Source organism: Fibrobacter sp. UWR3 (assembly GCF_900143055.1).
GTDB lineage: Bacteria > Fibrobacterota > Fibrobacteria > Fibrobacterales > Fibrobacteraceae > Fibrobacter.
This window is the reverse complement of the sequence record NZ_FRCW01000004.1, coordinates 230,687-288,044: the sequence shown is the minus strand read 5'-3', so window position 1 is coordinate 288,044 and position 57,358 is coordinate 230,687. Positions and strand designations below refer to the sequence as shown.

General features: G+C 53.0%; 52 protein-coding genes and 1 pseudogene (2 of these 53 cut by a window edge). 13 read left to right on the top strand and 40 right to left on the bottom strand.

What is annotated here, in order from left to right; all coding sequences use genetic code 11:
* The 15 genes from BUA44_RS07040 to cysT all read right to left on the bottom strand — a co-directional run.
* A protein-coding gene (locus BUA44_RS07040) for a glycosyl hydrolase family 8 (protein ID WP_072810178.1) crosses the window boundary here: on the bottom strand, positions 1-917 show its 5' portion. The gene continues 718 nt to the left of window position 1, outside the view; only the first 917 of its 1,635 coding nucleotides appear in the window; the start codon lies at positions 915-917; its stop codon lies beyond the left edge, outside the window.
* A gap of 205 nt (positions 918-1,122) precedes the next feature.
* Positions 1,123-1,533, bottom strand: coding sequence for a M67 family metallopeptidase (locus tag BUA44_RS07035; protein ID WP_072810176.1), 411 nt, complete (start codon positions 1,531-1,533; stop codon positions 1,123-1,125).
* 133 nt (positions 1,534-1,666) lie between these two features.
* A complete protein-coding gene (locus BUA44_RS07030; protein ID WP_072810173.1) occupies positions 1,667-2,476 on the bottom strand; it encodes a HesA/MoeB/ThiF family protein in 810 nt (269 codons plus the stop codon).
* Complete coding sequence (thiS, locus tag BUA44_RS07025; RefSeq protein ID WP_072810170.1) at positions 2,476-2,682, bottom strand: sulfur carrier protein ThiS; 207 nt, start codon at positions 2,680-2,682, stop codon at positions 2,476-2,478. The genes BUA44_RS07030 and thiS overlap by 1 nt, the downstream gene beginning before the upstream one ends.
* A gap of 14 nt (positions 2,683-2,696) precedes the next feature.
* A complete protein-coding gene (locus tag BUA44_RS07020) occupies positions 2,697-2,942 on the bottom strand; it encodes a sulfurtransferase TusA family protein (protein ID WP_072810168.1) in 246 nt (81 codons plus the stop codon).
* A 199-nt stretch (positions 2,943-3,141) separates the two neighbouring features.
* Positions 3,142-4,101: a serine O-acetyltransferase gene (locus tag BUA44_RS07015; protein WP_072810166.1), complete on the bottom strand. Its 960-nt coding sequence runs from the start codon at positions 4,099-4,101 to the stop codon at positions 3,142-3,144.
* A gap of 99 nt (positions 4,102-4,200) precedes the next feature.
* Positions 4,201-5,946 (bottom strand): cysteine desulfurase, encoded by a 1,746-nt coding sequence (locus BUA44_RS07010; protein WP_072810163.1) that lies wholly within the window; start codon positions 5,944-5,946, stop codon positions 4,201-4,203.
* Positions 5,933-6,898: a family 2A encapsulin nanocompartment shell protein gene (locus BUA44_RS07005; protein ID WP_072810161.1), complete on the bottom strand. Its 966-nt coding sequence runs from the start codon at positions 6,896-6,898 to the stop codon at positions 5,933-5,935. The genes BUA44_RS07010 and BUA44_RS07005 overlap by 14 nt, the downstream gene beginning before the upstream one ends.
* Positions 6,899-7,023: 125 nt before the next feature.
* Complete coding sequence (gene moeB / locus BUA44_RS07000; protein ID WP_072810160.1) at positions 7,024-8,502, bottom strand: molybdopterin-synthase adenylyltransferase MoeB; 1,479 nt, start codon at positions 8,500-8,502, stop codon at positions 7,024-7,026.
* A gap of 119 nt (positions 8,503-8,621) precedes the next feature.
* Positions 8,622-8,999, bottom strand: a complete 378-nt coding sequence (locus tag BUA44_RS06995) for a M67 family metallopeptidase (RefSeq protein WP_072810158.1) — start codon at positions 8,997-8,999, stop codon at positions 8,622-8,624.
* 9 nt (positions 9,000-9,008) lie between these two features.
* Positions 9,009-9,866, bottom strand: a complete 858-nt coding sequence (locus tag BUA44_RS06990; protein ID WP_072810156.1) for a 4Fe-4S binding protein — start codon at positions 9,864-9,866, stop codon at positions 9,009-9,011.
* Positions 9,867-9,915: 49 nt separating this feature from the next.
* Positions 9,916-11,142: an O-acetylhomoserine aminocarboxypropyltransferase/cysteine synthase family protein gene (locus BUA44_RS06985; RefSeq protein ID WP_072810154.1), complete on the bottom strand. Its 1,227-nt coding sequence runs from the start codon at positions 11,140-11,142 to the stop codon at positions 9,916-9,918.
* A 123-nt stretch (positions 11,143-11,265) separates the two neighbouring features.
* On the bottom strand, positions 11,266-12,324 hold the full coding sequence (locus tag BUA44_RS06980) for an ABC transporter ATP-binding protein (RefSeq protein ID WP_072810151.1): 1,059 nt from the start codon (positions 12,322-12,324) through the stop codon (positions 11,266-11,268).
* 57 nt (positions 12,325-12,381) lie between these two features.
* Positions 12,382-13,224, bottom strand: coding sequence for a sulfate ABC transporter permease subunit CysW (cysW, locus tag BUA44_RS06975; protein ID WP_072810149.1), 843 nt, complete (start codon positions 13,222-13,224; stop codon positions 12,382-12,384).
* Positions 13,224-14,054, bottom strand: coding sequence for a sulfate ABC transporter permease subunit CysT (gene cysT / locus BUA44_RS06970; RefSeq protein WP_072810147.1), 831 nt, complete (start codon positions 14,052-14,054; stop codon positions 13,224-13,226). Before cysT ends, cysW begins: the two co-directional genes overlap by 1 nt.
* A gap of 143 nt (positions 14,055-14,197) precedes the next feature.
* Here cysT and BUA44_RS06965 point away from each other — a divergent pair, with 143 nt between their 5' ends.
* Positions 14,198-14,764: an HD domain-containing protein gene (locus BUA44_RS06965; protein WP_072810146.1), complete on the top strand. Its 567-nt coding sequence runs from the start codon at positions 14,198-14,200 to the stop codon at positions 14,762-14,764.
* Positions 14,765-14,786: 22 nt separating this feature from the next.
* Here the strand turns inward: BUA44_RS06965 and BUA44_RS06960 are convergent, their stop codons facing one another.
* Both BUA44_RS06960 and BUA44_RS06955 read right to left on the bottom strand, forming a co-directional pair.
* Positions 14,787-15,821, bottom strand: a complete 1,035-nt coding sequence (locus BUA44_RS06960; RefSeq protein WP_083579518.1) for an Rpn family recombination-promoting nuclease/putative transposase — start codon at positions 15,819-15,821, stop codon at positions 14,787-14,789.
* A gap of 376 nt (positions 15,822-16,197) precedes the next feature.
* Complete coding sequence (locus BUA44_RS06955) at positions 16,198-17,247, bottom strand: sulfate ABC transporter substrate-binding protein (RefSeq protein ID WP_072810142.1); 1,050 nt, start codon at positions 17,245-17,247, stop codon at positions 16,198-16,200.
* 242 nt (positions 17,248-17,489) lie between these two features.
* Here BUA44_RS06955 and bioB point away from each other — a divergent pair, with 242 nt between their 5' ends.
* Complete coding sequence (bioB, locus tag BUA44_RS06950) at positions 17,490-18,440, top strand: biotin synthase BioB (protein ID WP_072810140.1); 951 nt, start codon at positions 17,490-17,492, stop codon at positions 18,438-18,440.
* Here bioB and pdxT read toward each other — a convergent pair.
* Together pdxT and pdxS are read right to left on the bottom strand one after the other, a co-directional pair.
* Positions 18,429-19,031: a pyridoxal 5'-phosphate synthase glutaminase subunit PdxT gene (gene pdxT / locus BUA44_RS06945; protein ID WP_072810138.1), complete on the bottom strand. Its 603-nt coding sequence runs from the start codon at positions 19,029-19,031 to the stop codon at positions 18,429-18,431. The genes bioB and pdxT overlap by 12 nt on opposite strands.
* Positions 19,031-19,909 carry a pyridoxal 5'-phosphate synthase lyase subunit PdxS gene (pdxS, locus tag BUA44_RS06940; protein WP_072810136.1) on the bottom strand — a complete coding sequence of 293 codons (879 nt, stop codon included), beginning with the start codon at positions 19,907-19,909 and terminating at the stop codon, positions 19,031-19,033. Before pdxS ends, pdxT begins: the two co-directional genes overlap by 1 nt.
* A 140-nt stretch (positions 19,910-20,049) precedes the next feature.
* Between pdxS and BUA44_RS06935 the strand changes: the two genes are divergently transcribed.
* Positions 20,050-21,474, top strand: coding sequence for a MocR-like pyridoxine biosynthesis transcription factor PdxR (locus tag BUA44_RS06935; RefSeq protein ID WP_072810134.1), 1,425 nt, complete (start codon positions 20,050-20,052; stop codon positions 21,472-21,474).
* A 63-nt stretch (positions 21,475-21,537) separates the two neighbouring features.
* On the opposite strand, the pseudogene BUA44_RS16075 reads toward BUA44_RS06935, so the two are convergent.
* The 7 genes and pseudogenes from BUA44_RS16075 to ilvC all read right to left on the bottom strand — a co-directional run.
* Positions 21,538-21,813, bottom strand: a pseudogene (locus tag BUA44_RS16075) (hypothetical protein); the annotation flags it as partial.
* 96 nt (positions 21,814-21,909) lie between these two features.
* Entirely contained in the window at positions 21,910-23,181 is a 1,272-nt protein-coding gene (locus BUA44_RS06925) for a hypothetical protein (protein WP_255370479.1), read from the bottom strand.
* 147 nt (positions 23,182-23,328) lie between these two features.
* The gene (locus tag BUA44_RS06920; RefSeq protein ID WP_072810129.1) at positions 23,329-25,014 is read right to left on the bottom strand and encodes a sulfate adenylyltransferase subunit 1; all 1,686 of its coding nucleotides are present in this window, start codon (positions 25,012-25,014) and stop codon (positions 23,329-23,331) included.
* Entirely contained in the window at positions 25,014-25,913 is a 900-nt protein-coding gene (cysD, locus tag BUA44_RS06915; protein WP_072810127.1) for a sulfate adenylyltransferase subunit CysD, read from the bottom strand. The genes BUA44_RS06920 and cysD overlap by 1 nt, the downstream gene beginning before the upstream one ends.
* A 58-nt stretch (positions 25,914-25,971) precedes the next feature.
* The gene (locus BUA44_RS06910; protein WP_072810125.1) at positions 25,972-26,298 is read right to left on the bottom strand and encodes a 4Fe-4S dicluster domain-containing protein; all 327 of its coding nucleotides are present in this window, start codon (positions 26,296-26,298) and stop codon (positions 25,972-25,974) included.
* The gene (locus tag BUA44_RS06905; protein WP_072810439.1) at positions 26,282-28,024 is read right to left on the bottom strand and encodes an adenylyl-sulfate reductase subunit alpha; all 1,743 of its coding nucleotides are present in this window, start codon (positions 28,022-28,024) and stop codon (positions 26,282-26,284) included. Before BUA44_RS06905 ends, BUA44_RS06910 begins: the two co-directional genes overlap by 17 nt.
* A 379-nt stretch (positions 28,025-28,403) precedes the next feature.
* On the bottom strand, positions 28,404-29,882 hold the full coding sequence (gene ilvC / locus BUA44_RS06900) for a ketol-acid reductoisomerase (protein ID WP_072810123.1): 1,479 nt from the start codon (positions 29,880-29,882) through the stop codon (positions 28,404-28,406).
* Between the two features lie 371 nt (positions 29,883-30,253).
* On the opposite strand from ilvC, the gene BUA44_RS15295 reads away from it, so the two are divergent.
* On the top strand, positions 30,254-31,600 hold the full coding sequence (locus BUA44_RS15295; RefSeq protein ID WP_143151897.1) for an IS3 family transposase: 1,347 nt from the start codon (positions 30,254-30,256) through the stop codon (positions 31,598-31,600).
* Between the two features lie 73 nt (positions 31,601-31,673).
* Here the strand turns inward: BUA44_RS15295 and BUA44_RS15290 are convergent, their stop codons facing one another.
* The 9 genes from BUA44_RS15290 to BUA44_RS06845 all read right to left on the bottom strand — a co-directional run bounded on the left by BUA44_RS15290 (position 31,674) and on the right by BUA44_RS06845 (position 38,316).
* Positions 31,674-31,853 carry a hypothetical protein gene (locus tag BUA44_RS15290; protein ID WP_143151896.1) on the bottom strand — a complete coding sequence of 60 codons (180 nt, stop codon included), beginning with the start codon at positions 31,851-31,853 and terminating at the stop codon, positions 31,674-31,676.
* Between the two features lie 130 nt (positions 31,854-31,983).
* Positions 31,984-32,406 (bottom strand): DUF2442 domain-containing protein, encoded by a 423-nt coding sequence (locus BUA44_RS06885; RefSeq protein WP_072810121.1) that lies wholly within the window; start codon positions 32,404-32,406, stop codon positions 31,984-31,986.
* Positions 32,407-32,408: 2 nt separating this feature from the next.
* A complete protein-coding gene (locus BUA44_RS06880; RefSeq protein ID WP_072810119.1) occupies positions 32,409-32,648 on the bottom strand; it encodes a DUF4160 domain-containing protein in 240 nt (79 codons plus the stop codon).
* Positions 32,649-32,686: 38 nt separating this feature from the next.
* The gene (locus BUA44_RS06875; protein ID WP_072810117.1) at positions 32,687-32,905 is read right to left on the bottom strand and encodes a hypothetical protein; all 219 of its coding nucleotides are present in this window, start codon (positions 32,903-32,905) and stop codon (positions 32,687-32,689) included.
* 189 nt (positions 32,906-33,094) lie between these two features.
* The gene (locus tag BUA44_RS06870; protein ID WP_143151895.1) at positions 33,095-34,240 is read right to left on the bottom strand and encodes a fibrobacter succinogenes major paralogous domain-containing protein; all 1,146 of its coding nucleotides are present in this window, start codon (positions 34,238-34,240) and stop codon (positions 33,095-33,097) included.
* A gap of 106 nt (positions 34,241-34,346) precedes the next feature.
* Entirely contained in the window at positions 34,347-35,624 is a 1,278-nt protein-coding gene (locus BUA44_RS06865; protein ID WP_088657455.1) for an ATP-binding protein, read from the bottom strand.
* Between the two features lie 150 nt (positions 35,625-35,774).
* Entirely contained in the window at positions 35,775-36,371 is a 597-nt protein-coding gene (locus BUA44_RS06860) for an alpha/beta hydrolase (RefSeq protein WP_072810110.1), read from the bottom strand.
* 3 nt (positions 36,372-36,374) lie between these two features.
* Positions 36,375-37,526, bottom strand: a complete 1,152-nt coding sequence (locus tag BUA44_RS15025; RefSeq protein WP_083579516.1) for a fibrobacter succinogenes major paralogous domain-containing protein — start codon at positions 37,524-37,526, stop codon at positions 36,375-36,377.
* 79 nt (positions 37,527-37,605) lie between these two features.
* Entirely contained in the window at positions 37,606-38,316 is a 711-nt protein-coding gene (locus tag BUA44_RS06845; protein WP_072810102.1) for an SDR family NAD(P)-dependent oxidoreductase, read from the bottom strand.
* 81 nt (positions 38,317-38,397) lie between these two features.
* On the opposite strand from BUA44_RS06845, the gene BUA44_RS06840 reads away from it, so the two are divergent.
* The 7 genes from BUA44_RS06840 to ychF all read left to right on the top strand — a co-directional run bounded on the left by BUA44_RS06840 (position 38,398) and on the right by ychF (position 43,575).
* Positions 38,398-38,976, top strand: a complete 579-nt coding sequence (locus BUA44_RS06840; RefSeq protein WP_072810100.1) for a GNAT family N-acetyltransferase — start codon at positions 38,398-38,400, stop codon at positions 38,974-38,976.
* A gap of 14 nt (positions 38,977-38,990) precedes the next feature.
* The gene (locus tag BUA44_RS06835; protein WP_143151894.1) at positions 38,991-39,686 is read left to right on the top strand and encodes a hypothetical protein; all 696 of its coding nucleotides are present in this window, start codon (positions 38,991-38,993) and stop codon (positions 39,684-39,686) included.
* Between the two features lie 92 nt (positions 39,687-39,778).
* Positions 39,779-39,958 carry a hypothetical protein gene (locus tag BUA44_RS06830; RefSeq protein WP_072810095.1) on the top strand — a complete coding sequence of 60 codons (180 nt, stop codon included), beginning with the start codon at positions 39,779-39,781 and terminating at the stop codon, positions 39,956-39,958.
* A gap of 21 nt (positions 39,959-39,979) precedes the next feature.
* Complete coding sequence (locus tag BUA44_RS06825; RefSeq protein WP_072810093.1) at positions 39,980-40,186, top strand: hypothetical protein; 207 nt, start codon at positions 39,980-39,982, stop codon at positions 40,184-40,186.
* 35 nt (positions 40,187-40,221) lie between these two features.
* Positions 40,222-41,148: a DUF4421 family protein gene (locus BUA44_RS06820; protein WP_072810091.1), complete on the top strand. Its 927-nt coding sequence runs from the start codon at positions 40,222-40,224 to the stop codon at positions 41,146-41,148.
* Positions 41,149-41,216: 68 nt separating this feature from the next.
* Positions 41,217-42,323: an iron-containing alcohol dehydrogenase family protein gene (locus tag BUA44_RS06815; protein WP_072810089.1), complete on the top strand. Its 1,107-nt coding sequence runs from the start codon at positions 41,217-41,219 to the stop codon at positions 42,321-42,323.
* Between the two features lie 154 nt (positions 42,324-42,477).
* Positions 42,478-43,575 carry a redox-regulated ATPase YchF gene (ychF, locus tag BUA44_RS06810; RefSeq protein WP_072810086.1) on the top strand — a complete coding sequence of 366 codons (1,098 nt, stop codon included), beginning with the start codon at positions 42,478-42,480 and terminating at the stop codon, positions 43,573-43,575.
* A 119-nt stretch (positions 43,576-43,694) separates the two neighbouring features.
* On the opposite strand, the gene BUA44_RS06805 is transcribed toward ychF, so the two are convergent.
* The 4 genes from BUA44_RS06805 to mazG all read right to left on the bottom strand — a co-directional run bounded on the left by BUA44_RS06805 (position 43,695) and on the right by mazG (position 53,097).
* The gene (locus BUA44_RS06805; protein WP_072810084.1) at positions 43,695-44,309 is read right to left on the bottom strand and encodes a hypothetical protein; all 615 of its coding nucleotides are present in this window, start codon (positions 44,307-44,309) and stop codon (positions 43,695-43,697) included.
* A complete protein-coding gene (locus BUA44_RS06800; RefSeq protein WP_072810082.1) occupies positions 44,309-46,585 on the bottom strand; it encodes a formylglycine-generating enzyme family protein in 2,277 nt (758 codons plus the stop codon). Before BUA44_RS06800 ends, BUA44_RS06805 begins: the two co-directional genes overlap by 1 nt.
* Before the next feature lie 104 nt (positions 46,586-46,689).
* Positions 46,690-52,014 carry an excinuclease ABC subunit UvrA gene (gene uvrA, locus BUA44_RS06795; protein WP_072810080.1) on the bottom strand — a complete coding sequence of 1,775 codons (5,325 nt, stop codon included), beginning with the start codon at positions 52,012-52,014 and terminating at the stop codon, positions 46,690-46,692.
* 285 nt (positions 52,015-52,299) lie between these two features.
* The gene (mazG, locus tag BUA44_RS06790; protein ID WP_072810077.1) at positions 52,300-53,097 is read right to left on the bottom strand and encodes a nucleoside triphosphate pyrophosphohydrolase; all 798 of its coding nucleotides are present in this window, start codon (positions 53,095-53,097) and stop codon (positions 52,300-52,302) included.
* 214 nt (positions 53,098-53,311) lie between these two features.
* Here mazG and BUA44_RS06785 point away from each other — a divergent pair, with 214 nt between their 5' ends.
* Together BUA44_RS06785 and BUA44_RS06780 are read left to right on the top strand one after the other, a co-directional pair.
* Positions 53,312-54,226: a DNA-processing protein DprA gene (locus BUA44_RS06785; RefSeq protein WP_072810075.1), complete on the top strand. Its 915-nt coding sequence runs from the start codon at positions 53,312-53,314 to the stop codon at positions 54,224-54,226.
* Positions 54,226-54,507, top strand: coding sequence for an FtsB family cell division protein (locus tag BUA44_RS06780; RefSeq protein ID WP_072810073.1), 282 nt, complete (start codon positions 54,226-54,228; stop codon positions 54,505-54,507). The genes BUA44_RS06785 and BUA44_RS06780 overlap by 1 nt, the downstream gene beginning before the upstream one ends.
* A gap of 22 nt (positions 54,508-54,529) precedes the next feature.
* Here the strand turns inward: BUA44_RS06780 and BUA44_RS06775 are convergent, their stop codons facing one another.
* Positions 54,530-57,358, bottom strand: the 3' portion of a protein-coding gene (locus BUA44_RS06775; RefSeq protein WP_072810071.1) for an efflux RND transporter permease subunit. The gene runs 231 nt beyond the window's last position; the window shows 2,829 of its 3,060 coding nt (coding positions 232-3,060); the start codon falls outside the window, past its right edge; it ends in the stop codon at positions 54,530-54,532.

Genomic DNA, 57,358 nt, shown 5'->3' with positions numbered 1-57,358 from the left:
CAACGGATGGCATCAAACGCGTATTTCGTAGAATTGTCGCTAAAGGCGTAGTGCGGAGTCCCGTCGAAGTTGCTGTAGTCGCTGCACAGGCCCGACTGCGGGTTTGCGGAATTGTAGATGTGGTCGCGGGTGGCCTTCGTCGCCTTTTTCCACTTGTCGGTGTTGGTGTCGGACCAGCGGCTGAACAGGTCCACGAATGCGGGCAAACTGTAAGAGGCGTCGCCCCAGGTGTTGTTGCCGTCGCTCGGCTGGAACGTAGCAATGAAGGACTGTTCGCTGTACAGGGATTGGCCGTTGCCTTTCCAGCAGGCCTTCAAGATGCTCTGTGCGTCCTTCATGTATTGAGCGTCGTCCCAGCGGTTGGCCGCAAACAAAAGCGCCATCATGAAGTAGATTTCGCCGTCGGGAGCGTTGCCCCAATCGCGCACGGAACCGTCGCGGTTTGCCTGCCACGCGAAATAGCCGCTTCCGCCCGTGGCAGGATTGCTCCACATGTGTTTCTTGGCCCAGTTCCAGAGTTTGCCGAACTGTTCCTTGTGGTTGGTCTGCACGGCAATCATCATGCCGTAGCTCATGCCCTCGGAGCGGATGTCGTTGTTGTTTATATCGACAATGTAGCCGCCGTCGTTGTCTTCGTAATACACGGTCTTGTCATTCTGCCCGCCAAAATAGTGATTCCAGAGTTCGTCAAGCTTATTCTGTATGTCTTCGTCAGTCTTGCCGAGGAACGTCTTGAACGGGCTCGTGTAATCGCCCGTGTAGTAGGCGCCCGTAGATTGCGTGCCATCCTTTTCGCAGTCGGGGCCAAAGTAGGCTCCGCTATCGTCGAAGAATGTGCCGGTGTAGATTGAATTTTCCGCCGCGGTGGCCATGGAAGCGCACAGCAAGGCGACCGATAATACGGACAGGTTTTTCATTTCGTTCTCCCAAGAGTTGATTTAACCTATCCATAACAAACCCGGCTATAATATAGATAAGGGCGGTTCGATTTCACTTATCGCGCAGAAAAAGCCGTTGTTAGGCAAAACAACGCAAAAATACCATTTTTGCACTAAAAACGCAAAAGTGCCTCCAGGGCAGGAATTTCACATAAGCCCCGGAGGCACCGTTGTACGGAGATCTTTAGGCGATTACAAGCCCTTCGTTCGTGGCGGTATCGCCCTCAATGTGGAAGGAATTGAGCACCGGATGTTCGCGGTCCATGAGCGAAAGAATCAAGTAGCTCGCCCTGCTATCGTAGGCAAGGCGCTTGTCTTCTTCCGACGGGCGCGAAGGGGATTCCGGATGAGAATGCCAGTTGCCCAGCGGCGAGAGGCCGTTTGCACGCATGTCCTTGATGGCGGCAAGCTGTTCCTTGGGGTCCAGCGAAAAATGCTCGTTCGAATGGTCGATATTCGTGAGCAGGTAGACCTTCTCGATATGCTTGTCGCTACCTTCGATGCGCCCCGCAATCAGCCCGCAGGCCTCTTCGGGCAGGTTCTTTTCGGCATGCGCGAGGATTTTTTCGTAGTTGTCTTTTGAAATGGAAATCATTTTTTCTCCAATGTCATCCCCGGCTTGACCGGGCGGACAGCACTTAACAACTTGTTGTTTAGTGCGCATGGCCACCAAGGTGGGGATCTTTTTTAGGGGAGATGCCCGCCTACGCGGGCATGACAACAAAGGTTTAATGCTTCAAATCGCAAACCGCCTGTTCGTAGTCGATGAGCTGGGTGATGGTCGGGTGCGTGCCGCACACGGCGCAGTCTTCGGTATGCGTCGGGAGTTTCACCTTGCGGAATTCCATCGTGAGCGCATTGTAAGTGAGCAAGTAGCCCGTGAGCAAATTGCCCACGCCGAGAATGTACTTGACGGTTTCCATCGCCTGCAAGCTACCGATAACGCCGCCCATAGCGCCAATCACGCCCGCCTGCTTGCATGTCGGCACGGCATCTTTCGGAGGCGGCTCCTTGAACACGCAGCGGTAGCAGGGGCCCTGGCCCGGAACATACGTCATGAGCTGGCCCTGGAAGCGGATGATGCCCGCATGGGAGAAAGGTTTCTTCGCCATCACGCAAGCGTCGTTGATGAGGAACTTCGCCGGGAAATTGTCGGTGCCGTCGATGATGAAATCGTAGTCCTTGATGAGGTCGAGGATGTTGTCGCTGGTGACGAAGGTGTGGTACGTAACCACTTTCACGTCGGGGTTCATCGCTTCCATCGTCTCTTTCGCGGACTGCACCTTGGGCTTGCCCACATCGGCCGTCGCATGGATAATCTGGCGTTGCAAATTGGAAAGGTCAACCACGTCGGCATCGGCAATGCCTATCGTGCCCACGCCTGCTGCAGCAAGGTACATCGCCACGGGAGCGCCGAGGCCACCCGCGCCAATCACGAGAACTTTTGCGTTCAGGAGCTTCTTCTGGCCCTTCGCGCCCACCTCTTTCAAGATGATGTGGCGCGAATAGCGCTCCAGCTGTTCGTTAGTAAAAGCCATTAACAGCCACCTCCCATGAAGTAGAGGAACTCGACGCTGTCGCCGTCCTTGAGCACGGCCTTGTCAAACGTTCCGCCCTCAACAAATTCCTCGTTCACCGAAACCGTCACGTAAAGCGGGTTGTCAATTTTCTCGGCTTCAATCAGTTCTGCGACGGTGAGGCCGTCCTTGTATTCTTTCTTGTTTCCTGCAACAGTAATAATCATTTTATACTCCTTGGTTAGTCGCCGACCTTCTTCACGATGAGCGTGTAGGTTCCGTCCTGGTTGTCGTCAAGTTTCAAGATTTCGTGACCCTCTTCCTTGATGCTGCGCGGCACGTTCTGCACCGGTTCGCCGTCGTTCAGGCGGATAGAAAGGATTTGGCCTTCTTCCAGTTCCTCGAGGGCGACCTTCGCCTTCACGAAAGTAGTCGGGCACACGACATCGGTAATGTCGATGGTATCGTCGATTTTTATTTCTGCCATTGTTGTTTCTCCGTACATTGTTGTTTTAATCTGGCCCAAATATAGAACGCGTTTTCGCACGCGTCCAATACATTGTTTTTATGCTGAATTATCGGTTTTTTCTATAGCAAGTTGCCATCCTGTGATTTTTTGATGACGTTAAATTAATTCAGAGCACATTAATCTTTCGTCTGTAGCGAGTTTGCGAGCGATCTTTCGTCTAAATAATGTAGTACCACTCCTCGCTCTGGGTAATTTCTTCCGTCTTGTGTTGCTTATCGGTAGAAACGTAGTCCATTTCAAGGCTCTTCATGCTCACGCGGGTATTGGGCGCGACAGAACTCGTGATGAAGGCACTGCCACCGATAATGGCATTTTCGCCTACAACCGTATCGCCGCCTAGAATGGATGCGTTCGCGTAAATAGTTACGTTGTCTTGAATGGTCGGATGACGTTTTTTGCCGGAGAGGCGCTGACCCCCGCGCGTCGAGAGCGCACCGAGAGTCACGCCCTGGTAAATCTTCACGTTATTGCCAATAACCGCAGTTTCGCCAATCACAATGCCCGTACCGTGATCGATAAAGAAGTACTTGCCGATGGATGCACCCGGATGGATGTCAATTCCCGTCTTGGAATGCGCATACTCAGTCATGAGCCGCGGGAGAACCGGAACATGCAAAAGGTAAAGTTCATGGGCAATGCGAAAGATGGTTGTCGCCATAAGGCCCGGATACGCAAGGATAATTTCGTCGAGGCAGCCGGCTGCAGGGTCGCCATCAAAAGCGGCATGCAAATCGGTTTCAAGACATTCGCGAATCCAAGGAATCTTCGCGAAAAATTCCTTGCAGATACGGTAGCTTTCAATCTTGCGCTCGTCCGAAGTCATGGTACCACGGAGCTTGCAATAATCAAGCGCGATGGCCACCTGCTTGTGGAGGTGGTAAAAAGTATCTTCGATAATGACCGCGAAGCTATTCTTCGGGTTGTAAATCTTGTGCGAGCGGTCCCTGAAATGTCCGGGATAAACCACACGGATCAGGTTCTGCAAAATCGTCTGAATCTCGGCCTGGTCGGGTCGATTATAGATGTCAATGTTGTCGATATGCTTGCCGCGATTGTAATCGGCAAAAATCGTCTGGACAGCTTTTTCGACTTCTGATTCCTGGATAAGTTCGTGCATGAGTCAAATTTGTTGAAAGAGAATTACGGCGTTCACTTCGACAAGCTCAGTGAACTTGTTTAGGTCCCTGAGCCTGCCGAAGGGCCGTCTTAGTCTAACCTATGCGAACGTCTTCAGCGCCCTCACAAGAGCGTCGATGTCGTCCGGAGAGTTGTACAGCGCAAGCGTCGGGCGAACGGTACTTTCGTAACCGAAATGCCTGAGTATCGGCTGTGCGCAGTGGTGACCTGTACGCACGGCAACACCGTAGGCGTCGAGCCTCTTGCCCACTTCTTCGTCGGAATATCCGTCGAGCTTGAAGGCGAGAGCAGAAGCCTTGTTGAGCGCCGTACCTACAAGGTGCAGACCCTTGACGGTCTTAAGTTCCTTGAGGCCATACTGCAGCAGTTCATGTTCCCAGCGGAACACGCAGGGCATCCCGATTTCGGAGAGGTACTGGAGGGCCGCACCGAGGCCAACAGCGTCGGCGATGCTTCCGGTTCCCGCTTCGAACTTGTTCGGGATTCCGTTGTAGATGGTGCGCTCGAAGGTCACGTCAGCAATCATGTTGCCACCGCCATGGTACGGGCGGGCCGCTTCGAGCAATTCCTTCTTGCCGTAAACGACGCCGATACCGGTCGGAGCAAACACCTTGTGTCCGGAGAACACGAAGAAGTCTGCGTCGAGGGCGGAAACATTCACCGGAATGTGAGCGATGGACTGCGCGCCGTCAATGAGGATTCTCACGCCGTGCCTGTGGGCAATCGCGATGAGTTCCTCGATCGGGGTGACCGTACCGAGTACGTTCGAAACGTGAGTCACAGAAACAAACTTGGTGCGCTTCGTGAACAGAGCCTCGTAATCGTGCAATTTGAGCTGGCCGGTAGAATCACACGGAATCACCTTGATGATGGCGCCCGTTTCTTCGGCAATGAGCTGCCACGGCACGATGTTCGCGTGGTGTTCCAGGATGGAGACAATGATTTCGTCACCCGGCTGGAGCGTCGGCTTCACGTAAGCGTTGGCCACCAGGTTGATGGCCTCGGTGGTACCGCGTACGAATACGATTTCCTGCGAAGACGGGGCCCCGATAAAGTCACGCACGATGTTACGGGCGTTTTCGTAGGCATCCGTCGATGCAGCCGCAAGCGTATGGGCGCCACGGTGCACGTTGGAGTTCTCGTTTTCGTAGTAGTACTTGAGGCGGTCAATCACCACTTGCGGGCGCTGCGTCGTTGCACCGTTATCGAGCCAAACGAGAGGATGCCCGTTTATCTGCTTCGAAAGAATCGGGAAGTCGCTACGGATTTGCGCAAGGTTCTTGGAACCGATGCGGATGGATTCGTTGCGGGAATTGGAGCCGCTGTTAGCGTTGCCGGCCTTGTTCACGGAATCGCCTCCGAGAGAAGTCGGAGCGTCTATCGGGCGAGCGTTTTCTGCCGCCTGAGTCTTGGAAAGGACCTTCGGAGAATACCCCGTTGCAGGCGCGGGCGCTGCCGGGACATCGCCGAACTGCGACAAAAATTCCGCTTCGGGAACCGCAGGGGCTTCAACCGTATTGAGCCAGGTATCGGTGGAATTGCCGCCATAGGCAAACGGAGCCGAAGAAGTCGGCTGGTCGCCATAGGTCGCAAACGGATGTTCCCAGTCGAATGCGGGAGTCTGGCTGATGGCAGCTGCCCCTTGGGCAGCACTCACTCCCTGAGCCGCAGAAGCGTTCTGCACTTCGGGTGCTGCGGGAGTTGCAGCATAAGCACTGTCCGTCAAGTCGGGAAAGTACTCATTCGCCAACTGCTCCAGTTCAGCCGCATTGGGAACTCCGGCGAGCTCTTCCAGCGATCTGGTATCTGGATTATTCGTAATCATAGTATTCGCCAACCTCTACGTCTTCAAGGACTGCAATGGCGTCGTCGGCAAGGATAGCCGCAGAGCAGTACAGGGAAAGCAGGTAAGAAGCAACGCCCTTGTTGTCGATGCCGCGGAAGCGCACGGAAAGGCCACGAGAGTGTTCGTTCTTGAGACCGGCCTGGAAGAGGCCAATCACGCCACGCTTGGCTTCGCCAGTACGCACGAGCAAGATATTGGTCTTGCCGCCCTGGGACTTCGGGTTCTTCACGCCGTCCACGAGGAGCTTATCGGTCGGGACCAGAGGAATTCCGCGCCAGGTGAGGAACTTGCCACCGGCGATATCGACAACAACAGGCGGCACGCCACGGCGGGTGCATTCGCGTTCGAATGCGGCAATGGCACGCGGGTGAGCGAGGAAGAAGGACGGTTCCTTCCAGACCTTCGAAATGAGTTCGTCGAGATCGTCCGGTGTGGGGCGGCCGTCGGCGCGGAGCGGCTGGATACGCTGGGAATCAGCCACGTTCTTCAGCAGACCGTAATCGTCGTTGTTGATGAGCTGACTTTCCTGACGTTCGCGAAGCGATTCGATGGCAAGGCCGAGCTGTTCCTGAACTTGGTCGTACGGAGAGCTGTAAACATCTTCGATGGCCGTGTTCACGTTGATAATCGTAGAGATGGAATTGAGCTTGTATTCGCGCGGTTCGGTTTCGTATTCGACATAGCCTTCCGGAATAATGTCGGTTTTCTTGGTCTGGCTGCAAAGAACATCGAGCGGGGTTTCGCCTTCCACGACCTTGTTCACACGGAACAGGCCCGTTTCGAGACCCTTGAATTCAAGGAACTTGGTGAGCCACTTGGGAGTCAGCGCACCAAATTGCGGCTTGGTCTTGGTGACGTTCGCCAGGTTGTAGGCAGCCTTTGCGCCAAGCGCATTGATGCCGGTTTTCTTTTCTGTAGCTTCATTTGCCATAGTGGTTTACCTCTTGGGTTTGAGTTAAGTGTTGCACCCTGTCATCCTGGAGGCCGAAGGCCGATAGGATCCTGTGCAGATTTTTGAATTCCTATTAGTTCTATAGGATTTTGCGAGAAAAAATTTTACAGCCATGCGCCTTCGTGCGAGAACATGATATCCTTCATGGCATCGACGCCGCCCTTCAGGTTGTAAAGCGGCCCCGTGTAGCCCGCTTCGCGCAAGGTGTTGATGGCGAGAATGCTGCGTTTGCCCTGCTTGCAGATGAAAACCGTATCCTTGTTCGGGTCCAGTTCTTTTTGCCTGCGGGCCAGCTGCCCGATGGGAATCACGATGGCGTTCGGGAAGCGCAAAATCGCGCGTTCATGCGGCTCACGCACATCCACGATAGTCATCGGGTCGCCATTGTCAATCTTCTTCGCGAGTTCTTCGGGAGTAAAGCCCTCCACCGGAATTTCGTTTTCGGTCTTGAGCCCACAAAGTTCATCGTAATCGATTTCCTCGACATCGGTAATCGTCGGGTTGCTCCCGCAAATAGGGCAGTTCCTGTTGCGCTCCACCTTCAAGATTCGCGAAGTCAGGTACAGGCTATCGACATGCAAAAGTTTTCCGTTCAGGTGCTCGCCGATACCGAGAATCAGCTTGAGCGCTTCGTTGGCCTGGATGCTCCCCACAATACCCGGAAGCGGGCTAATCGCGCCACCTTCGGAACAGGAAGGAATGAGCCCTGCCGGCGGAGGCGACGGGAATTGGCAACGGTAGCACGGGCCGCCATCCAGATTGAAAATGCCCACCTGGCCTTCGAACTGGTAAATCGCGCCGAACACGACGGGAATGCCGTGCAGCGCACACGCATCGTTAATGAGGTAGCGCGCCTTGTAGTTGTCAGAGCAGTCGACCACCAAATCGTAACCGTCAATCTGTTCCAGAATATTCGAAGAATCTAGCTGCACCTTTTCGGCGATAAATTCGATATTCCTGTTGATGTTTTTTACCTTGTCCTTGGCGGAGGCGACTTTCGGGCGCTTGATATCGCGGGAACCGTGAAGTACCTGGCTCTGCAGGTTTTCGAGCGAGACCTCGTTGAAATCGATGACCTTGATGGTCCCGACACCCGCCGCGGCTAGGTACTGGATTACAGGCGACCCGAGTGCGCCCGCACCCGCGACAACGACCTTGGCCGCCTTGATGCGTTTCTGGCCCTTCACGCCGATTTCCTTAAGCATTAGGTGCTTGCCGAAGCGTTCCACCTCGTTGTCATCGAAGGAAACTTCCTTGCGCCTCTCGTCCGAAATGAGACTTTCGACCGCAGCGCTCTCCGCTTCTTCAACAGGCGATCCGCCCGCAATCGCAGGCAACAACAGGATTTCCGTTTCTTCGGGAAGCGGCGTTTCCCAGAGGGTTTCCACCGTCAGGTTCTTGCCGTTGACATAAATCTGAATAAAGTTCCGGAGCTTGCCACCATCATCGTAAAGGACGTTCTTGGCATCCGGATACATGTCCAAAAGGATGGCGAGAGCCTTCCTGACCGTACTCGCGGGAATCTCTATCCGCGCATTTCTACCAAAAAAATTTCTAAGGGTAGCCGAGATGTATATTTTCACTTTTTCCTCCGTACAAGAAAAGTGGAATTTTAAACAAAATAATCAATCAGATTATTTTCAACGCGAAATATAGAACCGGATTTTGCCTATGTCCAATACTTAATTTTTATGCAGAATTATCAGATTTTTTTATAACGCCTATAACTTCTGATGTCGGTAACCCCCTCCCTTGTCACGGAAACTATCACGTAAACAAGCCCAGGGACCATATTTTTGGCATCTTCCCTGGACGGGACCGCCTCATAATCGGGGTGCGAGTGGTAAAAACCGACGATTTCAAGCCCGCTTCCTTCGATTTCCCGCTCCACCTGGTAAAGAAAGAGAGGGTCCGCCTCGAAATGCGTCCCTCTCCCCTCTCCCTGAATCCGGTTAGGCAAAGCACGTATTTCCGTCACCTCGAACTTGCCATCCGGGGCGTTTTTCCCGAGCAAAATCCCGCAACATTCGTGCGGATAACTTTGCCGGGCCTCTTCTGCAATACGTTGCCGCCAGCTCATTTCTTAACGCTAGACACTCGCTTCCAGAATTTTCTTCGCAAAGACGTCGCGACCGATGCGGTCAATGGTGTACTTGAAGCGTTCACCAGGCTTCGCGTTCTCGGCGAAGAACGTGATGGCCGCATCGCAGATATCGAGCAACTTTTGCTTGTCTTCGATGAAGGGGATAATCGTTTCGCCCTTGTTGATGTTGTTGCCGAAAAGACCGCCGAAGGACACAATGTAGCCGTGGGTATCTTCCCAGGCATCCGTGGGGCAGGACTTGTAGCATCGACCGCAGAAGTTGCACTGCGATTCGTCGAAGATGACCTTCTTGTTTTCGACCTTGATGGCGCCCTTGCGGCAAGTCTTTGCGCAGAGCCCGCAGCCGATGCACTTGTCCTCGAGCCACTTGACCTTGATGGCACCCTTGATGCCCACGTCGTTTTCTTCGGCCTTGAGGCAGTTGTTCTGGCAACCGGTCACGCCGAACTTGAACTTGTGCGGGAGTTCGCGGGCAAAATAGCGGTCGTCGAGTTCCTTTGCGAGCGCGTAGGTGTCGATACACCCGCTGGGGCAAACAGCTTCGCCCTGGCACGCCGTGATGGTACGCACGCGGGGGCCGCAAACGCCCGGTTCCACACCACCTTCGGCCAAAGCAGCCTTCACGTCTTCCACGTTTTCGAGTTTGATGAACGGGATTTCGACGCTCTGCCTGGAGGTCAAATGGGCGTAGCCTTCACCGTACTTGTCGGCGACTTCCGCGATTTTAGCGAGCTGGGTGGCGGTCAGGTTTCCGCCCACGACGCGCACCCGCAGCGAGAAGTTGTTCTTCTGCTTCTGGCGCATCCAACCGCCCTTTTTAAGAGTTGCATAATCCGTTGCCATATTTTTGTGTCTCCGTTTTTTTCATGCCCGAGAAGGCGGGCATCTCCGTTTAAATCTTCTTAATCGCTTGTTCGAAATCTTCCTTCAGATCCTCGATATTCTCGATACCGATGCTCACGCGGATAGTCCCTTCGAAAATTCCCGCATGTTCCTTCTGTTCCCTGGAACTATGCGTAAAGATGGTACTTTCCGGGTGTATTACCAGCGTGCGGATATCCCCGATATTGGTGGCGATGGTGGCGTACTTGAGCCCGTTAATCAACTTGAACGCCCTTTCCTTCGTGCCCGCGTCAATCGTGAGGATCGCGCCTCCCCTGCCGCCAAGCTGCTTCTGCACAAGGTCGTAATAGGGGCTGCTTTTCAGGGCCGGATAGTTGACAGAAATGTCATCAAAGCCCTGCAAAAATTCCGAGAGTTGCAGTGCATTGCTGCAAAGGCGATCCATGCGCAGGCCGAGAGTCTCGAGCCCGAGCGAATTTAGGAAAGATGTCTGGGGAGCAACGCAGCAACCCACGTTGCGCCAGATTCCGTTGCGCAATTTCGCAATGTAGGCGAACTTGCCAAAACGCCTGTATTCCTCGAGGCCCTTGTAGCGGGCGTAATCCCAGGGGAAGTTCCCGCTATCGACAATGAGGCCGCTAATCGCAGAACCGCTGCCGTTAATGTACTTCGAAGACGAATGCACCACGATATCCGCGCCGAAATCGAAGGGATGCACAAGGTACGGCGTAGCCGTCGTGCTATCGACGATAAACGGGACACCACCCTCGTGCGCGGCATCCGCTACGGCCTTCAAGTCAACGACATTCAGTTTCGGGTTCCCGATAAGTTCGGTAAACACCGCCTTCGTCCTTTCGTTCAGCTGTTCGCGGACGCTTTCGGCGGTCACTTCGGTAACGAACCGCGTCGTGATGCCGAACGCTTCCAGGTCATGGAACAGGTCGATTGTACCGCCAAAAAGCCCGGCACTCGCAATCACCTCGTCGCCCGCGTGCAAAATGTTCAAAAGCGAGATAGTCACCGCGGCCATGCCCGAAGAGCAGGCCACCGCGCCGATCCCCTTCTCGAGCGATGCGATGCGACGTTCAAAAGAATCGTTCGTGGGGTTCGCGATGCGCGTATACGCAAAACCCGGAGCCTTGTTGTTGAACACGGCTTCGAGTTTTTCGGCGGAATCCTGTGAAAAGGCGCTCACCTGGTAAATGGGCGCAAGCGTAGAACCGCTACATCGGTCACTACCAAAATTCTGGTGCAATAAAGCAGTATTAAATTCCATTCAGCATGTCTCCGTACATTTTTTTATCCGCAGCCAAATATAGAACGGGATTTCAACCCCGTCCAATACTTAATTTTTATGCGGAATTATCAGTTTTTTCTATAACAAAGCCGCATCCGTTCGTTAAATCACCACCACCGGCTCACGCAGCGACTTGTTTTCGAGCAAGGTCGCGGTATCGCCCTGGGTCACGAACATGCGGTAGATGAACACGTCCACCTTCTCGCCTACCTCGATTCTCGGCTGATCGAATGAGCGACGCGCCGTAAGCAAGACCCCGTTCACGCGGACGCGCAGTTCGATACCATAACCGCGAAAATCCACTTCTTCCACGATGCCTTCTTCTGCAGAATTCTTGTACTTCTGCACTTCGGTTTTCTTGGTGACCTTCACAAATTCCGGGCGCACAATCGCGTTTTCCGCATTTTCGAGGATGTCAAAGCGACGGAAATTACTATAGTCCTTGAAAATGCTGGGCTGCCCGAAGAACGATGCCGTAAAGGCGGTTTTCGGGTTGCTGTAGACCTCGTAAGGCGTGCCCACCTGCTCGATGCGGCCCCGGTTAGTGATGATGATTTCGTCGGCCACCTCAATGGCTTCGTCCTGGTCGTGGGTCACGAAGATGCTCGTGACGCCGAGCTTCTGGATCATACCCTTGAGCCAACTGCGCAATTCCTGTCGCACCTTCGCGTCGATTGCCGCAAAAGGTTCGTCAAGCAAAAGGAGCTGCGGGTTCGGAGCAAGCGCACGCGCAAAGGCCACACGCTGACGCTGTCCGCCCGAAAGTTCGCTCGGGTAACGCTTTTCAAGACCCGAAAGGCCCACCAGTTCCAAGAGTTCGTGGACACGTTCCTTGATTTCATTTGCGGGTTTCTTCGCAATCTTGAGGCCAAAAGCCACGTTATCAAAGACGGTCATGTAGCGGAACAATGCGTAACTCTGGAACACGAACCCGATGCCGCGCTTGCTCGCGGGCACATCGTTGATGACTTTCCCGTCGATAATGATTTCGCCGCTGTCCGGGTTCTCGAGCCCTGCAATCATGCGGAGAATCGTCGTCTTGCCCGAACCGCTCGGGCCCAAAAGGCCAATGAGTTTCCCCTTCTCGATGCCGACAGTCACATCGTCCGAGGCCTTGAAATTTCCGAAATGCTTGTTGATATGTTTGAGTTCGACGTACATAAAATCTCCTATTTCACAATCGTCATCCCCGCGCAGGCGGGGATCTAATTTTCAAGGCTATTTCTTTCTTCCCTTATGTTCAATGACGCTTCTTGCAACTAGAATGAGAATGGCAAGCATCACCAGTATCGACGCCACCGCAAACGCAGGCACGTACTGGAACTCGTTAAAAAGGATTTCCACATGGAGCGGGAGCGTGTTGGTCTTTCCGCGCAAGTGGCCCGAAATGACAGACACCGCACCGAATTCGCCCATGGCACGGGCCGCGCAGAGCACGACGCCGTAAAGGAACGCCCACTTGATATGCGGGAAGGTGATGCGCCTAAAAATCGTAAAACCCTTCGCACCCATCAGCGCCGCGGCCTCCTCCTCGTCGGTTCCCTGCGATTCCAGCACCGGAATCAATTCACGCGAAATGAACGGGAACGTCACGAAAATCGTCGCAAGCACAATTCCCGGCACCGCAAAGACAATCTTGATATCGGCATCCTGCAACAGCGGGAAAATCGGGCTCTGACGGCCAAACGTGAGCAAGAAAATCAGGCCCGCGATAATCGGCGAAACCGTCACCGGCAAGTCAATGAGCGTCGCGAGAATCTTTTTCCCCTTGAACTTGAACTTCGTGAGGCTCCAGGCGGCACACAAACCAAAAATCGTGTTGATGGCGACCGCGAAGAACGAGGCCTCTAGCGTAAGGAGTATCGCCTTGATGGTGTAATCGTCGGCAACCGCCTTGCTGTACACCGCAAAGCCCTGCTTGAACGCTTCGGTAATCACCGTAATCAGCGGGAGAATAAGCATCAAGAAGACGAAAAGTAGACTAATGCCGATCAGTGAATACCTGACAAGTTTTGAGCCTTTCGTATCGCGATGTAGCCCGCTCTGCGTAACTGCACTCATTAGCTACCTCCTTTGAGAATCTTGGCGTTCCTGTTCTGCACCACGTTCACCAGGAACAGCGTGATGAACGACGCCACCAGCATCACGAGGGCGATTGTCGTCGCGCTGGAATAGTCGTATTCCTGGAGTTCCGACATAATGATGAGCGGTGCGATTTCGGTTTCGAAGGGCATGTTGCCAGCGATAAACACGACGCTACCATATTCGCCGAGGCAGCGCCCGAAAGCGAGCCCGAACCCCGTAAAGATGGCGGGAATCAGTTCCGGCACTATTACCTTCCAGAAAATCCGCGTGCGACTTGCGCCCAGCACACCCGCGGCCTCTTCGTAGGCGGGATCCAGTTTTTCGAGCACCGGCTGCACCGCGCGTACCACGAACGGGATGCCGATAAACACCAGCGCCACCGTAATGCCGATGCGCGTGAACGCAATCTTGATGCCGAAATTTGCGAAAAAGCCGCCTATAAGGCCCGTATCCGCAGTGAGCGCCGTAAGCGCGATGCCCGCCACCGCCGTAGGGAGCGCAAACGGGAGCTCAATCGTTCCGTCCACGATGCGCTTGAGCGGGAACGTGTAACGCACCAGCACCCAGGCGAGAATCACGCCCATCACCGCATTGATAAGCGAGGCGACAAAAGCCGTCAAGAAACTCACTTTAAAACTAGACAGTACGCGCGGCCGCGTGATGACGTCGATAATCTCGCTCGCACTCATCTGGGCCGAAAACACGACCAGCGAAGCAAGCGGAATCAACACCACCACGCTCAAAATCGCCAGGGTCACCCCTGTTGTAAGGCCGAAGCCCGGTATGACAACACTCTTTCTTTTCATAAGCGTCGCCAAATATAGAACGGGATTTCACGCGTGTCCAATACTTAATAATTATGCTGAATTATCAATTTTTTCTATAACAAACAGGGTGTAACCGACATGCGAAAATATTTATATTACCACTGAAAATTTGGAGGCATTAGATGAGCTTGACACTTGAACGCGCAAAAGAAATCAACAAGGGCCACGTAACCGAAGAATCGCTGGTCATCCATTCCCTCAACGTATGCTACGCCATGGGCGCCATGGCCAAACACTTCGGCGAAGACGTTGAACATTGGCAGGCTGTAGGCTACCTGCACGATTACGACTACCAAGAATTCCCCGAAGAGCACCTGCAGCACACCGAAAAGGAACTGCTCGCGCAGGGCGTCTCCGAAGAAGACGTGCGTGCCATTTTGGCGCACGGTTTTGAAATCGTGAACCAGGTGGAACCCAAGACCAACATGGAAAAGAGTCTGTTCACCGTGGACGAACTCACCGGAATCATCCAGGCCTGCGCGAGAATGCGCCCCAACGGCATTCTGGACCTCGAAGTGAAAAGTTTTATGAAGAAGTTCAAGGACAAGAAATTCGCCGCCAAATGCAATCGCGACTACATTTTGAAAGGCTGCACCCTGCTCGGCATGGACGTGAAGGATGTTGCCGCCATCTGCATCGAGGGCATGCGTGAACACGCCGCCGAAATCGGCCTGGCAGGGAACGCCTAAATCGTTTGGAAGTTGTCAACTCCTAGGGGGTTGATTCAATCGCGTGAATCTCGGATTCCGTGAGCCCCGTAAATTCCACGATTTCTTCGACAGGCTTGTTCTTGGCGAGCATCTTTGCCGCTATTTCGCGAGCCCTCTTGAGTTCGCCTTCGGCTTGACCGAGCTCACGCCCTTCGGAAAGCCCCTGCTCACGACCTTCGGAAAGACCCTGTTCACGGCCTTCGGAAAGGCCCTGTTCACGACCTTCGGCTTGACCGAGCTCACGCCCTTCGGCGAGTCCTTCTTCGTGTTCAGCACGCAAGTCCGTCATGTTCTTTACCTCGGCGTTAAAAAGTTCTTCTGCAAAGTTAATCAATTTCACAGAATTAATCAAGTGCTGAAAAGTTTCATTCTGCAAAATCTTCTCGGGAGCGGGTTCCTCCTTGATAATCGCCTTGAGGGCACGCAGCCACTGTGCCGCCTCGGAATTGTCGTCATGGGTAGTCCCAGCGTTTTCAAGCTCGAAAAACTTGTCGATTTCAACGAAAACCTTCTGAATTTTCGGGAAGAACTTCTTGCCATGGCACATTTCGTCCACGTGATGGATGTATTCGGCGGGTTCTTCCGGGAACATTTCGAAATCAAGGAGGCCCAGAAAATAGATGCGCGGCAGTTCGTATTTTTCGTTCACATGGACCTGGTTCTCAATGACGCGGGAAAGGTAATACTGCACGCGATCCCTGAAGAACTTGTCCTTTTTCTGCTGGACCTCAACCAGGATCTTTTCGCCTGCGTTGGTCGTGCCGATGATGTCGAGAATGCAGTCCTTCTTGCTGAAAATGCCGGGATACTCCTGCATTTCGAGCGTGATGGACTTGATGGCGTCACCGTCGTGCAGGTCGAGCATCGCGTTCACCAGCGAAATGAGCAGCGTGTGGTCTTTTTCCTCGGCGAAAACAATCTTGAAAACACCGTCACTCAGGAGGTAGGCGTACTTGTAAATCTGCTGGTACTTGAGCAGGTTCTTCTTGTCGATTTTCATGGCCTCGAGCATAGCCAAATGTTGAGTGCGATTCATAGAATCTCCTGTTTAATTTATTGAAGTTTGTAAACAGGAGCATGAGTGTAGAAACGCAGAACACCGGTTCACAAACCTGTTGATGACAGATTGGGAATCCCACAAAACGTGGGGGTGCTCTACGTTGATCGCCAGGGGCCGGCCTCCCCATAGGGTTCCTGTCCTCGAATCGCAGGCATGTCGCGCCAGCAAAGGGAGAACGGCGTCAAGCAGAGAGTTGAACTACCCGCCCGGAATTTATCGCTGTCAGCGGGATTGACTGCTATATGGGTAAATATACAAAAAAAATCCCCGCTCCGGAGAGCGAGGATTTTTGCTATGACAATTTGGCTCTAGATTCTATCGCCTCTTTGAGGCTCCAGAATGACAACTTGGCTTACTTCTTTTCGTAAATCTGGTCGAAGATGCCGCCGTTGGAGAAGTGCGTCTTTTGCGCCTTGTCCCAGCCGCCGAAACGTTCGATGCTGAACAGGTTCACGTTCGGGTCGAATTCCTTGTACTGGGCGAGAATCTCCTTGTTGGAGGGGCGGTAATGATTCTTCGCGGCAATGTGCTGGCCCTCGTCGCTATAGAGGTAGCTCAGGTATTCGGTGGCAAGTTCGCGGGTACCGCGCTTGTCAACCACCTTGTCCACGATGGCAACAGAGGGCTCAGCCAGGATGCTGATGCTCGGGATTACGATTTCGTAGTCGTTCGGGTAGTCCTTGAGAGCGAGGAACGCTTCGTTTTCCCAGGAGAGCAACACGTCGCCCTGACCGTTTTCGATAAAGGTCGTGGTGGAGCCGCGAGCACCCGAGGCAAGCACGAGAACGTTGGCGTAAAGTTTCTTCACGAAATCCTTCGCCTTTTCCTGGTCGCCGTTATACTGGTTCTCGGCCCATGCCCAGGCGGCAAGGTAGTTCCAGCGCGCGCCACCGGAAGTTTTCGGATTCGGCGTGATGATGCCAATGCCCGGCTTCACGAGATCGCCCCAATCCTTGAGTCCCTTCGGGTTGCCCTTGCGGACCAGGAACACAATGGTGGATGTGTACGGGGAGCTGTTCAGCGGGAATTCCTTGACCCAGCCGTCTTCGATGAGGCCCGCGTCGCGCACGGCGTTCACGTCGAATTCAAGGGCGAGCGTCACCACGTCAGCTTCAAGACCGTTGGCCACTTCCAGGGCCTGCTTGCCGGAACCGCCGTGAGACTGCGTGATTTCCACTTCGCCACCGGTCTTTTCTTTCCAGTGCTTCTTGAAGACTTCGTTGTAGTTCGCGTAGAGTTCGCGGGTCGGGTCGTAAGACACGTTGGTGAGCGTCTGCTTTTCGACCTTCTTGGCGGATGCTTCGCCCTTCTGTTCGTCAGAAGAAGAGCATGCGCTAAACCCGATAGTTCCCGCAATCAGGAGGGTTGCCGCAACGGCGGACTTGACAAAATTCTGATTCATTCTTATACCTCGCTTGTTTATTGTTTTTGTTTGTTGTTCTTTTGTGCGGCGAAATATAGAATCCGTTTTTGCCATTGTCCAATACTTAATTCTTATGCGGTATTATCGGTTTTTTTTATAAGTGCCAAACGCAAAATAGCCTTTTGCTATCGGCAGGTATAAGAAAATAGTATAACACCGGATATTGTGCCGCGTAAACCCGATTTGTATTTTATAGCATCATCTTTTTTATTTGGATTAAAATGTCTTTAACCCGCGAAGAAGCTCTTAATATTCTGAATACCAATGCAGAACTCTTGCCTGCGCTTGTTGAAAATGCATATAAATTGCGTACAAAGTATAAAGGAAACCGCGTCAGCATCCAGTTGCTCACCAATGTCCGCAGCGGAAACTGCACGCAGAACTGCGCCTATTGCGCCCAGTCGCGCGACTCCGAGGCACCTATTGAAAAGTACCGCTATGTAGAGGATAAAAAACTCTATGGCGACAACGACCTCGTTGACGAAATGCATTTGGCGAGGCACTGCATCGGGCTCAGCGGCATCCGTTTTGCGGACGACGACATCGAAAAACTTGCCGAACGCATCCGCAAGATGAAAAAGAACGACACGCAAATCTGTTGCTCCATCGGATTCCTTACCGAAAAGCAGGCGTTGATTCTTAAAGAAGCTGGGTTGAACCGCATCAATCACAACCTGAACAGCAGCCGTCGTTTTTACCCGAGCATCTGCACCACGCACACTTACCAAGAACGAATCGACAACCTGAAAATGCTGAAGGGCCTCGGTTTCGAAATTTGCTCCGGCGGCATCATCGGCATGGGCGAAACGCCCGAAGATGTGGTGGACATGCTTTTCGAATTGCTGGAGATTAATCCGGACTCGGTGCCCATCAATTTCTTGCTGCCGGTAGAAGGCACGCGCCTAGCGAAGCGTGATATTTCGGCGCTGACGCCCGAATACTGCATCAAGGTGCTTTGCCTTGCGCGCCTGATGCTCCCGAAATCGGATATCCGCTGCGCCGCCGGCCGCGAAGTGTATTTCAAGGGACACGAGAAGACGCTCTTCAAAATCGCTGATTCTATTTTTGCCTCGGGCTACCTCACCGAAGGCGGCCAGAGCCTCGAAGAAACATTCCGCACCATCGAGGCGGCAGGCTTCACTTGGCAAGTAGAAAGCGAATCATCCCACTAACTTCAAGAAATACCGGTGAATGCTCGTGTCGCTATTGAGTTCCGGATGGAACGAAAGTGCAATCTGGTTCTTGTAGCGAACGGCAACGATTTGCTCGGGAGCATCTGCAGTATTCGAACTTGCCGTACGCGAAAGGACTTCGACGCCTTCGCCGACCGATTCAAAGAAGGGCGCGCGAATAAAAGTCTGCGGAACTTTTCCGACGTGCGCGACTTCGTTTTCCGTAAAGAAGCTGCCGAGTTGCCGACCGTAGGCATTGCGGCGGATAATCGCGGGGAGCGTCGCGAGATGCGCCTTGTTTTCGCCTGCAATTTTTTCGGCAAGGAGGATTGCGCCGGCACATGTTGCAAGCACAGGCAGGCCTTCGACAATCTTTTTTCGAAGAGGCTCGAAAAGCCCCAAATCGTGGAGAAGCTTCCCTTGCACGGTACTTTCTCCACCGGGGAGTACGAGACCGTCTAAATGGCGGTCAAGGTCGCGTAACTGCCTGATTTCAAATACTTCGGCGCCGAGTGATTGCAGAATGCGTTCATGTTCGATGAATGCCCCCTGCACAGCTAGCACGCCAATTTGCGGTTTGTTAATTCCCATTACTTTCCCCTTTCGGCCATCAGCAGCGCGATTTCCTGTTCGTTGATACCGACCATGGCTTCGCCCAAGTCTTCAGAGAGCTTGGCGATAAGCTTTGCATCGGTGTAATTGGTAACTGCCTGCACAATGGCTGCGGCACGCTTGGCGGGGTTGCCGGACTTGAAAATTCCGGAGCCTACGAAAACGCCTTCGGCACCGAGTTGCATCATGAGGGCGGCATCGGCGGGGGTGGCAACACCACCGGCAGCGAAGTTCACCACGGGGAGTTTCTTGTGGTCGTGAACGAAGCGCACCAGGTCGTACGACACTTGGAGTTCCTTGGCACGGTTAAAGAGTTCATCTTCGCGCATGCTCGAAATGCGGGCGATTTCCTGGTTCATCAGGCGCATGTGTCGTACGGCCTGGACGATGTCGCCCGTACCCGGCTCGCCCTTGGTACGGATCATCGATGCGCCTTCTTCGATACGGCGCAGCGCTTCGCCCAAATCCTTCGCGCCGCACACGAACGGAACGTCAAATTCGCGCTTGTTGATGTGGAAAATGTCGTCGGCAGGAGAAAGCACTTCGCTTTCGTCGATGTAGTCGATCTCGATGGCCTGTAAAATTTGCGCTTCGGCAAAATGACCGATACGGCATTTGGCCATCACCGGGATTGAGACGGCATCCTGAATACCCTTAATCATCTTGGGGTCGCTCATGCGCGATACACCGCCCGCGGCACGGATATCGGCCGGAATGCGTTCCAGGGCCATCACGGCGGCGGCCCCAGCGGCTTCGGCAATTTTGGCTTGTTCGGGGGTTGTCACATCCATAATGACGCCACCCTTGAGCATTTGGGCTAGGTTTTTGTTGAGTTCGTAACGATTCTGGTCAGCCATATAAATCTCCTTGGTTGTGGAATGGTTTAATTTCAGGCTGTAATTTAAAACATTCGCTTGGCCTGCACAATATTCAGTTTTTTACTATTTTTATAAGGTCAGTTAAATATCAGATTAGCAATATTAATAAGGTCAGTTTCATGTTCACTTACGATATGTCCAAGGCGGGAGCAAACAGTCTTTACCATTACCTTTACCAATGCATCAAAAAAGATATCGTAAGCGGAAACGTCCTTGCCGGAGAACAGCTCCCTTCCAAACGTAACCTCGCGCAGAATCTTGGCGTTAGCGTTGTGACCGTTGAAAACGCTTACGCACAGCTCTTGGCCGAAGGCTACATTTACTCGCTCCCTAAAAAAGGCTTCTTTGTTGCAGACATCAACGCAACAGCGGAACCTCGTGCTCAACGCAAACGCAAGATGCCGCGTACCCGCAGGCTCCGCGCAGAACTCACCGACGAGTCAGAACATATCAACCCGAAATACATTGCCGACTTTGCAAGTAACGGTTCCGATATCGAGGCGTTCCCCTTTACCACTTGGGCAAAAATCACTCGCGAGGTCCTTTGCGAAAGGCAAAATGATTTGCTGCAAGTTTCTCCGGGAATGGGTTCGCTGGAACTTCGCCGAGCCATAGCCCGCATGCTCCGCGAATTCAGAAATATCCAGGTATCGCCCGAACAGATTGTCATTGGCGCCGGAACTGATTACCTTTATGGCTTGCTAGTACAATTGCTCGGATTTGACAAGTGCTATGGCGTAGAAGACCCTGGTTGGAGCAAAATATCGAAGCTGTATAGCCAATACGGTGTCAAAGTTCGTCACGTCCCTATTCTGAACGATAACTTTGTGGACTCGGTCGCAGATTTCGGCGTTGACGTGATGCATATTTCCCCTGCCCATCATTTTCCGACAGGAAAGGTGATGCCCATTGGCGAGCGTTACCGCCTGCTCAGCTGGGCTACTGAATCGCCGAGACGCTACATTGTAGAAGATGATTATGACAGCGAATTTCGCATGACAGGAAAGCCTATTCCTGCGTTGCAAAACATCGATGTTTCTGAGAAGGTGATTTACCTGAATACATTCTCCAAAACGATGACATCTGCGATTAGGCTTAGTTATATGGTGCTCCCGCCGCATCTTGTCGAAAAATTTCATCAGAAACTTTCGTTCTACTCTTGTTCCGTATCGAATCTGGACCAGTACGTCATGGCTAAATTCATCGACTTGGGGTATTACGAGACTCACATCAACCGCATGCGTAACCTTTACCGCGCCAAGCGCGACGCACTGCTATCGGCAATAAGAAAAAGCAGGCTTTCAAGCGTTGTTCGCATTTATGAAGAAGATGCCGGTCTGCACTTTATTTTGGAAGCGTCGATAAAATGTTCTGATTCCGATTTTTGCAGGCAGCTGCGCCAAAAAGGCGTTAACATCAAGGCCCTTTCGGAATACTATTTCGAAGCGCAGCCCTCTGTGCACAAGTTCGTCATTAACTATTCCTCGGTGGATAAGAGGAATGTGCAAAAGGCGGTGCAGGCTTTCGCATTGCTCTGTAAGTAAAGAACGCCCTTGGCGTTTAATAACGTCGAGGACGTGTTTTGCGAGTCGAAATGCAAAAGCGACTTACTTTTCGTTGCGCAATTTCTTTGCTGCCGCCACGAGATTCTTGAGGCTTGCCGTGGTTTCGATTTCGCCGCGGGTCTTGAGGCCACAATCGGGGTTTACCCACACGTTTTCTTGCGGCACCTTCGCATGCACCAGGCGGAATGTGGGAATCGCCCAGTCGAGGTATTCCTTGTGCCAGTCGCTCTTGCGGAGTGGCAACTTTTCGCGGAGAGCAGCTTCGTCAATCTGGATAATGCGAATGCCGTTCTTTTCGAGGTCAAGGACTTCATCGCGCTACGCCAAAGCCTACATTGCTGCCCTTTTAAGGCATTGCAAATAAAAAAAGACCCCCGGCGCGGGTTACGCCAGGGGAAGGTTTTGGAGATGTAATTACTGGATGCTTGCGGTAAAGCGGGCAGCAATGGCAACATCAGAGAGTTCCTTTTCACTGTAGGCGCTCAACTGAATTTTGCTGTGCTTGCCGAATTTCTTGATGAGGCTCACCGTCCAGGCGAGTTCATCGGCACCGGCCTGGATTTCGTCACGGTCGCCAACGTATTCAAGTTCCGCATAGAGGCTGTTCAAGATGCCCGCAGTCGGGATTTCCACACCCACGAAGAACGGAACGTAGTCGGTACCCTGGGCGTATTCAGACTTGATGGCATTTGCTGCCGAGAGGTTTTCGCCATCACCCGTGGTGATGTAGGCAACTTCGCCGTAGAGGCCGAGATTCTTCGCGAAATAGTAGCTTGCGCGGCCTGCAATGCGGTGCGAGACTTCTGCCGTGTGCTGAATCGGATCGAGAAGGTTTCCACGGTAGGCGGCGCTGATTTTCGCATCGCCGAGTTTCACGGTTTCTTCAGCGCGGAGGTAACCGGTATCGAACTTGTTATCGTAAGTACCGAGCAACAGGCTGAAGCTAGAAATTCCCTTGTCGAAGCCGAAGCCGAGAGCGTCGTGCTGGTAATCGCGGGCAAGGAATCCGCGCTTGTCCAGGTGCACGTCCACGTAGGTACCGAAGTTACCGGCAACAGTCCAGTCCGTACGGAAGCGACCGAATTGCGCACTGAAATCGCCGAAATCAGTATTCCACTTGTACTTGGCGTAGTAGGTATCGGCGCTGATCTTGTCGAAGCTGAAGTTCTTGCCGTCACCGTCCTTGACCTTGTTGCCAAAGGCCGGAGAGAAGATACGAATGTTGATTACCGCCTCGAAATCGCCGGAAGTGTATTTTCCGCCGATGTTTGCACGCAAGAAGGAATTGTCGAGCGTGTTGTCGGCATCGTTATCATAAACGGCCTTGATGGCCTGCGCCTGCACGTTACCGGTGAGTTTGAAAGCGGGTTCTTCTTTCGCTTTTTCGGGCGCGGCAGCTTCTGCCTTCGGGGCTTCAGCCACAGGGGCTGCAACAGGGGCGGCTTCTGCAGGCGCTTCTGCTACGGGAGCGCTTGCTGCCGGAGCCTCTGCAGCGGGGGCTTCGGCCACGGGAGTTTCGACGGCAGGTGCGGCAGCCGGGGCTTCTGCTGCCTGGGCTTCAGCCGCGGGGGCAGCGGCCACAGGTGCTTCTGCTGCAGGGGCAGCATCCTGGGCGAAAACGTTGGAGACGAAAAGGGAAGTCGTAATAACCGCAGCGGCGGCGAGCTTTGTAAAATTCTGGTTCATTCTTAAACTCCTTGGTTATGGTTATTGTTTTGTTTTTTTGTGCGCACAAATATAGAAGGCATTTTTTTCCTTGTCCAATACTTTAATTTTATGCGGAGTTATCGGTTTTTGCTATAAAAAAAGGTCCCCGCTAGGGGACCTTATATTTTACTTTATCACAACCTTCCTGTACGTGTCAAAAACTGTCCACTTCTTGAAGAATTCCTCGCGACCAATTTCACCCGCTTCGGCGTATTCGCGAAGCAAGCGAGACACATCCTCGTCGGAGTTGACCTTGATTTCAAAGCCGCGCCCGTTGATGACCGGGAAGCCATCGTAAAGGTATGCGCCCGCTTCCGTAATTTCGGAAATGCGCCTATCGCGCACCTTCACGGCAACGCTGTCACGCAAGATGATGATGTCGAAATCGTCGGGATAGCGGTAGCTCTCCCCCACTGTCGGGATTTCATCGCCTATGGTGTAGTGCTGCTTTACGGGCTGTTGCTTTACGACAGAGAGTGTCGCCGTATCGTAGAAAAACTCTTCAAAGATTTCTCCACGACCGTGGCGTTCGCCCTGCACGAATTCAGCCTTTTCGCCTGCAGCAGCCTGCCTTTCGTAAAGGCCTTCTACCACGCCACAAGCCGATGTCGCATGGGTCACGCGGTCAATCAGAATGAGTTCACCCAAAGTCTTGTGCTTCTCGAAAAGGTCAACGACAATGGCTTCAGCAAACACAATCTCGACTACGGCAATGCCGTTCTTTTCAAGCGCATCGGAATTGATATGTTTTCCGTTATTAATATCGACGGAATAATCAATTTTATTTATGATTCCGGGAATCGTCTTCGTCCCGAGTTTTACAAGAAAGTCCTTGCCGAGCGAAAGCGGTTCATCGTCCATCCACAGGAGCGAAGCCTTGATTTTCTTGTAACTACCGATGTCCACGTCTTTTGCAAGCACGCAGCCTCTAGACACGTCCACCTCGCGGTCAAGCGAGATGGTGACAGGTTCACCGGCGTGAGCCTCTTCCGCATTCTTGTCGCCGCGCAGGATTCCCTTGACGGTCGCCTTCTCGTTGCTCGGAAGGCTTGTAACCGTATCGCCCACGCGGATTGCGCCCGCTTCGATTTGCCCCTGGAACCCGCGGAAAGTGCGATCCGGACGGCATACGCGCTGCACGGGCAGGTAGAAACCTGCTTCAGTTTGTGCGTCGTCGATATCAATGGTTTCAAGATAATCCAGGAGGGCCTTGCCCGAGTACCATGCGATGTTCTTGGATTTCACAGTCACGTTGTCGCCTTCGGTAGCCGAAAGCGGAATCACGTAAACACTGTGAAGCGAAAGTTCGGCGGACAGTTCGTTGATTTGCGCGAGAATTTCTTCGAAACGTTCCTTGCTGTAGCCCACAAGATCCATCTTGTTGACCGCAAAGACAAAGTAACGGATGCCCATGAGCTTGCAGATGCGAGCGTGTCTGCGGGTCTGCACCAGCACGCCTTGCGAAGCATCCACGAGAATCACGGAGAGGTCCGCAAACGAGGCGCCCACCGCCATGTTGCGGGTGTATTCCTCGTGCCCCGGGGTGTCCGCCACAATAAAGCTGCGGCGATCCGTCGTGAAATAGCGATACGCCACGTCAATGGTAATGCCCTGTTCGCGTTCGGCCATCAAGCCGTCGAGCAAAAGGGAATAGTCAATTTTTCCGCTGCGGCTACCCACCTTACTGTCGAGTTCCAGAGCCTTTTCCTGGTCGGCGTAAAGCAGCTTAGAATCATAAAGGATGTGGCCGATGAGCGTGGATTTTCCATCGTCCACACTGCCGCATGTAATAAACTTCAACAAGCCTTTCATTAGAAATATCCCTCCCTCTTGCGGCGTTCCATGCTGCCCGCGGCTTCGTTGTCGATCACGCGGGAAGTGCGTTCCGAAGATACGGCGCTCAGGGTTTCATCGATGATTTCGTCAAGCGTCGTGGCGGTCGATTCGATACCGCCCGTGAGCGGGTAACAGCCCAGTGTGCGGAAACGCACCGACTTGATTTCGGGAGTTTCGCCTTCGCGAAGCGGAAAACGTTCGTCGTCCACCATAATGATGTTGCCATCGCGTACCACGACCGGGCGCGGGGCCGCAAAGTACAGCGGAACGATATCAATCTTTTCGCGCTTGATGTACTGCCAGATGTCTTTTTCGGTCCAGTTGGAAATCGGGAAAACGCGGATACTTTCGCCCTTGTTAATCTTGGTGTTGTAAAGCTTCCACATTTCGGGGCGCTGGTTTTTCGGGTCCCAGGCGTGCGCGGAATTGCGGAACGAAAAGATGCGTTCCTTCGCGCGGGACTTTTCTTCGTCGCGCCTGCCGCCACCAAATGCCGCAGTGAATCCGTACTTGTTCAAAGCCTGTTTCAAGGCCTGCGTCTTCATGATGTCGGTGTATGCCGCGCCGTGGTCAAACGGGTTGATTCCCTGCTTGACGCCATCCTGGTTGATGTACTCGATCATCTCGATGCCGAGCTTTTGCGCCGTGCGGTCGCGAAACTCAATCATCTCGCGGAACTTCCACGTGGTGTTCACGTGCAGGAACGGGAAAGGCGGCTTTTCGGGGTAAAAGGCCTTCATGGCCAAATGTAGCATGACGGAACTGTCCTTGCCGATAGAATAGAGCATCACCGGCTTCTCGCATTCTGCAGCGACTTCGCGGATGATGTAGATGGCTTCGGCTTCCAGCTCGTCGAGGTGTGAAAATTCGCTCAAATTAAATCTCCATTAAGATTCCGGGCCAAGCCCGGAATGACGATTGTTGTGAATTCTTTTAATACTTATTTGATTCCTTGGGGTCGATATCGATCGTCTTGACGCTTCCGTCATTCAGTTCAAAAAACCACTGCACGATATCGTTCTTTTCGCCCTTGACTTTTTCGGTGTGTACCTTGCAGCCCTTGCCGCCGATGTCTTCGCCGAGGAAGAAGCTGATGGCATGAACCGGGCATTCCTTGATGCACGAGGTACAACCCCAGCAGTCCTTGGGGTACTTGATAAACGCTTTCTTGTTCTCGTTTATCTTGATTAACGTGCCGGGGCAAACGTCGTGGCAGCGCCTGCAACCAATGCACTTGCCTTGATCAATGATGATGCTCATAGTTCCTTTGCCCTTCTGCGGTGAGTTCGCGCAAGATGATTTTAATTTGTCCATTTTCGAGACGGGAATTCACGTACTTGCGGAAACGTTCGTTGTCTTTTTCGGGATAGTCGGTGTTTTCGGCAAAACTGTGCCAACGGGTTTCGTGACGTGCGGCCAGGTGCGCAATCACGCTCTTGCAGACCGTCAGGCGTTCCTTGAGCTCGTAGATGTACATGACTTCTTGCAAATCGTCTGCATGCAGGCCACTCACACGAGACTCGATATTTTCTATTTCCCTGAGGGCAATCGCTAGCTGATTTTCGCTATAACGATAGCCTGTCTTGATGCCGCCTGCATAAGTGTCCATAGCCGTTTGCATTGCTTCTTCAAGACTTTCAGCGGTGTCCGCGCCGTTCTTGTTATTGAGGAATATCTCGATTTCTGCGACATGTTCTGCAACCTCCTCTTCCAAAATTTTCCCCAGCGGGTTCACGCCCGGCGCGTCAGTTCCCTGAGCTTGCCGAAGGGCCGACAAACCCTTTACATACTCCACGGCACTCTTCGCCGCAATCTCACCTTCGGCAAGCGCGCCCGTCACGTACTTTTGCGGGGCACCACCGGCAACGTCACCAGCGGCATAGAGCCCTTCGATGGTCGTCGCGCGCTTGGTATCGACCCAGTAACCGCTTGCGGTGTGGCCGCCCACGATATAGGGTTCCGTACCTTCGATTTCCACATTCGCCTTCGACGGCGTGTCGTTTTCAATCCAGCGAATCGTCTGCGACGGCGCCATGTTCAGGTAAGCCTTCAAAAGCGATTCTTCCTGCTCGGGCGTAATCCCAACGGTGCGCAGGTAGCACGGCCCGCGACCTTCCAGATTTTCGGCCACCGTGCCGTACACGCGTTCGGAGGTAGAAATCCCGTACTTCGTCTCGTAAACTTCTCCAAGCGCATTTACCTGCTTCGCACCCACGCCCTGCGCGAGCGTGCCCGTCGGAGCAATCGTATCCTTGCAACGGAGCGCAATAAAACGCATCTCGAAAGTCGTCATCTCGGCACCGTGACGGATACCCATGGCATAACCCGCACCCGTATTGAACGGCGGGTACCACATCTTATGCCGCGAAAATCCCGGATTGTTCGGGCGGTAAAGCCCGGCGGCACCGCCCGTCGCGACAATGACCGCGCGCGCCTCGATGGCGTAAAAAGTATCGTTCTCTATCCCGAAACCGAACGCGCCGTCAATCCTGTTGTCGTGAACGGAAAAATCGAAAATGTTCACGTGGTTCAGCACCTGAACGTTCGGCGCCTTCGCGACTGCCGCAGCCAGAATCGGCTTGATGTTCTCGCCGTTGATTTTGATGTTGCGGTTCCCGCGCGTCACATACTTGCCGTCCTTGTCCTTCAAGATGACAAGCCCGAGCTTTTCCAAGTGCGCGGCGACCTCGTTGAACTTCTCGGAGATGGAATAGAGCAAATCCTCGCGCACGATTCCGTCGGCATCCTTCTTCGCGTATTCCACGTAATCCCTAGGCGTGCGCCCCTCGGTAATGTAGGCATTCAGCGCGTTCACGCCCGCCGCGAGGCAGCCGCTCCGCTTGATGTTCGCCTTCTCGACGACTAGAATTTTGAGGTCAGCGCCTTTATTTTCCGCGGCATTTGACGCGGCAGTAATAGCGGCATAACAGCCGGCCGTCCCGCCGCCTATAATCAACAAATCCGTTTTAAGCCGTTCTATCTTCACAGCATCTCCGTACAACTTTTGGTGCTGCCAAATATAGAACGCGATTTTCACCCCGTCCAATACAATGTTTTTATGCGGAGTTATCGATTTTTTCTATAAGAAAAGCCCATCAAACAAACGACTAGGGAGGGCAAGCCCCTCCCTAAAACCCTCCCGACACTCGAAACAAGTTTCTTCGTGGGCGCCTATTCGGCGCAATAAATTTTTGCAATCAAAAAGCCCGCCGCATTACTGCGACGGACTTTTAAAAATTTATCGTTTGCGACAATCACATATACACTTCTTTCCGAAAGTCGTATAAGCGAGTATAGCGAGGCCGCAGACCCCGAAGCTGTACAACTAGTACAGCGAGAGGGTCGAGAACGAAGCTAGACGAAGCTTAGACAACTTTCGTCATGCCGGACATGCGTTCACGCAGCCACGCTCCGACTTCTTCCACCGGATGCTGACGGATGTTCTTGTTCACCCTGATCAGCTCTTCGTTATCCACAGCGGTGGTCTTGCCTTCGCCGTAGATAGCGCCGATGTCGTCCTTCTTCACTTCGTTCTTCATGAAGTCGGCGAGCAGAGGCACGCACTTGTTGGCGAACAGGTAGCAACCGTATTCGGCGGTATCGCTGATCACGCGGTTCATTTCGTACAACTTCTTACGAGCGATGAGGTTGGCGATAAGCGGAGTCTCGTGGAGAGATTCGTAGTAGGCGCTCATCGGCTTGATGCCCACGGAGCACATGGTTTCGAAAGCGAGTTCCACACCGGCCTTGATCATGGCGGTCATGAGAACGCCGCGGTCGAAGTATTCCTGTTCGGTGATCACCTTGTCGGTAGCTTCGACCTTTTCGAATTCGAGTTCGCCCGTTTCGGCACGCCACTTGAGCAAATCCTTGTCGCCGGCTTCCCAGTCCACCATCATGGTGCTGGAGAACTTGCCGGAGATGATGTTGTCCTGGTGTTCGCAGTAGAGCGGCTTCATGATCTTCTTCATCTTTTCGGCGAGTTCCGTGGCGCGGATCTTGGCCGGGTTGGAGAGACGGTCCATCATGTTGGTGATGCCGCCGTGCTTCAGGGCTTCGGAAATGGTTTCCCAGCCGTACTGGAGCAGCTTGACCGCGTAAGCCGGTTCAACGCCGAAATCCTTCACCATTTTGTCGTAGCAGAGGATCGTGCCGGTCTGGAGCATACCGCAAAGGATGGTCTGTTCGCCCATGAGGTCGGACTTCACTTCGGCAACGAAAGAGCTTTCGAGAACGCCCGGACGGTCGGCATGGAGGCCAGCGGCGTAAGCCTTGGCGTAGTCCCAACCCTTACCTTCGGGGTCGTTTTCCGGGTGCACAGCGATAAGGCAGGGCATACCGAAACCGCGAACGTATTCGCTACGGACTTCGGAACCCGGGCCCTTCGGGGCGACCATGATCACCGTGATGTCCTTGCGGATTTCCTGGCCTTCTTCCACGATGTTGAAGCCGTGGCTGTAAGAGAGGGCGGCGCCCTTCTTCATGAGCTTCATGATGGCCGGGATCACGTTGTGGTGCTGCTTGTCCGGTGTGAGGTTGCAAACGAGGTCTGCATCCGGAATCATTTCTTCGTAGGTACCGACCTTGAAGCCGTTTTCGGTAGCGTTCTTCCAGGACTGGCGCTTCTGTTCGATGGCTTCCTTGCGGAGCGTGTAAGAGACGTCGAGGCCGCTATCGCGCAGGTCAAGACCCTGATGGAGACCCTGGGCACCGCAACCGACGAACACGATCTTCTTGCCCTTGAGGGCTTCAACACCACGGCTGAATTCAGAATGTTCCATGAAACGGCAGTGGCCAATTTCTTCGAGTTGGCGACGCATAGGGATAGAATTGAAATAATTCATTTTTTGAACCTCTGTTAATTAGAATGTTTCCGGGGTCAAATGTAGTAAATTCGGAATTCAGATTTCGGAATTCGGAGTTATTTTCGGATTTTACAGCCTACTATCATAAAACTTCGGCATTCGAAGTTCAAATTTTTCAAAAATTCAACTCTGAAATCCGAACTCATAACTCTGAATTAGGAAGGGGGACGCCTCCCCCTGATTTCAGCCGCATGTCATCCCCGCACCCATTCTCGTCACCCCCGCACACCTTCTCGTCATCCCCGCGAAGGCGGGGATCCGCTATCATCTTGGCGGGGATCTCCCTGCGTCTTCCATCACCCCCTCTGTGATGTGACCCCCGAAAGTTGGACACAGCTTTTGAGGAATTTATGGCTTTCAATCGAAAAAAATGGGAATTGGTCACAAAACTATACAAGGACGGACTGAAGGTTACTGAAATATGTCATCTTACGAACTTTGACAGGCGCGATGTCAGGCATGTATGCAGGGAATATGACATTCTCGGCTGCATGCGCGAACCCAGGAAGAATTTCTATCGCGGGTCGAACGAATTGAGAAAAATGGCAGTTGACGACATAGTCCTAAATTCGTTATCTTATGCCGAGGTAACCGTAAAGTACAACATCAACAGAACGACCTTGAAAGACTGGGTTCACTTGTTCCGGAACGGCGGTTACGAGGAACTGTTCGTGAACAGGCGCAAGGCGAGAAGACGCGGATATGGGAAGGCTGAAGAAGACTGCGAAAACGCCTCAGACCGAGTTGGAGAAACTCGAGGACGAGGTCTATCGTCTTCGTGCGGAGAATGCGCTGTTAAAAAAAGTGAAAGCCTTGGTCGAGGAAAAATACGCCCGAAAACAAGAGACTGGGCGGAAGCCATCAACGACCTAAGGCATGAATACAGGCTTGACGTCCTGTTGGACATCAAGGGGATGGCCCGTTCAACGTTCTATTACTACGTCAAAAACAAACAGATAGACCGATATTCCGGTATTCGAAAACGCATAAGGGAAATACACGCCGAACATGCCGGTCGTTACGGTTATAGACGAATAACGTCGCAGCTGAAAAAAGAAGGCTTTACGATCAATCACAAGACCGTCTATAAGATCATGAGAGACCTTGGTCTGAAGAACGTCCGCAGAAAGAACAAATATCGTTCGTATGCGGGACAAGTCGGGTCGACTGCACCGAACATCGTAAACCGGGACTTCTCTACGACCGGCCCGAACCAGAAATGGACTACGGACGTGACACAGATATCCGTGGGGACCGAAAAATGCTTCCTGTCTCCAATATTGGATATGTACAATGGCGAAATCGTAAGCTACACGATATCGGACCATGCCGACCTTAAAATGGTCATGGACATGCTGGACAAGGCGTATGAACAGCACCGTGTATGGGAAAAACTGCTGATGCACTCGGATCAAGGTTGGCAATACCAGCACTACAACTACCAAAAGTCACTGAAAGACCACAACATAGTACAAAGCATGAGTCGCAAGGGCAACTGCCTGGACAATGCCATGATGGAGAACTTCTTCGGGATAATGAAGTCCGAACTACTTTGCCCGAACAGGTTCAAGGACATGAATCACTTCAAACAGGAGCTGGTGAAATACATCGACTATTACAACAATGAACGGATAAAAACTCGATTAAACGGGATGAGTCCTGTTCAATATCGAATAAATAGGGCGAATATAACCTAATTTTTAAATGTCCAACTTTTTGGGGTCAGTTCACTGCGGGCTTCAGTCGCCAGCCCGCAACGCCTGGCTTTTATTATGGAGTAATTTCTTTGACTGATTCACAAGTGACCAAATGATACGCCCCACCTTGTCCCACATTCATATAATGAAGCGCATTTTCTTTCGCCTCTTCTGGCGATTCTCCAGGCATTACAAGTTGAGACCACTCCCAATGCCCATTTCTTCGTCCGAAAGGACCCGCTTTGTATTTCATACTACAAAGATATTTTCCCATAAAAACAAACCCTTATCCATATCATCAATTTTATCACGCTTTTTCTCAAAAAAATCCTTCGCCCCAACAGCTTAATTTATCCCATGTAAATATAGCTTCCCCTCAGCTACTACGCCACGGTTTTCAGCAGCTCCCTGCCGATACGGCGCAATTCCTCGTCAATGAGTTTCTTTCTTGCCAAAGAGGGTTTTTTCGTTCCGTTTATGTATGCGGCGAACAGGGGCTGAGGAATTCCCAATCGGCGTGCAAACGCCGAGGCGTTCAGTTCAGGAAACAGCCAAAATATGCGGCCAATGGGATTTGTCTTTTTCGGAGAAAAGAATCCCGAAAGTTCCAAGCCCTCGTCCAGATCGTCAAACCACACGCCATCGCAATCTACGCGGCAGTTCTCCAACTGCTTTCGCGTAGCCTTCCGCAGCGGTTCGTAATCTCGGATGAGTTCCCGCCCGATTCGGCCGTCTTTCAGTTCGACACAAACAGCGTCTTTCTCAACCCAAAGCCTTTTTACATCTTTTTCCGTAATTTCGTTCATAATTACCCCAACCCGAAAGTTTCGAACCATTTTCTCACGATAAGTTCGCTGTTTTCAGTCGCTAATTCCTTTGCTTTTGCCATATCCGCATTTGATAACTTTCCAAATACCGGCTCGGCACATCCATTTACAATTTCAAACTTAGCCAGTTTCCCCTGCTTTCTCACATGAACGTGAACAGGTTCATGCTCGTTCATGTAAAAGAAAAAAGAGAAACCGTCTTTTTCAAATATCTTCGGCATAATTCAATATAGGTTATTATTTAATAACCGTCAATAGGTTAAATATTTTTATTGCCATACTCCTTCAAGCATGCTTTAAATATGAGCGTTACCAATTCAGAAACCGTAATTTCCCGCTTTTTCGCTTCAGCCTCAAGTTTTTCGACAACCCACTCAGGCATCTCCCAAACACAATCAACAAAGCCGTCACCAGTTGGCGTTTCGGATATAACCCTAAACGGGAAATCCTCTTTGCATTTTTCGATGTTGTTATCCATACAGCCTCCGTTTTGTGGTCGCAGATCGCAACCGGTTTATTGTTAGAGGCGTCCCCTTCAATCCAAATTTCAGGATAAAAAAGAACGCATCTCACCTTTCTATAGCGAGACGCGTCGGGCATTAATGTACCTAAGTTTCAGAAAATTGGCAAGGGGCGGAAGAAAATTTTACAATCCGTATTCGCCCTGCTAGTCCTTGAGACAACGAACAGAGAACCCGTAGTACCTGTAGTTGCGGTAGTTCAAGTACGCATTCACGGATCCGCTGTTCAATTCCATACCATACGAAAGAGTAGCGCCCATGAACTCAGTGGAACTCCAGAAGTATGCGTAGAAGCCTGTACTATAGAATTGGTAATCGGACAAACTGTAGCCGGCAGGCAACGCGGAAAAGCCGAAACTATCCACACCATTCCCGTTTTTCCCCCAACCTCTCTGAGACTTGAGAGCCTCGCCCAGAGCCGATTGACCACTCACAGCGACAAACAAGGCTTCCCATTCGTCATAGGTCGGCAAGTGCCAATTTGGCGGACAAACCCCCTGCACCTTCTCAGTCAAATTACAGTTCGTGCCATAGCCGCATTTTTTCGAATGACCCCAATTCTTTACAAGTTTTACCGAATCGATTGCCGCAGCCCAAGTGTAAAAGCGACCCGCCACATCGCAATTCTTGGGTTCATTATTATAGCACCATGACCAATCGTATTTCGCATCGCTAGAACTGCCCCGGCCAGGATCAAAGTTCAAATTTTCGGCCATCCATACCTGATCGCCAATCTTCACAGTCTTATAAACCTTGCCATCGCGAGGGTCTATTATAGTATCATACTCTATTTCAGGATTCAAATAAGCCTCTTTCGGCAAATTCCAATCAAAACCATCTAAAGAACTTGACGACAACTCACTTACACTGCTGCTAGAATTTGCCACAGGTTCGCTAGATGCAGGCTGAACCTCAACGGAACTGCTACTAGACTTTGCGTTTGAACTCGAAGACTTCGCCAAACTACTACTAGATTCCGGGGCGTTGCCCGGAATGACGGAGGAGGAACTACCTGACTTCACCGAACTCGACGAATCTTCATTCACGCCACTACTAGACGTCCCAGTCTTTTCACTAGAACTAGATTGTTTCGCGTCGCTCTGTATGTCGCTTGACGAAGACTTCGCCTTTTCACTACTCGACGAAGTCTCTTCGGAGGAATCATCATTCGCCCTAGCAGAAGGCGACCACGACTCGTCATCACCGCACCCGACAACAGCAAACGCCATAATAAGCATGGATCCTATCGCCGCCTTGCGGCTCCAGGACAACAGCACAAGAAACTTCTTCATAAACGCCTCCAAACAATGTTTATCTAAAGAAAATGTAATTTATTTTCACCTAGAAACAACAAAACAAGGCCAAAGCTTCAACACAATAGCCGCCCGTCCATCACGGTCAACGGAACATCTTTCCGCACAGGTAAAGCGGCAAATGCAGTGTTTCCGTTTGTCCGTCATTCGTCACGGCGATATTCTTTTGCGAAAGTACAAATCCTTTCTTAGGCGAAAACCTCTTGCAAAAGACTCCATAGCTTTTCGCTTTCGTGTGCTCTTCCGCCTTGACTTCGATCGGCATCAACTCGTTTTTAATCTCAATCAGAAAATCGAGTTCAGCCTTGTTCTCGGACCGCCAGAAATAAGGGTGCAGCCCCTGCTTCACAAGTTCATTCATTACATAGTTTTCCGTAAACGCACCCTTGAAAGTTGCGTACAGCGGTGTTTCTTCAAGAATCGTGCTGGCGTCAATTCCAGACTTCACGCGCAGTAACCCGACATCGCTCATATAGACCTTGAAAACCGTGCCGTTGGCATTGTTCGATAGCGGCAGTTCCGCATTCGTCACACATTCTAGTTTGTGCAAAAGTCCCGCATTAAAAAGCCATTGCAGCGCATCTTCCAAATCAGCAGCACGCTTGCCCGCCTTCACATGCGAGAACATGAACTTGTTGTTGTCTTTTGCCAGTTGCTTGGGGACGGAATCCCAGATAAGCCCAAGTTTCGGAATATCCGACGGCGGAGCATGCTTCGAAAAATCGTCTCCATAATCCAAGAGAATGTTCTTCAGGATTCGGTCCACTTTTTCAAAATCATTTTCCTGTACAAACGACGCTACCGCAGCGGGCATACCGCCGACAACATAATAAAGTTTTAGATAATTCTGTAACGGAATGGTGTACATTTCCGGTAGCGCACGACGCAGGTCATAGTTCGAAAGACCTTCGAGCAAGGACCGGCCGTCATCAATCGCCATCAAGAATTCCTCAAAACTCATGGGGAACATCTGCAGGCGTTCCACCTTCCCCACGGGGAAAGAAATTTCCGACTTGCGGATAACCACTCCCAGGAGAGATCCAGCGGCAATCACATGAAGCCCGGAACGATCTTCGCAGAAATACTTGAGGCTCGTTATGGCCTTGGGGCACGCCTGGATTTCGTCGAAAAAGACAAGCGTTTTCCCATCCGTAATTTTCTGCTTAGAATAGCGCTCCAGTTCCATAACAATGCGAGTGACACCGAAATCGTACTCGAAGATGGACTGCAGGGCAGTATTTCCCTCGAAATTGAAATACGCCAGATTTTCAAAAAATCGGTTCCCAAAATCCTTGATTGCGTAGGTTTTTCCGCACTGACGCACCCCGGTCACCACCAGCGGCTTACGCCCTGGCTCAGACATCCATTCTATGAAATTTTTCAGTATTTCTCGTTCCACGCTCCAAAAACTACATTATTCATATCAATTTTGCAACTATTTCTGCATTTTTCATACGAATAATGCAACAAAACTCACATTTTTTGCACCAATAAGACCAAAATCGTGTTTTTTTTAGCAATTTAGCATCCACTTATCCAGAAAAACCATCTGCTCGGCGGTGTGGAACCAATGTTCGCCGCCGTCCATTATGGTCAAGGGGGCGCCGATTTTCTGGGCGAATTCGCGCATCGTTTCGAGCGAGGACAGGTTGTCGTTCGAGCCGTACAGAATCTTTGTCGGGATGCGCCATTCAATCGGATTTTCACGCACGTAGCACAGGTATTCCCACGAAAGCGTTTCGCCGAAACTCGTCGGCACCGTTTTCTTTTCGCGGAGTTCCTCTTCGGAGACTCCCGTCCACGCCATCATGTCGCAAATCAGCTTTTCCATGTTGACTATCGGCGAAATAAAGTACGCCTGTTTGACGGGCTTATCGGCCAGCGCATTCATCGAAAAGAACGCCCCGATGCTATTTGCTATAAGGGTCACTTCGCCGTAGCCCGCAGCGACGAAATCAAAATAAACCGGGAATTCCTTCTTGGCATCCCACGGGGTTTCCGCCTTGTAATCGAACCCGAGAACATCGGCATCAGGGAACAAACTTTTGTAATGAAGAGCCTCGTCGGCGTTTCCGCCTTTCCCGTGCACATAAAGGACAAGGCTTTTCATTCGTTAATTGTTCTTGAGACAACGGACGGAGAACGAGAATTTCATGTCGAAATTCATGTACGCAGATTTCTCATCGTAGTACACGCTCATGGAGTACGGCGTGTTTCTAACGTCCATCTTCATCGTAGAACTCCAGAAGTAAGCGTCTTCATCATCGCCGTAGAATTGGCTATTGTCGGCCCTGAAGCCAACAGGCAAGGCAGAAAAACCAAAGGAGTCCGTTCCGTTGCCGTTTTTCGTCCAACCCATCTGCGACTTAAGAACCGTACCCGCAGTCGATTTGCCGCCCACAGCCGAGAACAAAGCTTCCCATTCCGCCTTGTTAGGCAAATGCCAGCCTGACGGACAAATTCCGTACACCGTATCAGGCAAGGCGCAGGCTATACCATATCCGCAAACCAATGACTTATCCGCATAGAGCCTGGCTGAATCTATAGCTGCAGCCCAAGTGTACAGTCGCCCAGCTACATCGCAGGTTGTGCTATCCCCATTATCGTTCTTCCCATAACACCAACTTTTTTCCTTCACACTTAAATCCGAGTCATCATAGTAATTCAGATTCTCCGCCATCCAGATCTGGTCGCCAATTTCCACAGTCTTGTAAACCTTGCCATCGCGAGAATCTATTATAGTATCATACTCTATTTCGGGATTCAAATACGCTTCTTTCGGCAAGTTCCAATCAAAGCCATCCGAGGAGCTAGACAACTTCACCTCGCTACTACTGGAACTTGACTCAATTTCGCTAAAACTTGACTGCACATCAGCAGAGCTGCTGGACACGCTTGTCGAGCAGGAGCTCGACTGCGGTGTGACGACTGAAGAAGACGACTCCGCGACGCTAGACGAGGACTCTGCCAAACTACTACTGGATTCTTCGCTTGCGCTCAGAATGACGGATGAAGAACTACTCGACTTCACCGAACTCGACGACTCTTCATTTTTCGAGGACGAAGACTTCGCCTTTTCACTGCTGCTGGACAGATCCTCGACCGGAGCCGAGGATGATGACCGCACGGAACTGCTCGACTGCAGTGTGACGCTGGAAGAAGACGATTCAACTCCCGGATCATCATTCGACGATGCGGATGAACTGTCGTCGCACCCGACAACAGCAAATGTCACAATGCCTAACGCTGCAAATATTTTTTTCATAAGTCCCCCTTCGCCTCAACGGCCTGTTATTTAATAAAAATATAACCATTCTTACCCCACTTGTCCAGAAAGTGCGGCTTTATCCTTCGAATTTCCAGCCGCAGTCGTTGTGGTAAATCATCTGGCGGGTCATGCCACCGTCGATGCAGATGTTTTCACCGGTGATGAAGCCGGCCTTGTCGCTCGCGAGATAAAGCACCATGTTCGCGATGTCGAGCGGGTTACCGACGCGGCCTGCGGGCTGCTGCGTGGCATCGGGGCCTTCGTAGGTTTTGAAATCCGTATCGATCCAGCCCGGCGAAATGGAATTCACGCGCACGCGACCAGCAAAACTCACAGCAAGTGCATGCGTAAGAGCCGCAATCCCGCCCTTCGCCGCCGTATAGCTTTCCGTTTGCGGTTGGCTCATGCGGTCGCGACTCGAGGAAATGTTTATAATACTTGCACCCGACCCAAAATGCGGTGCGAAAAGTTTCGCGAGGTAGAACGGGGCCGTCACGCCCACGGCCAGCGCATAGCTGAATTCTTCGTAGCTGCACTCGTCAATGCCCTTCATCAGCGGAAGCGCGTTGTTTACCAGCACATCCACGCGCCCGTACTTTTCGATAACGAACTGCGCGAATTTTTCGAGCACATCCTTCTTCGACAAGTCCCCCACAAAGCAGGGATTCTCGCGAATGTCGATGTAGGCGACCTTCGCGCCCTCTTTCTCGAATTCACTCACGACGGCAGCGCCAATCCCGCGCGCCCCGCCCGTCACCACAACCACTTTATTTTCAAACGATTTCATGAGAGAAAATATACACTAAAACGCTCCGAAGCGCACTCCCCTACTTGACGAGCGAACTACATTATCCTATTCTTTCTGCGGATGCTCCAGTTTTTCGACATCACAAAGAAATCTCCGTGGTTGCCGCAGGTCAAGGCGCTGTACGAATCGGCGTTCCCGGCGAACGAACGCATCCCGATAAAGCATTTACTCGACGATAAAATCAAGCGGGAATTTTGGGCGTTTTTCGACAAGGAGGAAGGCGAGAATCACGCTGAAGTCGGGAAAAAAATTGCCGCGACCCCCATGTTCTGCGGGTTCTCGAACTCCATCACGCACGGGAGCATCACGAACATCGTTTATTTCGCAGTCGTTCCAGAGCTGCGCAGCCGTGGGTACGGTTCACAAATCCTGCAGGCCATCCGCAGGCAACACCCCGACACGCGCATCGTCGTCGATATCGAAGTCGAAGAAGATTCCAAGGACACAGAAGAACTCGAACTCAGGAACCGCCGTCGCGAATTTTACACCCACAACGGCTTTGACTCCTCCCCCGTCGATTACGTCTGGCAAGGCGAGCACTACCGCCTACTCAGCGCTGGCGGCCCCGTCACCGAAAAGGAATTCCGCGATTTCTGGAAAGAAATCCTCAAGGACATCCCCGGAGCGAAGTACCCGTAATTATATTTTTTTCAATGCCGTCGTTGCAACCAAAAAATACAAGTTCAGATAGCAAGCGTCTGGAAGACAATTCCCGGCGAGGCGCCCGCACCATGTTCTTCTTGAAACTTTGGCTTATCCTTATTGTTGTATGCATAGTGCTATGCATTATCGCCATGGAGATTGCTGGCTATATGGCGAACGCAGACGGGAATGATGCAGATACCGCTCGGTTTCTCTACTATCTCTACTATTTGACGATAGTGAATATAGTTCTAATAATCGCTTCTTCGGTCATAGGCGCACTTATGGGGGTGCTGTTTTCCATTTACTGGCCATCGTGGCTCGACCATGCCTTGACGAACCTGCGTTGCCTCACCAAGACAACTTTTTCCCCGACCATTGCAATCTTGTGCGCGGCTATTCCTGATATCGGGTATCTTATTGGCATCTTTATTTTGTGGGATATCGCGCGGCGGCAGCAGAAGCTGCTAGACGTGCTCGGCATTCAATACACTCCCGTGGCCAGGCGCGACTTGGTTCTTTTCGTCATCTTCCTTCTCCTCGCCAACATTGTGGCGTATGAAGGGATTGTAGCCACCAGGCCCGGCTGTTTTGCAATGTGTGCCTCGATTATTGGGATTATGGTAACCTGGTTGCGCGTATTACGCCCCTGTGTAGAACAGGGGAATAAGCTCTACCAGCTACAGCAAGAAGTAATTAAGCCTTAGTCAATCAAGTCGTTCTGGAACCGTGACAGGTGTTCGAACGACAAGATTTGTATATTCAAGACAAGACTTATAGTTTTAAAGCGGATGATTGAATGACTGAAAAATATAAAGGCATGACGGTAAACGAACGGCTATATCTCGGCGGTTTTATGAACCAATTTGATGAATTCGTCCGAACAAAAAACATTGATGGAATAAAAATCATTCTTGCCAAAGTGGAAATTACTGACGAGTCATCTGTTCGCTCAATAATCGAAGGACTCGGATTATAATAATCAGGAAATGTATTTTCTATGCGTTTCTACGTGCCCACGGATATCTACGTTGAAAAAGACTGCGTGAAGAGCCACGCCCCTAATTTACTTGCGGTTGGAAAGCGTGCGTTCATTATGACGGGCAAAATATCTGCCAAGAAGAACGGTTCCTTGAACGATGTCACCGCCGTCGTAGATTCCAGACGCAATCTAGAAGATGCTCTTTGGAACAGACTGATGCGCTAGGGGCTCTTTATGTTATTATCTTTTCAAGGCCCCTGATGAAGTGCGTCCTGAAAATATTCCTGTTTGCCCTGGTGTTCGCGGGGTTTGCCTTTGCCGAAGCGCAAGACAGCGACGAGCCTTCGGTTTCCAAGTTCCGTGAACGATTCTCGCTGCGTTTCTTGTGCGATTACAATTTCGTGGCCACCTGGAATTCCGCCTACAACAACTCGATGCTCAATTCGAACCGCCCGGTCGATGTGGGCATCGGCGTCGGTTACGACAGTCTGTTTACCACATTCGGGATTTCGTGGGACGTGTCCGCCGATTTCAAGTACAGCCTCCCTTTTACCACCTCGAATGGAAAATCAGACACCCAGGCTTTCGAGACGGGGCTTGACTTTTTCCCCGGGAACTGGTGGCTTACGGCAAAGCTCCGCTTTTACAGCGGCTTTACCGCGGAAGTCGAGCGCGACGGCGAAAAGGAGCAGGAATTCATAGACCTCTGGTTTGCGGACATGTATTTCTCGATGCTCTGGATGGCGACCGCGAAAGAAATTTTTGCACCCAGGAGCGCCTACTTTTTGGATCGCCGACAAAAAAAATCAGCCGGGAGCTTGATTATCGGCGGGCGCCTGCAACGAAACATTGCCGAAGACAACGACGGAGTGCTCGATTACGTAAACGACAAGCGCGACATCACCTCCATCTGGGGTGACGTCGGGTACACCTACACCTTCGTTTTCAGCAACGGGTATTTCTGGAACCTCTGGGGCGTTGTAGGCATTGCGTACGGACGCGAGAACGCTGACGACGGCAACCTGCTCTTACCCGAATCGGACATAAAGACCGCTTTGGGCTACATCGGGGAAAAATGGGCTTGGAACATCGTTCTTAAAAGCGGATATTCCGCCATCGCGTTTGGCGAACATCTGGAGCAAAAATACGTAGCGGCCTTCGAAATCCTTGTAGTCCGCAGGTTCTAGCCGGCAAAATTTTCCAACCTCGATTTACTATTTTTTTTTGCATACTCTCATAATTTCAGGACAATTCTATGCGTTTCTATGTACCCACGGATATCTATGTTGAAAAGGACTGCGTGAAAAACCACGCGCAAAACCTGCTTGCGATGGGGAAACGTGCGTTCATCATGACGGGCAAAACTTCTGCCAAGAAGAACGGTTCATTGAACGATGTCACCGCCGTTCTGGATGTAGGCCACGTGCCGTACCAGGTTTTTGACCAAGTCGAGGAAAATCCTTCTACCGATACCGTGGGGAACGCCGCAAAACAAGCCCGCGAATTCGGCGCCGATTACATCATCGGCATCGGGGGCGGTTCCGCCATTGACGCAGCAAAGGCTGTTGCATTGCTCCTTGCAAACCCGAGTGTTGACGCAGACAACTTGCACAAGGCTCCCGAAAAGCCGCTCGGCCACGTACCTGTCGTTGCTGTACCGACTACCTGCGGAACGGGTTCCGAGGCAACGCCGGTCGCCATCATCACGAACCACAAGATTCAACTGAAGAAGAGCATCCCGCACAAGATTTTCCCAGCACTCGCGCTTGTCGACGGCAAGTACCTCGCCTCGGCCAAGAAGACGCTGATTATCAACACCGCGGTCGATGCCCTCGCCCACATGGTCGAAAGCATCCTGAACGTCTATTCCAACGCGTTCAACCGCATGTGCCCAGAATACGGCCTCAAGCTCTGGGGCGAATTCAAGGAAGCACTCCTCTCCGACGCCCCCGTAAGCGAAAACCTTTACGAAAAACTCATGCTCACCTCGACTATCGCGGGCATGTCCATCGCGCACACGAGCACTGCCGTACCGCACGGCATGAGCTACGATCTCACGCTGCATCAGGGCGTGCCGCACGGCCCCGCCGTCGGTTACTTCCTCGCTGCCTACGTGGAAATCTGCGAAAAGAAAGTTCCCGAAGATGTCAAGCGCATCTTGACACTGTTGGGCCTCGAAAGCACCGCCGATTTCGCCGCGATGCTCGAAAGGCTCATAGGCAAATGCAAGGTTACGCGCGAAATGCGCGACAAGTTCGCCGCCGCCATGAAGGTGAACCGCTCCAAACTGGACCTCGTCCCAGGCGGAATCACGCCCGAGGAAGTCGACTTTATTTACGAGAAGTCCCTGATCGTGGAATAGCGCCCGCAAAGCAGCCCGATTTTGTACCTGCAAAGCAGCCTTATTTTACACCCGCATTTGCGACAAATCACTCGCCCTGATATAGGTTTTCTTTCTAAATTTACCCGCGTTCAAAGAGCGCGGGTTATCCGCGCAAATCAAACCGGAGATTATCATGGGTTTCAAATGCGGTATCGTAGGCCTCCCGAACGTAGGCAAGTCCACCATCTTTAACGCAATCACCAACGCCGGAGCCGAGGCCGCGAACTACCCGTTCTGCACCATCGAGCCGAACGTGGGCATGGTGAGCGTGCCGGATAGCCGCCTCGACGAACTCGTGAAGGTCTACAACCCGAAGTCCATCGTCCCCGCCGTTACGGAATTCGTGGACATCGCCGGCCTCGTGAAGGGCGCCGCCCAGGGCGAAGGCCTCGGCAACCAGTTCCTCACCCACATCCGCGAGTGCGAAGCCATCATGGAAGTCATCCGCTGCTTCGACGACGAGAACATCGTGCACGTGAGCGGCTCCGTGGACCCGGTGCGTGACGTGGAAGTCATCGAGACCGAGCTCATCCTGAAGGACCTCGACACCGTCGAGAAGCGACTTTCCACCGAAGCGAAGAGCGCCCGCACCGGCAACGCCGAAGCGAAGGCACGCCTTGCCGCCTGCGAACTTTTGAAGAAGACCATGGAAGAGGGCAAGGCCGCACGCACCGTGATGCACGACAGCGAAGAGATGGAAGGCATCGTGAAGGACTTGGGCCTCCTCACCGCAAAGCCGCTGTTCTACTGCGCGAACGTGAAGGAAGACGACATCCTCACGGGCAACGCCTATGTGGACCAGCTGAAGGATTACGCCGCCAAGAACGGCCACGAAGTCATCGTGATTAGCGGGAAGATCGAAGAAGAACTATCTGCGATGGAACCTGCCGACAAGGCTGAATTCCTGAAGGAACTCGGCATGAAGGAATCGGGCCTCGACGCCGTGGTGCGCAAGGGCTACGAGATTCTCGGACTCCGCACGTTCTTTACCGCAGGCGAAAAGGAATGCCGCGCCTGGACGTTCCACGCGGGCTACAAGGCACCGCAGTGCGCAGGCGTCATCCACACGGACTTCGAACGCGGCTTCATCCGCGCAGAAACGCTGAGCTACGCAGACTTCCTGAAGCACGGCAGCTGGAATGCCGCGAAGGAAGCCGGCCTCGTCCGCACCGAAGGCAAGGACTACCTGGTACAGGATGGCGACATCATGTACTTCCTGTTTAACGTGTAATTAGTTGTTAGTCATTAGTTGTTGGCCATTAGTTCAAGCGCTTGTATATAACCGCTCGTGACACGTTGTGTCCAGGATGAACGAGCGGCTATAAATAACCAATGACCATTGACCAATAGCTATTGACCAACGGCATTCTTCACCGCGCGCTTCGCCTTCACCTCTACCACAATCGGGCGGATTATCGCCGCGAGATTCATCGCGGTTCCAATCAGGATTAGCACGGATGCCGCATAGATGCCATGACCAGGTTCAACCTGCAACACCTGCATTCCGATATTCGCGCATATCGAACCCATCTGGGCAAGCAGAGCCCACAAGGCGCACATCGCAAGTATCCCGAGGGTAAGTGACCCGAGCGGAGTGAACCAAGCAAACACAGCAGCAAGCACAAGAGCGGCAACAATCCCGAACAGCACCGGCATCGGCTGGAGCTTCGGGAATTCGGGCATCGATGTGCGGAAGCGGTCTAGCGCCTTCGGGTTATCTTTCTCCATCTTCAGGAGGTAACCCTTCGCAGGTTCCTTCAAGGTTTCGCGCAAGTCGGCGCCTGTCGCAACCTCATAGAACGAGGGTTCGGCAATCACCTTCTCGGCGCAAGAAACATTCATCAGGGGCAGCAAGAGCCCGAGCAATGCCAGCAAGTACGGGGCAGAAATAATCCGGCGGAAAAACTTGAATCGCGTATCGTTCTTGAGTTCTTCCGTAGCGGATACGGATGTTTTTTCAGGCATTAACGGCCCTCGAACAGCTTGCGCGGGAATACGCAGCGGAATCCAATTGCATCGGACCAGTATCTCGGGTCTTCGTCATCGCTCTTCGTGAGGTTGAGCGCAGATTCGCCGTCCTTCCAGGAACCGCCCTTGTACACCTTCGAGAAGCCCATCATGGCGCCAGTCGGGTTAGAGGATTCCACCCAGAACGAGAACATGAAGTACTTGTCGCGGGTCCATTCCGCAACGTTACCGGACATGTCGTAAATGCCCCAGGCATTCGGCTTCTTGGAAGCAACCATCTGCGGGCCGTAGGCCTGGCTCTTCTTGCCCATCTTGTAAGAGTTCTCGCGATAGATGGCGTAGTCGCCCACGTCTGCAGTTTCGTCGATTGTCCAGAGGGCGCCTTCGTTGTTGTCGGCGCGGCCGGCAAATTCCCACTGGGCTTCAGTCGGCAGGTCGCCGCCCAAAAGCTTACAGGCAGCGCGAGCATCGTCCCACGTGATGTTGTGGACCGGCTTGGACGGATTCTTGAACGACGAGCGATCCTTGATGCGCTTGGTAGAATCCTGCTGGCGGAGCATCGTCTGGTCAAAGAGTTTCTGCGTCATTTCGGTCGTCATGATGGCGAACGGAGACAGGCGGACTACGCTACCGCGGTAACGGAACATGCCCGAGTCAATGAGCGCCACGGCACCGAACGTGTTGTCACGGATAATGCGCGGAATGCTCATCTTGGTGAATTCCGGCATGTAGGCATCCTTCGCGTACACGGTGTCGTTCTTCGCGGATTCCTTAGCGGCAGCGGCCTTGGCCTTGGCCTCGGCGGCAGCACCCTGCTGGAGAGCAATATCTTCGGCATCGTAATGATTCAGCCATTCCTGCACCTCCGGTTCGTCCACAATGTAGCCGGGGAGCGAGAAATCACCCAGGCCAACCATGTTATTACCCTGGTATTCAAACTCGATGCGGGTGTAGCGGTAGTGGTGACGGCCCGTAATAACGCCGTCCTTACGAATCCAGACAGGCTTGTTCTGCTTGATGGTAATATAGACGGTCACCTCGCTTGCATGTTCGGTGAACAACTTGTAGAGTTCTTCGGCGGTCAGGCCCTTGGCAGTACCTTCCCAAGCAAAATCGAAACGTTCCTTGTCCTTGCCAAACTTGAACCTGACGGCCTTCATCTTCGCGGCTGTAGAATCCTCGCCCTCGACAACCTTGTCGGTCACCGGCTCGAACGACGTGGGAGCCATAGAACCGCGCAGCGGGAGTGCCTGCAGGCTATCGAGCTTCTTCTTGAACGCAGTATTGAGTTCGGGCACGCCCTTCATGTTAGAATTCAGCCAGTCAGACTTGGCCTTCATGCGAGTGCCTTCATATGCGGACCTGTAGGTTTCGTAATTCGGTTCGCCGGAGTAGAGCCCCACGGATTCAGCGGACTTCATCTTCGGATACAGCTTCACAAACTCGTTCGTGTCGACAAGGTCGACCACCTTCTGCAGTTCGGCAATAAACTGGTCAAACAGGATTTCGGTTTCTTCGAGATTCTTGGTCTTCTTCACGTCAGAAATACCGACAGAAAGATCAGGAGCCTTGCTGGCATCTGCATCGATAGCCACCAGCTGGGGTTTCATCACCAACACTTCACCAGACTTGACAACGCCGATATCGGCCACCGGAAGCGTACCGGGAGCAGAGAACATAAACACGTAAGTATCGGGCTGCAGGGGGTAAACCGCCTTGGGCAGTTTCTTGGTCGGAGCATCTTCAAATGCGGCATAGACATCCTTGCGGTCGCTCTTGATGACGGCTACGCCCGGAAGATCCGTTTCATTCAGGATTTGCCACTTTCCGTTCTTGATAAAGAACAGCTTGGGCACACGCGGGGAGTAAATGAAGTACTTGTCGAAGTAGAGGTCGTCTTCGTCCTGGAACGCCTTCTTGTTCTGAGAGGCGTAGAAGCGCATCTGGGCGACTTCGAAGGAGTTCAGGTGCGCCTGTCCGAGACTGAAGGCATGGAGTTTCTTGAAATTCGTGAAGTTCACCTGGCCCTGCACCCACTGGTATTCCTTGGGGCCTTTCTTGTGACGCCAGTAGAGGTTATTGCTCTTGAGCGGGAAGACCGGCTTCTGGGAAACCATCGCGGCACCCTTGGCCTCGACGGCCATGTTGGCGACAGGTTCGACCACGCTTCCGGTCGAGAACTGATTCGGTGCAACCTTGAAATTCTTGTCGGCATCGGCAAAAGAGAGGGCCGGGACCAACAGCAAAAGAGGTAGCAAACGGGCAAAAGACATAACATCTCCTGTTGATAAACCTATAGGCACCGGACAAGTCCGGGCGCCAGTTCGTTACATAAAAATAATATCTTAATAATGACGTTGTACGTGATTATGGTCATTTAGCGGGCATTTTCGCCCATTTCGAGCAAATATCCGCCCTTTTCGCCACCGACAGGCCCGAGTTCCACCTTCCAGTCGGCGAGGCGGATGATATCGGGGTGGTGTTCGATAACGATGACCGTATCGCCGCGGGCAGAAAGTTTGCGGAGCATGTTCCAGAGGATTTGGATATCCTTGAGGTGGAGGCCGGTAGTCGGTTCATCGAGCAGGTAGACCATTTCTTGGGCAGGCTTGCGGGCAAGTTCCGCAGCCAACTTGAGGCGCTGGGATTCGCCGCCGCTGAGGGTCGTCACGGACTGGCCGAGCTTTACGTACGGAAGGCCCACATCGCGCAGGCATTCCAGTTTCGGGAGGATTTTCGGCTGGTCCTTGAAGAATTCGCAGGCTTCGGCCACGCGCATGTCGAGCACGTCGGCGATATTTTTACCCTTGAAGGTGACGGTGAGAGTCTCCTGATTGTAGCGCTTGCCGCCGCAGACATCGCAGACTTCCCACACGTCCGAAAGGAAGTGCATTTCCACCGAGATGGCGCCGCGGCCCTCGCAGGCCTCGCAGCGGCCGCGAGCCAAGTTGTAGCTGAAGCGGCCATAATCGAAGCCCTTCAACTTAGCTTGCGGCAGTTTGGCGAAAAGCCTACGGATTTCGTCAAACACGCCCGTGAAACTGGCGGGCGTGCTGCGAGGCGTCCCTGAAATCGGGCTCTGGTCCACCAGCAACACTTCGCCGCTCTGCTTCTTGCGACCGCGTGCCTGAAAATTCTTCTTGAGGCGCGGGTAGATTTCGTCCATGACCATGGAGCTCTTGCCCGAACCCGAAACACCGCAGACAACGCTAATCGCGCCCTTCGGGAACTTTACAGACAAATTCTTCAAATTGTTGTGCTTGAGTTTTTCGAACTCGTAGAATTCCGTAGAATCGGTAATGGGCTTTGCCGCAATTTCGTTCGCCATCGGGATGGTATGCGTGAGGTACTTGACAGTCTCGCTACGCGGGAACTGCTGTAAGGCGTAAGGCTTGGAAAGCTGTGCGGGAGAACCCTCGGCAACGACCTCGCCACCAAACTCGCCCGCCGCCGGGCCCATATCGATAATGTGGTCGGCAGCCTGCATCATCTTCATGTCGTGTTCCACCACCACGAGCGTGTTACCCAAATCGCGCAGGCGGTAAAGCGTATCGAGCAGCATGGCGGTATCGCTTTCGTGCAGGCCTACCGTGGGTTCGTCAAGCACATAGAGCACGCCTTCGAGGCCGCTACCGATCTGGCTTGCGAGACGAATTCTCTGGGATTCACCGCCACTGAGCGTGTCGCCCGCGCGGTCAAGACCGATGTAGCCGAGGCCCACTCCCTTCAAGAAGTTGAGACGCCCGACAATTTCGCGGAGCAAAGGTTCGGCGACCGTCATCTTGCCGTCGGCATTCTTGTCTTTCCCGAAATTGTCGCGCTTGAAGTTTTCGTTGCTGAACCATTCGAGCGCCTGGGCGATGCTCATGTGGTTCACGTCCATGATGTTCTTGTCGCCGATGCGGACCGCCAAATATTCCGGTTTCAAGCGTTCGCCGTGGCAATCGGGGCAGACTTCGCCGTCCTTAAAATGACCGAGGCCAAGGCAGGTTTCGCAAGCGCCCCAGTGCGTATTGAAACTGAAGTGCTTCGGATTCAGCGCCGAATCCATGTACCAACCGCAATCGGGGCAACCCGGCTTTTCGGAGCAGGCCAAGCGACCACCCTTTTCGTCTTCCACATAAAGGATTCCGTTACCGTCGCGGTAGCCGCGTTCAAAGGCTTCTACCAGGCGGGCGCGGTTTTCTTCCTTGACCACGACCGTATCGACCACAGCGAACAACTGCTTTTCGCGGGTCGGGATTTTCGGCAGCGGAAGTTCCACCAGCTTATTGCCGAGGTAAACCTTGCGGTAGCCTTTTTCCGTGAGAATCTTGGAAAGCTTCAGCACGTCCTTGATTTCGAACGGGGCAAGAACCGTGACTTTCTTGTTCAAGTCGCGGTCGAAGGCGTATTGCATCAGGTCGCCCGCGCTGTACGAAGACACAGGCTTCCCGCATTTCAAGCAATGCGGGGTGCCGACCCTCGCCCAGAAAATGCGGAAGTAGTCATAAATTTCGGTGAGGGTCGCCACCGTACTGCGCGGGCTCTTGCTTGCACTCTTCTGGTCAATCGCAATCGCAGGCGCCAAGCCCGAAATGGAATCGATGCTCCCGTGGTCAGGGCGGCCCAAGAAGCGGCGGGCATACGTGCTCAACGTCTCGACAAAGCGGCGCTGGCCTTCGCTAAAGAGCGTATGGAACGCGAGGCTCGACTTGCCGGAGCCCGAAACGCCTGTGACCACCGTAAGCTTGTGACGCGGAATCGTCACGTCAATATTCTTCAGGTTATGCTTGCGGGCGCCATGCACCTCGATATCGAGCGACAAGTCTTCGCCGCCCTTAAGCGTACGGTCAAAATGCCGATTTTCGCCGTGCTTTTTCGCAAGCACCGGCGCGAGGTACTTACCCGTCTCGGACTTCTTGCATTTCGCAATCTGTTCCGGCGTACCTGTCGCAATCACGCGACCGCCGTGAATACCCGCATCCGGGCCCAAGTCGATAATCCAGTCGGCGCACTTGATCACGTCCAGATTATGCTCGATAATCACGACGCTGTTGCCGAGGCTACGCAGGCGATTCAGGCAATCCATGAGCTTGCGGATATCTTCGAAATGCAAGCCCGTCGTCGGTTCGTCGAGCAGGTAAAGCGTCTTGCCTGTACCCGGGCGACGCAGTTCAGAAGCAATTTTAATGCGCTGCGCTTCACCGCCGCTGAGCGTTGTCGAAGGCTGGCCCAAAGTAAGGTAGCCGAGGCCCACTTCCACAAGCAAATTCAGCGGTTCTGCAATCTTCGGAATATCCTTGAAGAATTCCGCCGCATCGGCAATGCTCATATCGAGAATTTCGGAGACGTTCTTGCCCTTGAAATACACTTCGCGCGTGGCATCGTTAAAGCGCTTGCCACCGCAGACTTCGCAAGTCACCTGCACGCTGGGCAAAATGTGCATATCCACGATTTTCACGCCCGCGCCTTCGCAGGCATCGCAGCGTCCGCCCTTCACGTTAAAACTGAATCGGCTCTTGCTGTAACCGCGAATCTTGCTTTCTTCCATGCTGGCGAAAAGGTCGCGGATATCGTCCCAAATTTTCGTGTACGTTGCCGGGTTGCTTCGCGGCGTGCGGCCAATGGGCGTCTGGTCGATTTCAATTACCTTGTCGATATTCTCGAGGCCTTCCAGATGGTCAAACTTGCCGACCGGCTCTTCGGAATTGTAGAACACGCGGGCCAATTCGCGGCGCAGAATCTGGTTAATCAGCGTACTCTTGCCGGAGCCCGACACGCCCGTCACCACCGTTAGCGCGCCGTCCAGCGGGATTTCCACATCGATATTCTTGAGGTTATTTTCAGCGGCACCGCAAATCTTGAGTTTCGGCGTATTCTTGTCAATCTTCTTGCGCTTTTCGGGAATCTCGATGGCCTTGCGGCCACTCAAGTACGCACCCGTCAGCGACGCCTTATTCTTTTCGAGCTCCTCGACAGTCCCTGCCGCAATCACGCGACCGCCTTCCACGCCGGCACCCGGCCCCACGTCAATCACGCAGTCCGCATGACGCATGGTGTCTTCGTCGTGTTCCACAATAATCAGGGAATTGCCCTGCGCACGCAAATGTTCCAACATCCCGAGCAGTTTATCGTTATCGCGGGGGTGGAGCCCGATGCTCGGCTCATCAAGCACGTAAAGCACGCCCTGCAGGCCGGCGCCCACAGCGCTCGCCAAACGAATGCGTTGGGCCTCGCCGCCACTCAAAGTAGAAGCCTTACGGTTAATAGTCAAGTAACCCAGCCCCACCGCATTGAGGAAACTCAAACGCCCGCGGATTTCTTTCAGAATCTCCTTGCCGATTCGCTTTTCCTTTTCGGACAAGTCAATCTTATTGAAAAATTTCACCGACTTCTCGACGGACCATTCCGTCATCTCGGTCAGATTCACACCATGGAACGTGACCGCATTCGCCGTGCGGTTGATTCGCGTACCGTGGCATTCGGGGCAAACGCCTATCTGCATGTACTTGCGGAAGTGGAAAATATGCCACATATCCCACAGTTCCTGCATAATGGGGATAATCCCGCGTTCCGATTCGCTGGGCGTGCCGTACAAGACGGCATCCTGCTGCGCCTTCTTGAGCTTGTTCCACGGCGTATCCAACGAAAAATGCATCTCGTTCGCAATGTTCCTCAAGTTGCGGCGGCCAAAGTCGCTAAAAATCAGCGTACCGTCGTCCTTCTTGATGGTCGCAATGCAGCCTTCCTTGATGGACTTCGTCTTGTCCGGGATAATCAAGTCCAAATCAAACTTGTAACTTTCGCCCATACCCTTACAGGCGGGGCAACGGCCCTTCGGGTCATTAAAGCTGAAGAACCGCGGTTCCAGTTCCGGGATGGAGATGCCGCACTTGGGGCAAGCGAGCAGTGTACCCTGCAGGCGGTACTCCTCGACGCCGTCCTTTCCCGGCACAGTTCCAGCACCAGCCTCTCCGGCGCCATCCTTGCCAGAACCGCCCGCCGACAGCAAGAAACTCACCAACTTCCCGTCGGTCAATTTCAGTGCGCCTTCCAATGCCTCGCGCAGGCGGCTCATATTCTTGCGTTCAAGCGTCAAGCGGTCAATCACCGCTTCAATCGTGTGTTTTTCGTAACGCACAAGCGCAGGAACATCTTCCAGGCGATAAATCGTCCCGTCCACACGGGCACGCACAAATCCGTTTTCCTTGAGTTCGGCCAGTTCCTTGCGGTATTCGCCCTTGCGCTCCTGCACAATCGGGGCCATCACCGTAATCTGCTTGCCCTCGTCACTCACATACAAATTATCGACAATCTGGTCCACCGTCTGCGCCTGGATCACTCGCCCGCAATCGGGGCAATGCGGCACGCCGAGGCGGGCAAAAAGCAAACGGTAATGGTCCAAAATTTCAACCACCGTACCCACCGTCGAACGCGGGTTACGGTTCACCGTCTTCTGGTCAATCGAGATTGTCGGCGAAATGCCGCGCACGCTCTCCACCTCGGGGTGTTTCATGCGGCCGATGAACTGGCGCGCGTACGCCGAGAGCGACTCCACGAATCGCCTCTGACCTTCCTGGAACACCGTATCGAAGGCGAGGCTCGACTTGCCCGAACCCGACACGCCGGTTACCACCACGATGGAATCGCGGGGAATGGAAAGGTTTACATGGCGTAAATTGTGCTCGTGCGCGTCGCGGATTTCGATGGACTTAGTCATGTCCCAAATATACTAAACATTTGAGCAAGTTTCAATATCCAAAACACCAATAAATTGCGGGTTTACACCACAAAAAACACCCGGCCCGAAGACCGAGTGCTTTTTTTGGAATAGAAAGCGTACACCCAATGAGTCCTACCCCGCGATTCGATCCGGCATCCCTTCTCTAGAACCAGGACTGACTGGAAGCACATCCATAATATACCCCATAAAACGCCCTTGTGAACAAAGTTTTTCACAAGAAGCAGTTCCCGCAAGGAACATTCCAACGTGGAATAAGTTACATCAGGTTTTCTGCTTAGCCTGCTTCCACAGCTGCTGCAGGCCTTCCAGACCAAATTCGGGCAGGGCCTTCCCCTGCTCGCGGGCAAGGCGATCCACCTCGCGGAAGCGTTTTTCGAACTTCGCATTTGCGCGGCGGAGTGCCACGTCGGCATTGAACCCGCTATGGCGCGCCACGTTCACGAGGCAGAACATGATATCGCCGAACTCGTCTTCCAGGCGGTCGGTATTCGCATTTTCGGGAGTGACCTTCTCCATCTCGGCACGAAATTCCGCGAATTCCTCCTGAGCCTTGTCGAATACGGGAGCGGATTCGCCCCAATCAAAGCCGACCTTCGCTACCCTGCGGATGATATCCTGCGTGCGGGCGAGCGTCGGCATGCTCTTGCTTACCTTATCCATAACGGACTTGTCGGCATCCTTCTGGTGTAGCGCTTCCTGGGCCTTGATCTTTTCCCAACGTCGGCTCACCTCGCCTGCCGTATCCACCTGCGCATCGCCAAAAACGTGCGGATGCCTGCGAATCATCTTCTCGCAAATTCCCTGCACCACGTCGTCGATATTGAAATCGCCACTTTCCTTGCAAACCTGCGCATGGAAAACCACCTGCAAAAGCACGTCGCCGAGTTCCTCGCACATGTGAGCCTTGTCGCCTTCCATCGCGGCATCGATAAACTCGCTGCTTTCTTCTACCAGGTACGGCAAGAGCGTGTGCGTATCCTGAGCACGGTCCCACGGGCATCCATCTTCGGCACGGAGACGCTTCAAAATATCGACTAAGTCGGCAAAGGTATATTTCATAATATCAAAGATAGATAATCAAATGTGAAATGTGGAATGTGAAATGACTAATTATAATTTCCACATCACACATTACACACCTCACATAATTACTATATTCCTCTTGGGCCTAGGCTAAATACAGGTACCGGACTTTCCGGACCCGGGCGATTGCCACAAACGTTTATCAAAAAACGCGCGGCATGTTCCTTATAGCGCTTTCACTGGATTCACCATGAACAGCACTGATATTTACCGCATCGAGGCAGGGGATTTTCCGCTCCTGCTCGGCAGTTCCACACACAAACCCGAATTCATCTACGCAAGGGGAACGCTCCCTCCCCCGACATCGCCGGAAAGTGACGCCAGTAAGACTCCCGTGGGGATTGCGATGGTCGGCACCCGCAGGCCAGGCAACAACGCTCGCGAACTCTGCAAGCGGCTCGTATTCTCGCTCAAGGGGACTCATGCCATCGTCATCTCGGGACTCGCGCAGGGCATCGACAGCCTGTGCCACGAGGCGGCACTCGAGGCAGGCATCCCGACAATCGCAGTCCTCGCGCAGGGACTGAACACGAGAATCGAGGGAAGCCGCGGGGACCTCGCCAAGCGCATCTTGGATGCAGGCGGAGCACTCGTAAGCCAGTTCGAACCCGACGTAGTCGCATACAAGAGCAATTTCCCTGCAAGGAACAGGATTATTGCGGGCCTCAGCAGGGCAACAGTCATCGTCCAGAGCAAGAAAAAAGGAGGGGCTCTGCTTACTGCGGAATTCGCGCGCAAGGATTCGCGGGAACTGTTCGCCGTTCCCGGAGATTTCGACAGCGAAGTGGCGAGCGGCGCGAACGACTTGCTCGACAGGGGCATCGCCAAGCCGATATTCCGGCCAGAAAGTTTATGTACCGCACTCGGGCTCCCCAAGAGCGGGGGCATCAGTTTCGAGGAACTCTCGCTTGCAGGCTGCAACCTGAGCGACGACACCAAAAAGTTCTTTTTGAAAGTTAACGGATTCCGCAAAACATTTTCTGAACTTCAATCGGAATCTAGCCTTGACGTGAATCAACTTTTAACTATATTGACGGAACTAGAAATGGCTGGGCTTGCCTACACCGAAGACAACTTCAGTTTCCATTTCAACGGAGCCACCTGATGCACAAGAGAATCTACATCTTTATACTCGCCTTCCTGTTCTTCATAGGCGTTCTTGTGCTGCAGTTGTTCTTCAGCAAGGGCAACCTCTTCGAGCAAAAAAAGATCGAGCACCTGATAACGGAATACGAGTACAAGGTAGATTCGCTCAAGGGCATCATCGATGACTACAAGTCCGAAATTGAACGCCTCCAGAACGACTCGCTCTACAAGGAAGAAATACTCCGCACCAAGTACGGCATGAGCCGCGAAGGCGAGAAAGTTTTCCAGATGGTAAAGTAAACGGCTACGCCACCGTGAGCGACTATGCCATTTTCGACGCGTCGGTAGCAGTCGTTGCATCGACCTTGCCCGCAAAGAAGCTGTAGGCCGCAGGCACAATAAACAGCGAGAGGAACGTGGCAAACGTGAGGCCACCCGCAATGGCGATGCCCATCGCAATGCGGCTCGGGGTGCCGGTCATGATGAGCGGCACCGCGCCCAACACTGTGGAAAGGCTCGTCATGAGGATTGGGCGGAAGCGGCGTTCAGCCGCTAGCCGAGCCGCCTCGAGCTTAGAGCACCCGGTATTCGCCGCAATCTGGTTTGCAAATTCCACAATCAATATGCCGTTCTTCGTCACGAGTGCGATAAGCAAGATGAGCGCAATCTCGCTAAAGATATTGAGCGTCTGGCCGGTAATGAACAGGCAGGCGAGCGCGCCCGCAAGCGCAAGAGGCACCGTAAAGAATATCACGAAGGGAGCGCGGAAACTTTCGAATTGCCCCGCAAGCACCAGGAACACAAGCGCAAGCGCCAAGAGGAACACGATGTAGAGCCCGCTGGAACTTTCCTCGAACTCCTTCGACGACCCGCTCAATGCGGTACTCACGCTCGGGTAATCCTTCAGGAGGTGCTTCGCAATCCGGCGCATCTCCTCCACGCCGTCGCCAATCGTCTTCCCGGGAACAAGGCCCGCCTGGATGGTGGCCGCAGAGAATCGGTTGAATCGCGGGAGCGACGGCGATGCGGACTGCTCGCTGAACGTAATGAAGTTATCGAGACTCACAAGTTCGCCCTTCGCGTTCTTGACCGTGAGCATCGAGATGTTCTCGGGCATACTGCGATACTGGTAACCCACCGCACCGATGATATCGTACTGGCGTCCGTCCTTGTAGAATTCGCCATAACTCTGATCGCTTATCGCAAGTTGCACCGCCTGCGCGATGTCGTTCACCGAAACGCCTTCCTCGTTCGCCTTGTCGCGCAGAATCTCGATATGCAATTCGGGCTTCGTGAATCTCAGGTTCGTGTTCACCACGCTGAACACCGGGCTCTTGCTCGCCTCTTCCTCGAACTTGGGCACGAGCGTGCGCAAGATTTCAATATTCGGGGCCTGCAACACAAACTGTACCGGGAGGCCACCGCGCTGCGTGCTGATGCTCTGCGGTTCAAAAACCATCACGCGCAAATCGGGGTACTCATTACCGAGCACTTGGATGCTGCGGGCGATTTCGCTCTGCGGGCGGCGCGCTTTCTTGTCAGCGTTCAGGAATATGCGCATTCTGGAGTTGCCCGCGTTCCAAGCGCCCGCCTGAATTTCGGTATACTCGTTGGTATCCATGAGCGCGATGACTTCTTCAGCAAAGGCATCGGCCATGCGCTTGGTGCGCGTGAGCGTCACGCCTTCGGGCATGTTCAGGTTCACCATGACCGCGTTGGAGTCTTCCGTCGGGGCCATCTCGCTACTCATGTTGTTGAAGCAGAGGTACGCAATAGCCAGGAGGCCCGCCACTACCGGGAAAAGCAAGAATCGCAACTTGAGGAACCCACCGAGAAGCACAGCGTAAATGCGGTTGAGCCAGTCAAAGAACGGCTCGGTAACGCGGAAGAACCAGCCCTGTTTTTGGCGGCTCAGGAACTTGGAACAGAGCATCGGCGAGAGCGTAAGCGCACAGAGCGTCGAGAGGAAAACAGTCCCGATCATCACCGCCACGAACTCGCGGAAAAGTAAGCCCGTTGTACCGCCCAGCGCAAGCACCGGCACGAACACCGCCATCAAAACGACCGAGGTCGCAATCACCGCGAAGAAGATTTCGTTTGTACCCGCGACCGCCGCCTGCTTGGGCGTCATTCCGCGTTCAATCTTGTGGTAGATGTTTTCCACAATCACGATGGCATCGTCCACCACGAGGCCAATCGCCAAGACCATCGCAAGCAGGGTCAGCACGTTGATACTGAACCCGCACAGGTACAGCACGAAGAAGCTTCCGATAACGGCCACCGGCACCACCACCATCGGGATGAGCGTCGTGCGGGCCTGCCGCAGGAAGGCAAAGATAATCGCAATCACCAGCAGGAACGCGATGAAGATGGTTTCCACCACCTCCTTGATGGAAGCGCGGATGTTGATGGAGGTATCACGCCCGTAAAGCACCTGCACGCCCTCGGGAATCTCGCGGCGGATATCCTCCACGCGCCTGTAGAACTCGTTCGCAATTTCCACGTGGTTACTACCCGGCTGCGCCATCAGGGCGAGCGTGATGGAGTTCTTGCCGTTACGGCGGAACCCGGTACGCGTGTCCTTCGGTTCGTAATGGATATCCGCCACATCGGAAATGCGGATGACGGTCCCGTCGGCAGCCGTCTTTACCGCGATATTCTCGAACGCTTTCGGGTCCAGAATGCGGCCCAGCGTGCGGATAGAAAGCGTCGTCTCGCTACCCTCGATAGAACCGGAGGGCAGTTCCAGGTTGCCGCGTTTGAGCGCCGCCGACATCTCGGCTCCCGAAACGCCAAGTGCCTGCAGGCGCACCGGATCAATCCACAGGCGCACCGTCGGGCGCTTTTCGCCCCAGATGGCGACTTCAGACACACCGTTGATGGTCTGCAGGCGTTCCTTTACAAAGTTGTTCGCGATTTCGGAAACTTCCATCGGATCGAGCTTGTCGCTCACGAGGCTCACCATCAAAATTGGGTCGTTATCGCTATCAGACTTGTAGACCGTCGGCTCGTCCACATCGTCGGGGAGTCTGCGGCGCACGCGGCTCACGCGGTCGCGGATTTCGTTCGCAGCCGCCTCCAAGTCCATTCCCGTTTCAAACTCGATGTTGATGAACGAGAAGCCGTCTCGGCTCGTGGAGGTAAGCGCCTT

What these genes read in the sequence shown, in the direction of transcription:
- BUA44_RS07010 (WP_072810163.1), bottom strand. Translation starts at nt 5,946, where the DNA reads ATGATTACGAATAATCCAGATACCAGATCGCTGGAAGAGCTCGCCGGA.
- BUA44_RS06805 (WP_072810084.1), bottom strand. Translation starts at nt 44,309, where the DNA reads ATGCCTGAAAAAACATCCGTATCCGCTACGGAAGAACTCAAGAACGAT.
- BUA44_RS06840 (WP_072810100.1), top strand. Translation starts at nt 38,398, where the DNA reads ATGCTCCAGTTTTTCGACATCACAAAGAAATCTCCGTGGTTGCCGCAG.
- BUA44_RS06815 (WP_072810089.1), top strand. Translation starts at nt 41,217, where the DNA reads ATGCGTTTCTATGTACCCACGGATATCTATGTTGAAAAGGACTGCGTG.
- BUA44_RS06825 (WP_072810093.1), top strand. Translation starts at nt 39,980, where the DNA reads ATGCGTTTCTACGTGCCCACGGATATCTACGTTGAAAAAGACTGCGTG.
- BUA44_RS06870 (WP_143151895.1), bottom strand. Translation starts at nt 34,240, where the DNA reads ATGAAGAAGTTTCTTGTGCTGTTGTCCTGGAGCCGCAAGGCGGCGATA.
- uvrA (WP_072810080.1), bottom strand. Translation starts at nt 52,014, where the DNA reads ATGACTAAGTCCATCGAAATCCGCGACGCGCACGAGCACAATTTACGC.
- BUA44_RS06835 (WP_143151894.1), top strand. Translation starts at nt 38,991, where the DNA reads ATGCCGTCGTTGCAACCAAAAAATACAAGTTCAGATAGCAAGCGTCTG.
- BUA44_RS06845 (WP_072810102.1), bottom strand. Translation starts at nt 38,316, where the DNA reads ATGAAATCGTTTGAAAATAAAGTGGTTGTGGTGACGGGCGGGGCGCGC.
- BUA44_RS06865 (WP_088657455.1), bottom strand. Translation starts at nt 35,624, where the DNA reads ATGTCTGAGCCAGGGCGTAAGCCGCTGGTGGTGACCGGGGTGCGTCAG.
- ilvC (WP_072810123.1), bottom strand. Translation starts at nt 29,882, where the DNA reads ATGAATTATTTCAATTCTATCCCTATGCGTCGCCAACTCGAAGAAATT.
- mazG (WP_072810077.1), bottom strand. Translation starts at nt 53,097, where the DNA reads ATGAAATATACCTTTGCCGACTTAGTCGATATTTTGAAGCGTCTCCGT.
- BUA44_RS06995 (WP_072810158.1), bottom strand. Translation starts at nt 8,999, where the DNA reads ATGAGCTGGCGGCAACGTATTGCAGAAGAGGCCCGGCAAAGTTATCCG.
- BUA44_RS06955 (WP_072810142.1), bottom strand. Translation starts at nt 17,247, where the DNA reads ATGAATCAGAATTTTGTCAAGTCCGCCGTTGCGGCAACCCTCCTGATT.
- BUA44_RS06920 (WP_072810129.1), bottom strand. Translation starts at nt 25,014, where the DNA reads ATGAAAGGCTTGTTGAAGTTTATTACATGCGGCAGTGTGGACGATGGA.
- cysW (WP_072810149.1), bottom strand. Translation starts at nt 13,224, where the DNA reads ATGAGTGCAGTTACGCAGAGCGGGCTACATCGCGATACGAAAGGCTCA.
- BUA44_RS06860 (WP_072810110.1), bottom strand. Translation starts at nt 36,371, where the DNA reads ATGAAAAGCCTTGTCCTTTATGTGCACGGGAAAGGCGGAAACGCCGAC.
- BUA44_RS06925 (WP_255370479.1), bottom strand. Translation starts at nt 23,181, where the DNA reads ATGAACCAGAATTTTACAAAGCTCGCCGCCGCTGCGGTTATTACGACT.
- BUA44_RS06785 (WP_072810075.1), top strand. Translation starts at nt 53,312, where the DNA reads ATGAACAGCACTGATATTTACCGCATCGAGGCAGGGGATTTTCCGCTC.
- ychF (WP_072810086.1), top strand. Translation starts at nt 42,478, where the DNA reads ATGGGTTTCAAATGCGGTATCGTAGGCCTCCCGAACGTAGGCAAGTCC.
- cysT (WP_072810147.1), bottom strand. Translation starts at nt 14,054, where the DNA reads ATGAAAAGAAAGAGTGTTGTCATACCGGGCTTCGGCCTTACAACAGGG.
- pdxT (WP_072810138.1), bottom strand. Translation starts at nt 19,031, where the DNA reads ATGGGAATTAACAAACCGCAAATTGGCGTGCTAGCTGTGCAGGGGGCA.
- BUA44_RS06960 (WP_083579518.1), bottom strand. Translation starts at nt 15,821, where the DNA reads ATGAATCGCACTCAACATTTGGCTATGCTCGAGGCCATGAAAATCGAC.
- BUA44_RS06980 (WP_072810151.1), bottom strand. Translation starts at nt 12,324, where the DNA reads ATGTACGTCGAACTCAAACATATCAACAAGCATTTCGGAAATTTCAAG.
- BUA44_RS06780 (WP_072810073.1), top strand. Translation starts at nt 54,226, where the DNA reads ATGCACAAGAGAATCTACATCTTTATACTCGCCTTCCTGTTCTTCATA.
- thiS (WP_072810170.1), bottom strand. Translation starts at nt 2,682, where the DNA reads ATGATTATTACTGTTGCAGGAAACAAGAAAGAATACAAGGACGGCCTC.
- pdxS (WP_072810136.1), bottom strand. Translation starts at nt 19,909, where the DNA reads ATGGCTGACCAGAATCGTTACGAACTCAACAAAAACCTAGCCCAAATG.
- BUA44_RS06985 (WP_072810154.1), bottom strand. Translation starts at nt 11,142, where the DNA reads ATGGAATTTAATACTGCTTTATTGCACCAGAATTTTGGTAGTGACCGA.
- BUA44_RS07020 (WP_072810168.1), bottom strand. Translation starts at nt 2,942, where the DNA reads ATGGCAGAAATAAAAATCGACGATACCATCGACATTACCGATGTCGTG.
- BUA44_RS07005 (WP_072810161.1), bottom strand. Translation starts at nt 6,898, where the DNA reads ATGGCAAATGAAGCTACAGAAAAGAAAACCGGCATCAATGCGCTTGGC.
- BUA44_RS15295 (WP_143151897.1), top strand. Translation starts at nt 30,254, where the DNA reads ATGGCTTTCAATCGAAAAAAATGGGAATTGGTCACAAAACTATACAAG.
- BUA44_RS06910 (WP_072810125.1), bottom strand. Translation starts at nt 26,298, where the DNA reads ATGAGCATCATCATTGATCAAGGCAAGTGCATTGGTTGCAGGCGCTGC.
- BUA44_RS06800 (WP_072810082.1), bottom strand. Translation starts at nt 46,585, where the DNA reads ATGTCTTTTGCCCGTTTGCTACCTCTTTTGCTGTTGGTCCCGGCCCTC.
- BUA44_RS15025 (WP_083579516.1), bottom strand. Translation starts at nt 37,526, where the DNA reads ATGAAAAAAATATTTGCAGCGTTAGGCATTGTGACATTTGCTGTTGTC.
- BUA44_RS06990 (WP_072810156.1), bottom strand. Translation starts at nt 9,866, where the DNA reads ATGGCAACGGATTATGCAACTCTTAAAAAGGGCGGTTGGATGCGCCAG.
- BUA44_RS06830 (WP_072810095.1), top strand. Translation starts at nt 39,779, where the DNA reads ATGACTGAAAAATATAAAGGCATGACGGTAAACGAACGGCTATATCTC.
- BUA44_RS06820 (WP_072810091.1), top strand. Translation starts at nt 40,222, where the DNA reads ATGAAGTGCGTCCTGAAAATATTCCTGTTTGCCCTGGTGTTCGCGGGG.
- BUA44_RS07015 (WP_072810166.1), bottom strand. Translation starts at nt 4,101, where the DNA reads ATGCACGAACTTATCCAGGAATCAGAAGTCGAAAAAGCTGTCCAGACG.
- BUA44_RS06875 (WP_072810117.1), bottom strand. Translation starts at nt 32,905, where the DNA reads ATGGATAACAACATCGAAAAATGCAAAGAGGATTTCCCGTTTAGGGTT.
- bioB (WP_072810140.1), top strand. Translation starts at nt 17,490, where the DNA reads ATGTCTTTAACCCGCGAAGAAGCTCTTAATATTCTGAATACCAATGCA.
- BUA44_RS06965 (WP_072810146.1), top strand. Translation starts at nt 14,198, where the DNA reads ATGAGCTTGACACTTGAACGCGCAAAAGAAATCAACAAGGGCCACGTA.
- BUA44_RS15290 (WP_143151896.1), bottom strand. Translation starts at nt 31,853, where the DNA reads ATGAAATACAAAGCGGGTCCTTTCGGACGAAGAAATGGGCATTGGGAG.
- BUA44_RS06880 (WP_072810119.1), bottom strand. Translation starts at nt 32,648, where the DNA reads ATGCCGAAGATATTTGAAAAAGACGGTTTCTCTTTTTTCTTTTACATG.
- BUA44_RS06885 (WP_072810121.1), bottom strand. Translation starts at nt 32,406, where the DNA reads ATGAACGAAATTACGGAAAAAGATGTAAAAAGGCTTTGGGTTGAGAAA.
- BUA44_RS06935 (WP_072810134.1), top strand. Translation starts at nt 20,050, where the DNA reads ATGTTCACTTACGATATGTCCAAGGCGGGAGCAAACAGTCTTTACCAT.
- BUA44_RS07035 (WP_072810176.1), bottom strand. Translation starts at nt 1,533, where the DNA reads ATGATTTCCATTTCAAAAGACAACTACGAAAAAATCCTCGCGCATGCC.
- BUA44_RS07030 (WP_072810173.1), bottom strand. Translation starts at nt 2,476, where the DNA reads ATGGCTTTTACTAACGAACAGCTGGAGCGCTATTCGCGCCACATCATC.